Below are 57,671 nucleotides of genomic sequence, written 5' to 3'. Positions count from 1 at the left end.
CAATCACGACATATTCCAGATGCAAACAGGCAATCGTCAGCCAGACAGCTTGGGAATGGCCTTGTAAGTGCAACAATGCCTGACGTTCTGCGCGTGTTTTGCCACGCAATTGTTCCAATTGCCAAATAGACAGGTTGAAACCACGCGACAAGGAAAAGCGCCGCCATGTCAATGCACTCACTAGCCCAGTATGCCGTATCAAGTTAGGAAGGGCGCTAAACACAGCGGCGGTGGATAAGTGCTGGTTAAACATCCGATGGCTCAGAATATGCAATAATACCCGGTCATACAAAGGCTTAAACCACGACAAGGCGATGGGGATATAGCCTTTGTAAGCATCTGGCGTCACCACCCAAGCGATGAGTGCAAAGCTACCGAGTAGCAGTATCCAAGCGGGAAAAATCCAGCGGGTATGGTGTTGCACTAGCGCAAAGCCTAAATCAACAGCTTCCCAAGGGGAACGTAAACGGATATTTGCCGTGAGGTCATCAAGTTTCATCCGTGACTTCCTCGCGCCCTAAAAAGGCGAAATAGCCAATGACTAGCAGCCATAATGCAATGCCAACAGCATATTTTATCAACAAAGGAATCCATGTTTGTGACGACCAAAAGGCTTCCACAAATGCCGCCATGATGAATAGTGTTGCCGCACCGTAAACAATTAAAATTGCCTCTTGTGCATTATCGCGTAATGCCAGCGTCCGCGATTTACGCCCCGGTATAATCAAGGCGGCTGCCAATTTAAACCCTGCTGCTCCCGATAACACAATTGCGGTTAACTCGAAAGCGCTATGTCCTGCCACAAATCCCCAAAAAGTTTCGGTATAACCGATTTGTGTCAAATGCCCGGCGGCTGCCCCAATGTATAAGCCGTTGAACAGCAGAAAGAACACGCTGCCTAAACCGTATAACAAGCCGCCTGCAAATACCTGAAAACCAATGCCAGTATTATTCTTAATGTAAAACCCGAACATATACACATCGCTATCGGCTTCACGTTCGCGCCCAAAGCGTGAAGCACGTTGCGGGTCATACATGTCTTCCATATTGGCGACTGTTGTACCATCCATGACCGAATACACCAGTTCCGGTTCGAGTTGTATGGCAATCAGTATGGCAAAAAAACTACCGAAAAACAGCATTCCCGCCAACAGCATCGCTTGCCATTCGCGCCGCACCAATTGCGGTAAATCCTGAAAATAGAACTGAATGAAGCGATGGGCGAAATGCAGCCTTGAGGTATACAAACTGTGATGCCCGCGTGTCACCAGATCGTTGAGTTGCGCAATCAATAGCGGGCTATACATACGTGATTGTGCTAACGCTAAATGGTGGCACAGTTGGCGGTAGGCACGAGGAAAATCGAGAGCAGGTGCGGTTAAAACGTCACGTTCACGTTGCTTTTTAGGGATTTGTTGATAATCAAGCCATGCAGCAATTTGATCCCACAGCGGTTGATAGTGTTGAATGAATTGCTCTTGTTTCATGTTCTACCGCCGCCGGTTAGCCAGCGGGCAATGCCTTGCAACCAGCGGGTAGGATTTTCTTGTTGTGCGACCAAGACGCCTGTCATTTGAGCGAGTTCTTCCAGGCGCGAAGGGGTGAGGGTATGGCTACGTTGCGCAAATAATATGATGGCTTGTTGTTCTGGCAAGGTAAGCGCGACTTCTGGGCGTATCGGTTCAACGTTCATCACAGCGTTATGTCCATTGCGGTAGGTTTTATGGAGCACTACCGTATTTGCCGCCAAATCACCGAGGCGTTGAAAACGTTGATTGAGCATCATGCTGGCAAAGCCAAAACCGTACAGTAAGGGCAAAAAATCCACTACTCGTAGCAAGTTACGGACTAAAGAGGCAGTGGCTGTTACCGGACTGGCATCGGCTTGTGCCACGTAGAGGTCAAACATTTTTTTGCCAGGTGTTTGCCCTTGATGACGCAATTCAAAGTAGACAGGATAAAACCATTCCAACAAAAAGCTGAGGATCAGTGCAATTCCCATACCCATTCTGCCGAAGATGGCAAGAGCGGCAAAGAGCAAAGCGCTGAGGAGTATGCGTAACAACAAATCCAATGCCCATGCTAATAAACGTGGCGCAGGGCCTGCGGGTGACAGTTGTAAAGCAATGCCTTCAGGCGTGTTGACCGTATAGGTGGTGTCTAATCTCATGTAAGACCACAGTTTATCCATGTTCCTCCCCTGATATGGGGAGGTTAGGTTTTGTTTTTAGAATTATTTTGCTGGCGGGGAGGGAACCGGAGCAGGTGTTGGCGTTGAGTTAACAGGCGTTGGGTTAACCGTAGTCGGCATCCAACCAGATGTAACCCCCGTAGGTGGGTTGTTAATGATTTTCTCACCCGGATTCAAACCCGAAATAACGGCTACTTTGCTACCGCCATTCTGCTCTGCACCCAAACGTACCATACGCAGTTCAGAGGTGTTGTCGTCTTTTACTACCAAAACACCCGGTAAACTGCTGCCTTTCATCAACGCAGAGCGCGGAATAACGGTGACTTGGCTGCCGCCCTTTTTGTTTTCAGGCACATAAATTTCTGCGTACATACCCGGTGCGGTGGTGATTTCCATGGGAATATCAAACTTTACCGTGACCGTGTGGCGGCTAGGATCGGCGATAGGGTAAATTTCGGAAACCCGTACCGAGGTGTCAGTACTGCCATCAATGCGTGCCGGTAACAGCATGTCTTTGCTCAAATTGCCGACCAGACCGGAAGGCACATCCGCTTGCAAACGTTTGTATTTGACGTAGCCGTATTTGACCAGCGGCTGACCGGGTTGCACGGTATCGCCGACTTCTACCATTTTTTCGAGAATAATGCCTTCAAAGGGGGCGAGGGCGCTGGCATCGCGTAAGGCAGAATCAATTTCTTGCAACTGCGACATGGCTTGCTGGAGCTGGCCTTGTGCTTGCGAAACCGCTGACATGGCATTGGTTAAATCGCCTTGACGGATGGTGTCAGAGTCATAACCGCCCATGAACGATTCCGCAAACGGTCGGACTGCCATGCGGTCAAACATGGAAGGCATTCCAAAACCGGGCATTGCGCCGACGTCTTTGCTACGCGGGGAGGTCAGTTCACGGTAGTACTGGGCTTGTGCGTTTTGTACGCCAGTTTGTGCAATGGAAATTTGCGCCACTACGGCGTTACGCTTTGCCATGAGTTGGGCTTCATCAATTTTGAAGACAACCGCGCCTTCAGTCAGATTAGTACCTACCGCGCCAGCTACGTACTTCACCACGCCGGGGATCTGGGCGCTTAAGGTCACTTCTTTGTACGGAATAACGGTGCTACCCAAGACCGATTGCGAGCGAGCGCCTGCGGTTTCAACTTGAATGATTTCAGCGGCTTGTACAGCAAATGTGCTGGCAAACAAACCAGCGATTAACAATACCGACGCTTTTTTGCGTATAGTCATGTGATTCTTTATCCTCAAAGCGGGCAATTCAACAAATTAGAGCATATTAGCATGATCTCACATTATTGCCGGTATTCAATAGAAGCCAGCAAGTCGCGATTATTCAGCAATTGTAATGCATTTTCAGGTGTATCAATAAACGGATTTCGGATTCCCAAGCGGGAATATACCCAGTTATTGTAAGCCAGCTCCCACGCACTCGGGCTGTCTACCTTTGCCCAGTGTACCAGAGTCGCAATGTGGCGATTATAAAGTTCGTCGATTTCGTATACCAGCAACATGTACAACAGTGCACGGGCAATGTCACCCCGGTTACTGGACGGGATGACCCATTCGTGATCCGCATCAAAGCCAGTGGCAGTACTGAAACTATCCGGGTGTAGCGTGAGGTTGTAAGGCCGCACGATTTTATCGCCATCCAGATCGAAATTGAAGTTAGAGCGTTTGGCATTCAGGCCGCGTTCTGAGGGGGCGAAATTAAATGGATTGGTGCTTGCCCCGTTGCGAACATGGCGCGGTGCGTTTTTGTGGGCAAGGTAACGGTCTAAGAAATCTCGGGGGATGATGTGTTCAATACTGTGATGTTGCTTCTGATATAGCTCATTGATGGGAACCGTGCCGTAAATCGACGTGACCCAGCCGTATTCATTGTCGAAGAAAAATGACCAGAAGTTTTTCCATTTGGCGGTGCTGTCCCATTGTTTGAAATGTTCACGCGCTTGGAACACGCCTCCGGCATACGCCACAAAATCTTGTCGGGTAAGAATATCGGCAACGTGTTTAATGCTGTGGGCGGGGCGTTGGTGAATGCGATTAGCATAGTCTGGGGAGGCATCACAAGGCAGTAATTCCACGCAAACTTGCCCGTGATCGGACTGCAAGCGTTCGGCAATCCCATCGGTTTCCAAATGCTGATTCCAGACTTCGTAATGGGCAACTTCGGCTTTGGCGTCGTTATTTTTAGGGTTAAGCGTGTTGGAGACGAGGATATAGTCGAGCACGCCGCCTGTGCCGCGATGAATCTTGGTAAACGGACGCACTCGCTGGCGCATATTGGGGGCAAGCCGGAATGTATCGGCCAAGCGGTAAGTGTATAACCAAGGGGTAATACCTTCTGGCCATTGTTCTGCTTCTAAGCCGCCAATCGTGTAAATACGTTCCTGCATGGTCAGCGCAGCGAGTGGAATGGAGTTTTCACTGTCATTCATATCACCCAGCACCACGATGGGGTGGGTTGCATCCTGTTCTAGCCTGCGCACAATGTGATGGTAGAGCAGGGTAGCCTCCAAACCCCGTTGCAGCAACGACGCAATCATTCCGCGTGATAGACGTTGCAAGGTATCCGCCACACGGTGTTGCCATTCAATGGTATCTGCATAACGCATATCCAAAGCGGCGGGGCGTTTGGATTTAAGGTGCGATACATAGACTGTCAGGATTCCAAAATCAGGTACTTGTACATCGGCACAGATGGGGGCGCGGCTAAACCGAAAGTTGTCGGGTAGTGGCAATTCATCATGCACTGAGGCAACGATGTCGACTGGATGGATGGCTGCAATTGGAAAGCGCGAGGCTAATGCCACCACCGACTTTTGGTATACCAAGGGATCATCATCACGCACACGGGAAGTGTCAACGTGGATAAAATGCGGATACCCAGCCGTTAAGCACAATTGTTTAAGTTCAGGGATGCTAAACACTTCCTGAAAGCCCACAATGTCTGCATTCATTTGGTGCAGGCGTGTGCTAATCCAGTGCTGTTTTTGCTCCCACTCAGCGGCGGTAAACGTATTATGGTTGGTATGGTCATGCCAGTAATACCCATGGGCGACGAACTGGTAGAGGTTAAATGTGACAAGTTTCATGTTTTTTTGGCCTCCTTCTTGCAGTCGCCATCGTTACACGTTTCAGGAGTGTATGCCAAGCGTGCGGGAATTGTTTATAATGCCCGCTACGCGCAGAGAGATAACCACCAAAAATGGAGAGAGTATTGATGTACCAACATATCAAAGTTCCCGCACAAGGCGAGAAAATCACAACGAATGCTGATTATTCCCTGAATGTGCCGAACAATCCGATTATTCCGTACATTGAGGGGGATGGCATTGGGGTCGACATCAGTCCTGTCATGATGAAGGTAGTTGATGCTGCTGTGCAAAAAGCTTACGACGGTGAGCGCAAAATTGCTTGGATGGAAGTGTATGCCGGTGAAAAAGCCACCCAAGTTTACGGTGAAGATGTATGGTTGCCTGATGAAACGGTGGATGCTGTCAAAGAATTCGTAGTGTCCATTAAAGGCCCTTTGACCACGCCGGTTGGTGGTGGGATTCGTTCGTTGAACGTTAAATTACGTCAGGATTTGGATTTATACCTGTGCTTGCGCCCCATTCGTTATTACGATGGTGTGCCAAGCCCCGTAAAAGAACCCGAAAAAACCAATATGGTCATTTTCCGTGAAAATTCTGAAGACATTTACGCGGGAATTGAATGGGCAGCAGAATCCCCTGAAGCCAAAAAAGTCATCGAATTTTTGATGAAGGAAATGGGCGTAACCAAAATCCGCTTCCCGGAAACGTCTGGGATTGGAATCAAGCCGGTTTCCCGTGATGGTACGAAACGTTTAGTGCGTAAAGCGATTCAATACGCGATTGACAATGACCGTGACTCAGTAACACTGGTGCACAAAGGTAACATCATGAAGTTTACCGAAGGTGCATTCAAAAACTGGGGCTATGAGCTGGCTAAAGAAGAGTTTGGCGCGGTAGACATCGACGGTGGCCCTTGGTGCTCGATGAAGAATCCGTTGAATGGCAAAGAAATTATCGTTAAAGACGTGATTGCGGATAACTTCCTGCAACAGATTTTGCTGCGCCCGGAAGATTATTCGGTGGTAGCAACACTCAACCTAAATGGTGATTTCGTGTCTGATGCACTCGCCGCGCAAGTGGGGGGTATTGGCATTGCCCCCGGCGCAAACCTGTCTGACACTATCGCGATGTTTGAAGCCACTCATGGTACAGCACCGAAGTTCGCGGGTTTGGATCAGGTCAACCCTAGTTCGATCGTATTGTCAGCCGAAATGATGTTGCGTCACATGGGCTGGTTAGAAGCGGCTGATTTGATTAACAAAGGCACGGCAGGGGCGATTTCCTCCAAGCGCGTTACCTTTGACTTTGCTCGCATGATTGAGGGGGCAGAAGAGATTGCCTGCTCAGAATTCGGCGATAATGTCATCGCTCACATGTAAGGCACTGCCCCGACTGTGAATCAACAGGCGGCCTGAGTGTCGCCTGTTTTTTGTTAGGATACTTGTATTTCGGGAAGTTATACCAATCTATGCAAGGAATAGTGACAGCGAACGGTCAAACCGTTTATAACATTAGCATCACAAACCGTAAGCTTGGGGCAAGGTAAATCAGAAATGGCGCAAAAACACAAAGAAGATCATGGTAACGGCCAGGATTCCGGTGTAGCGGTACAGGAATCCCGCCCAGAGGTGAAAGAACCACCCCGCTTTAAAGTTATACTATTAAACGATGATTTCACACCGATGGATTTTGTAGTCGAAGTACTGCAAACATTCTTCGATATGGATCACGAGAATGCGACCCGCATCATGTTACATGTACATACACGTGGCAAAGGTGTTTGTGGGGTCTATACTCGTGACATAGCGGAAACCAAAGTGGCACAGGTCAGCCGGTTTGCGCGGGAACATCAACATCCTTTGCTGTGTACAATGGAAGAGGCATAAGTCTTATGTTGAGCGCTGAAGTAGAATACTCAATCAATACGCTGTATAGCGATGCCCGTAACCGCCGTTACGAGTTTGTCACCGTTGAGCATTTGCTATTGATTATGCTGGATAACCCCAGTGCGGCTGAGGCATTGCGTGCCTGTTCAGTGGATATTCCACAGTTACGCCGTGAATTAGATATATTCGTGGATGAAAACACGCCGTTGGTTCCTGAAAATGACCCGCAGCGCGATGTGCAACCTACTTTAGGGTTCCAGCGCGTTATTCACCGGGCTATTTACAGCGCTCAAACCTCGCGGAAAGGTGAGGTGACGGGTGATGCGATTTTGGTAGCCATTTTTGGTGAGCCGGATTCTCACGCAGTATATTTCTTGTCACGGTATCGTGTGACTCGATTGGACATCATTAATTTCATTTCCCACGGCATCCGCAAAGATCACCAGCCTGAAGCGTCTCAAGGTAAGGGGGCTGATGATACCCCGCAGTCATCCGGCAACCCGTCTGAGAATGATGCGGAAGCCAATGACAGCGGCAAGCCATTGGAAAAATACGCCAGTAATCTGAATGAGATGGCGTTGGAAGGCAAGATCGACCCATTGATTGGACGTGATCTAGAAATCGAACGCACTATTCAAGTGTTGTGCCGTCGTCGTAAAAACAACCCCTTGCTGGTGGGTGAGGCAGGCGTTGGTAAAACCGCGATTGCCGAAGGTCTGGCAAAACGCATTGTGGATGGTGAAGTACCTGAAATTCTTGCTGATGCCGTGATTTACTCCTTAGATATGGGGTCACTGCTGGCAGGTACTAAGTACCGGGGGGACTTTGAAAAGCGCCTAAAAGCTGTTTTGAAGCAAATCAAGAATGAACCACACGCGGTGTTGTTCATTGACGAGATTCACACCATTATCGGTGCTGGTGCAACCTCAGGCGGTACGATGGATGCCTCCAATCTGATCAAGCCGGTATTGTCGACTGGCGAACTCAAATGCATTGGTTCAACTACTTTTCAGGAATACCATGCCATTTTTGAGAAAGATCGTGCTTTAGCGCGACGTTTCCAAAAGATCGACATCAATGAGCCGTCGGTGGAAGAGACCATTGAAATCCTCAAGGGGTTGAAATCACGTTTCGAGGCACATCACAATGTGCGTTACACCCAGCCTGCGCTCAAAGCAGCAGCAGAATTGGCAGCTAAGTACATCAATGACCGGCATTTGCCTGACAAAGCCATTGATGTTATTGATGAAGCAGGTGCAAATCGTCAATTACAACCGGCAGCTTCCCGTAAAAAAACCATCAATGTCACCGATATTGAAGACATCGTGGCAAAAATTGCGCGAATTCCACCTAAGTCGGTATCTACCTCGGATATGCAAACCCTGCGTAATCTGGAACGTGATTTGAAAATGGTGATCTTTGGGCAAGATAAGGCGGTTGAACAACTGACAGCAGCTATCAAAATGGCGCGTTCTGGCTTGCGTGATGATACCAAACCGATCGGTTCGTTTATGTTTGCCGGACCAACCGGGGTAGGGAAGACCGAAGTCTCTAAACAATTGGCTTCACGGTTGGGCATCGAGCTGTTGCGCTTTGATATGTCTGAGTATATGGAACGACACACGGTTTCGCGTCTGATTGGTGCGCCACCGGGCTATGTGGGGTATGATGAAGGCGGTTTGCTCACTGATGCGATTAATAAACACCCCCACGCGGTATTGTTGCTGGATGAAATTGAAAAAGCCCATCCGGATATTTTCAATATTCTGCTGCAAGTGATGGATCACGGTACGTTGACTGATGCAAACGGGCGCAAAATTGATTTCCGCAATGTCATTCTGATCATGACCAGTAACGCGGGTGCGGAAAATATCAGCCGTAAATCGCTGGGCTTCACGGTGCAAGATCACACCTTGGATGCGACGGAAGCGGTTAACCGCACTTTCTCCCCAGAGTTCCGTAATCGTTTGGATGCTGTCATTCAGTTTAACCCGCTGACGGCTGAGGTGGTGGCTTCGGTAGTTGATAAGTTCATTATCAAACTGGAAGCGCAACTGGAACCGAAAAAAGTGGTACTTGTTGTTGATGAAGCAGCACGGCGTTGGTTGGCGGATAAAGGTTATGACCGCTTAATGGGTGCACGCCCGATGGAGCGAGTGATTCAGGAGCACATCAAAAAACCACTGGCAGATGCCATTCTGTTTGGCGAACTCAGCCAGGGTGGTCGGGTGGAAGTATCGGCAGATAATGAAGGGCTAGTGCTTGAAATGCACGGCACGGAAGCTGCCGTACCAGCCTGAGCATAATCGGGAAGCTGACACATTAATGCGCCCTGCGGGGCGCATTTTTATTTGTTGCGGTAGCTGATGCGGCCTTTGGTAAGGTCGTAAGGGGTGAGTTGCACGGTAACGCGGTCGCCGGTCAAAATGCGGATGTAGTTTTTACGCATACGTCCAGAAATGTGGGCATTCACCACATGACCATTGTCTAGTTGAACGCGGAAAGTTGTATTTGGCAGAGTTTCCTGCACAATACCTTCCATTTCAATGTAATCTTCTTTCGCCATAATCTCGCTAAATACTAAAGTGTACCAAACGGCGTATTATCCTTGCCACACGCCAGATGACAAGTTCTTTTTTAGATTTCTCGCTTTGACAGTTTTCATGGCAACATAATTTTATTAGGATAGAACGATTTTTCACGCGGGAGCAGTAAAACACATGACTATTGCGGGTATTTTTCCGGGGCAGGGTTCGCAGTCACTCGGTATGTTGGCAGCCTTGAGCGCAGACTTTGTGGAAGTGTGTGACACATTCCAAGAAGCTTCCGACGTATTGGGGCGCGATTTGTGGCTATTGGCGCAAGCAGGTCCTGATGCCGTGCTCAATAGTACTGAAAATACCCAGCCGTTAATGTTGGCTGCTGGTGTGGCTGTCTGGCGTGTTTGGTTGAAACAAGGCGGTTGTCAGCCTATTGCCTTAGCTGGGCATAGTTTGGGTGAATATTCCGCATTAGTGGCTGCTGGCGTATTGGGTTTTACAGATGCGGTGGCATTAGTCGCTGAACGTGCCCGCTTGATGCAATCGGCAGTGGCAGATGGCGTAGGGGCAATGGCGGCGATTTTGGGGTTGGATGATGCTCAAATTGTGGCTGCTTGTGAGCAAGCCGCTCAAGGTGAAGTGGTCGAGGCGGTAAACTTCAACTCGCCGGGGCAGGTTGTGATTGCGGGGAATACCGCCGCAATTGAACGAGCCATTCACGTGGCAACAGAGATGGGTGCTAAAAAAGCCATCAAGTTGTCCGTGAGTGTGCCTTCTCATTGCGCACTGATGCAGCCTGCGGCGACGCAGTTAGCCGCTCAATTAGCCGCTACTGCATTGAGTGCTGCGCAGATTCCCGTTTTGCATAACGTTGATGCACAAACCCGCACGACTGCGGATGAGATGCGTAACGCTTTAACACAACAACTCTATCGCCCGGTGCGCTGGGTGGATACAGTTCAAACCTTGCAGAATACTTACGGTGCAACGGCAGCTATCGAATTTGGCCCCGGTAAGGTGTTGACGGGTTTGAATAAACGGATTGACCGCAAACTCAGTACCGTATGCATTTTGGATAGCAAAACATTGGAAGAAGCATTAAAACTTTGTGTGGAGGCGGGAGCGTAATGGATTCACTCATCAGTTTACAGGGCGAAATTGCCCTAGTCACCGGCGCAAGCCGAGGTATCGGGCGTAGCATTGCAGAAATGTTGGGCAAAGCGGGCGCAACCGTTGTCGGCACGGCAACCAGTGAAAAAGGCGCAGAAGCCATTTCTGCCTATTTAGCCGCTGCGGGTATTGCAGGCAAAGGAATGGTATTGAATGTTGCCGACAAAGATTCCATCGAATCCGTCATCAAAGCGGTAACTGGGGAATTCGGTGGCATCAGTGTTCTGGTGAATAATGCTGGCATTACCCGCGATAACCTGCTGATGCGCATGAAAGATGAGGAATGGGATGACATTATTGCCACCAACCTGACATCGGTGTACCGCATGAGCAAGGCGTGTATGCGCGGCATGACCAAAGCCAAAAAAGGGCGCATTATCTCGATTTCATCCGTGGTGGGTGCATCCGGGAATCCGGGGCAAACCAACTACGCTGCCGCCAAAGCTGGTTTGGTCGGCTTTTCCAAATCATTGGCTCGCGAAATCGGTTCACGCAATATTACGGTGAACGTGGTCGCGCCGGGCTTCATTGATACCGATATGACCCGCGAATTATCCGAAGAGCAGCGCAATCATTTGCTGCAAAATATTCCGCTAAGCCGCTTAGGGCAACCCAATGAAATTGCCGGAGCTGTGTTGTTTTTAGCGTCCTCTTTGGGCGCATACATCACAGGCGAGACAATTCATGTCAACGGTGGTATGTATATGGCTTAAACCTGCTGGTATGATACACGGGTTTTAAATACAATAGCCTACCGCTACCAATACTTTTTATTTACGAGGAATACAAAACCATGAGCGATATAGAAGAGCGCGTCAAGAAAATCGTTGTTGAACAATTAGGCGTTGATGAAGCTGAAGTGAAAAATTCATCTTCTTTTATTGACGATCTCGGCGCGGATTCTCTGGACACCGTTGAACTGGTTATGGCACTGGAAGAAGAATTCGGTGCTGAAATCCCTGATGAAGACGCAGAAAAGATCACTACTGTGCAAGCAGCTATTGATTACATCAAAGCTCAGCCACAGAAGTAAGTTCTTGCTTGATAAACCGCAGCTTAGGGTTGCGGTTTATCTGTGTATCACGATGAGATAGGGGCATAAGTTTGTCTAAACGACGTGTAGTAGTAACAGGTCTGGGTATTGTTTCACCTGTGGGTTCCAAGCTGGAAACAGCATGGGACAATATCAAAGCTGGCCGCAGCGGGATTAACCGTATTAGTCCTGACCTGTTCGATGCCAGTGCCTTCAGTGTGCAGATTGCTGGTAACGTCAAAGGCTTCAATGCTGACGATTACATCAAGCCCAAAGACCAGAAAAAAATGGATAAATTTATCCATTACGGCATCGGTGCGGGCGTTGAGGCGCTTCGCGACTCTGGCTTGGAAGTCACCGAAGAAAATGCGGAACGCATCGGTGTGCTGATGGGGTCGGGGATCGGTGGTTTGGATACCATTGAGCGTAATTATTCGACTTTCCTCAATGGTGGGGCGCGGAAGATTTCCCCATTCTTCGTGCCTGCTAGTATTATCAATATGGTGGCGGGCAACCTTTCCATCATGTTTGGCTTGAAAGGCCCGAATATGTCTATCGTGTCGGCGTGTGCTACTGCTACTCACAGTATCGGTGATGCGGCACGCATGATTTCTTACGGCGATGCGGATGTCATGGTTGCCGGTGGTGCTGAAATGGGTTCAACCCCATTAGGTATTGGTGGTTTTGCCGCTGCCCGCGCATTGTCTACCCGCAATGATGACCCTGAAGCGGCAAGTCGCCCATGGGATAAGGATCGTGACGGTTTCGTCCTCGGTGATGGTGCTGGCGTTTTGGTGCTGGAAGAGTACGAATTTGCGAAAAAACGCGGCGCACGCATTTACTGTGAACTGGTCGGCTACGGCATGAGCAGCGATGCTTACCACATGACCACGCCATCCGAAGGCGGTGAAGGTGCAGCACGCTGCATGGTGAATGCCATGAAAGATGCGGGCTTGAATACGACGGATATTGATTACGTCAATGCGCACGGTACATCAACACCGGCTGGTGATAAAGCGGAAACGATGGCTGTGAAACGTGCGCTGGGTGATCATGCTTACAAAGTTGCGGTCAGTTCCACCAAGTCGATGACCGGGCATTTGTTAGGTGCTGCGGGTGGTATTGAGGCGGTGTTTAGTGTGTTAGCTATCCGCGATCAGATTCTGCCACCGACGATCAATATGGATAACCAAGATCCTGAGTGCGATTTGGATTATGTGCCAAACGTTGCCCGCGAAACCGCTGTTACGGTTGCCATGAGTAACTCATTTGGCTTTGGTGGCACGAACGGAACCTTGATTTTCAAGAAACTCTAATTGCATACGCAGATCTTCAAGGGCGAGTGCGATTTACTCGCCCTACATTCACAAAACCCCTCCCGTTATCCTTTCCTGCTGGAAAGTGTCGCCACATCCCCATTATCCCGTTACAGTTTGCTGTTTGCGTTTCCGCAGGAAAGCATTCGTCTGGAGCATTTGGCAGAGACTAGCTTTTGTGAACGCCTAGACGCGGCGTGGGTGGAATGTAGGGGCACTTCACGAATCGCCCTTGCGCACACATTACCGTTTCAGGGGGGGTGGTTTCTTTATTTGGGCTATGAGCTGGTTGGGCAATTGGAATCGACTTTGCAATTACCTAATTCACCAGCGGGTTTGCCGATTGCGTTGGCGGTACGAATTCCGGCGGCGGTGATCGTGGATCATTTACACGCTGAGACGATCGTTGTTGCTGAAGAGGGGTTTGCTGAAGCTTTTGCTGAAATACAGACAGATATGGTAGCAATGAACGTAGAGACGCAAAATTTTGCGTCTCTACAGGTGCAAATTGCCGAAGATTTGCCTGAACAATTTACCGCTGGGGTTGAGCGTATTCGCGAGTACATCGCGGCAGGCGATGTGTTTCAAGTGAATTTATCGCGTGCATGGTACGGCGATATACAGTCGGAACATTCTACGGCTGACGTTTACCGATTGCTGCGTAAAACCAATCCTGCACCGTTTGCCTGTCTTGCGGATTTTGGTGAATTTGCGGTTATTAGTTCTTCTCCTGAACGTTTGGTCAGGGTGCAAGCAGGCAGGGTGGATACGCGCCCAATTGCGGGTACACGTCCACGCGGTGCTGACCCTGAACGTGATCAAGCGTTGTTAGAAGAGCTGATTGCGCACCCCAAAGAACGTGCCGAACACATTATGCTGATTGATCTGGAGCGCAACGATCTTGGGCGACTGTGTGAATACGGCACGGTCAAGGTCGACGAATTAATGGTGGTGGAAAGCTATCAACACGTCCACCACATTGTTTCCAATATTCAGGGGACATTGCGGGAAGGCATAACACCGGGGCAAATAATCCGCGCAGTTTTCCCCGGTGGCACGATTACCGGTTGCCCCAAGGTACGTTGCATGGAAATCATTGCCGAACTGGAACAGGTTAGCAGAGGCGCTTACACCGGCTCAGTCGGCTACCTGAATCGCAACGGCGATATGGATTTGAATATCCTGATTCGCACCATGACGCTGCAAGGCAGGCAGTTACAATTTCGCACGGGTGCAGGCATTGTCATGGATTCGGTTGCCCCCAACGAACTCAAGGAAACCCGCCACAAAGCGCGTGGTTTGCTGCGGGCGCTCGGTCATGATATGGGTTAACGGTGACATCGTGACGCATTTACCGGTCACTGATCGGGGGTTGCTGTACGGTGATGGCGTTTGGGAAACCATCAGAGTGCAACAGGGAAAACCGCAATTGCTCGACTGGCATTTGCAACGTCTAAGTGCTGGTTTGCAAGCGTTGAACATCAGTTTTCCCAATCTTGAAGCATTCCGTGCTGAAATACTGGCGGCCTGTGTTGCGCAGGAACGTGCAGCCATCAAGTTAATTGTCACGCGCGGCACTGGACAACGTGGCTATAACCCACAAACGGTAACTGAACCAACCCGCATTCTGCAATTATCCGCTTGGGCAGACTACCCAGCCAGTTACGCCGAGCAAGGCATCCGTCTAACTTTGTGTGAAACCCGCTTAGCACATCAACCGCGTTTAGCCGGTTTCAAACACCTGAATCGCTTGGAACAAATACTCGCAAGAGCAGAGTTCTGTAGCGATTATCAGGAAGGGCTGGTCTGCGATTATTTCGGCAATGTCATCGAAGGCACAATGAGTAACCTGTTTGTGATGCGTGCCGATGACTCGGTTTGTACCCCCGAATTAACACAATGTGGTATTGCGGGCGTAATGCGCCGATATATTATCCAAACGCTTGAGAAATTCGGCAGTCAATGCCACATTCACCCCTTAACGCTGAAGGACGTTGAACAGGCGCACGCACTCTTCATGACCAATTCCCTGATTGGTTTATGGCCTGTACGCGAATTTTCCGGCAAACAGTACACCATACCGCCATTGCTTAGGGATTTGCAGGCGGCAATACACACACAAGCATGAAACTGTTATTCAAATTAATCAGCCTTTTACTCATTACCGCGATTGCTACCGTTGGATTTCTAGCTTGGTATCAGTACCAACGCTTTCAAGAAACGCCGCTGGCAGTCACGCCAGAAAATGCTCTGTTTGAAATTAAGCCGGGCAGCAATATTCGCCAAGTTGCCAAACAGTTAGCAGATAAAAAGCTGATCGAACACGAATTATTGTTTTTCGCCCATGCACGGATCACGGACAAAGCGGCGCAAATTAAAGCAGGGGAATACCAACTTGAACCCGGTATGCTACCCGATGAAGTGCTACAAAAATTTGTGTCGGGTCAGGTGTTGCAATACCAACTAACAATTCTTGAAGGTAAAACCTTTAACGATATTTTGGCAGACATCCGCAAGCACCCTAATCTCGAACAAACCTTAAGTGATGTGGATGGACAGGCGATTATGCGCCAATTGGGCGCGCCAGAGGGCATGTCTCCAGAAGGTTGGTTTTATCCAGACACCTACAGTTTTCCGCGCAAAACCACCGATTTAGCTTTTTTACAGCGCAGCTATAAAGCCATGCAAACCTATTTGCAGAAAGCATGGGAAAGGCGTGAACCACATGCGCATATTAAAACCCCTTACGAGGCTTTGATACTGGCATCTATTGTGGAAAAAGAAACCGGTTTGCCCGAAGAGCGCCCGTTGGTTGCCCGCGTTTTCTTAAATCGTTTAGAGAAAGGTATGTTGCTGCAAACTGATCCAACAGTCATTTATGGTATGGGTGAGAAATACGACGGTAATATCCGTAAAACAGATTTACAAACTGATACACCTTACAACACCTATACCCGTGCAGGATTGACGCCTACGCCGATTGCAACTCCTAGCAAAGCAGCGATTGATGCAGTGATGCACCCAGCAGACAATAGTAAAGTTCTGTATTTTGTTGCGACTACTCCGGGTGGGGCATCTCACTTTTCGGAAACCTTGGAGGAACATAATCAGGCAGTGCGTGAGTATATCTTGAATCGTGATAAAGCTAAGGAGCAAAAGCCATGAAGCATGGCGTTTTCATCACTCTTGAAGGTGGGGAGGGAGCGGGTAAAAGCACTAACGTTCCGTGGATCGCTGATTATTTGCGTTCCCAAGGAAAAACAGTATTGGTGACACGCGAACCTGGTGGTACGGAGGTCGCCGAAGCTATCCGTGAGGTGTTGTTGTCCCCTGAATTGCCGGGTATGAATGCAGATACTGAGTTGTTGCTGATGTTTGCGGCACGTAATGAACATTTACATACCAAAATTCTACCTGCTTTAGTACGGGGGGAATGGGTCATTTGTGATCGGTTTACCGACGCGACTTATGCTTATCAGGGTTATGGGCGCGGTATTGCATTGTCACGCATTGCAGTGTTGGAACAGTGGGTGCAAGGTGATGTACGCCCCGATTACGTGATTCTGTTTGATATTGATGTCACTACAGGCATGACTAGGGCACAAGCAAGGGGACGTGCCGACCGTTTTGAGCAAGAACACGCCGCTTTTTTTGAGCGAATTCGTCATGGTTATCTGCAAAGGGCAGGGGAGCTGCCTGCACGTTATCCCGTCATCCAAGCCGCTCAAGCGCGTGTAAATGTTCGTGAGCAATTGCAACAGGTACTAGAACGCATTATTGCAGAGACAAATACATGAGTCGGTATCCTTGGCAAGCACCGATATGGCGGAGTCTACAACAAGCCAAGGGGCATAATCACTTACATCATGCTTTGTTGTTTAGCGGTGAGGAAGGATGCGGTAATGAGGTGTTTATTCAGGCGCTCGCTAACAGTCTGTTGTGTTTAACACCTGCTACCGATGGTAGTGCTTGTGGACAATGCCGTAGCTGTCAGGTTTTTGCGGCACAGGCGCATCCTGACTTTATGTCAGTGACTCTATTGGAAGATAAACAGTCGATTTTGATTGAGCAGATCCGTGAACTTAACTATTTTTTAGGGTTGAGTCGTAGTTATAGCCCGTGTCGAGTGGTTATTATCTATCCTGCTGAACGCATGAATGTTAATGCGGCTAATAGCTTATTGAAATCGTTAGAAGAACCTGCTGCGAACACGCATATTTTGCTGTTAACAGCGCATCCAGCGTTATTATTGCCAACAATTCGCAGTCGTTGCCAAGCTATTCGTTTGCCGCTACCAACGCATCAACAAGCACGGGAATGGCTGAGTCAACAAATACTGCAACACCCACTCGAACAGTTGTTGGAGACCGCGTTAGGGAGACCCTTGACAGCATTAGAACTGGATTCTACTGATACATTGACTCAGCGTGCCCAGTGGTTGGCTCATTTGACGCAATGTATGCAAGGACAAGGGAGTATTACTGAGATTTCAGCGCATTGGGAAAAGTCTGATAAGCAACAGTTGTTGGATTGGCAGTTGACTTGGCTGCTAACATTGCTAAAACAGGCTTCTAGTGACGGTGCTGAGCCTGTAACATCTGAACTAGGGTATTTGCGTACATTACTCAATTCAAACCAAATATTAAGAATGTATGATAAATTACTTGAACTTAAGAAGTTATCCACTCATCCTCTCAACTCCCGCTTATTTATTGAATCCATGTTAATATTATGGCAAGAACAACATTAGTCGTTTTCAGAGTCAGTTGAATTTTAATGGACGATATCCAGCATACGCATCACAAGCATTCGAAGGGGGATGGCAATCCTGCCAGCCTATCCATGGCTATTGCCGAAAAATCAGCATTACATGCTTGCTATATGCCATTTATTAAAGATGGTGGTGTCTTTGTGCCAACAACAGAAAAATTCACATTACATGATGAGGTTGTGCTGCATTTACGTTTGGTAGAAGACGGTAAAAAGCTCTTGATTCCTGGACGAGTAGTATGGATTTCACCGGGCGTCGGTCAACGAGGCACTAGTCCAGGTGTTGGTTTACAGTTCACAGGCGAACATCGATTCCGTGTCAAACAATTCATCGAGGAAATGTTGGGGGATCTTATGAAGCAACCTTCGACAAATCCTGCGTACTAATTATTAGCTTCCCCAAATCTCCAACCTTTCCAGTGCTTTGGTAGTTCCCTATTTCGCATAATACATATTATGTCAAATTGACATAATATAAGTGTTATGTAGATATATGGGAGGTAGACAAAACGGTAAAGACGCAAAATCTTGTGTCTCTACCAATTGGACTAGCGTTTGCATATAGGAGAATCATCAGGTGTTTCTACGCTGCGTACAATCGTATCAACAAATGCATTCAGTTCATCGGTTGTGATGACCGCCAGCATTCGAGCCATAACATTAGGGTCTACTTGCGCAATGGTTTGATGCCCCCCTGATAATTGCAGATAAATACCAGCAGTACTTTTGGAGTCAGTATCTTCAATTCCCGCCTCTACTAACGCTTGGTCAGCTTCACTTAGTTCATCATACAAGTCATCTAACTTATCCCATAAATCATCATCTACCCCTTCAGCAATTTTCAGGACAATAGCGCCCTGCACAGGCTCAATTTCGCGCTCAAAGTGCAAATCATGCTCATGTAATGTATCAATAAATTGATCGGCGATAGTTTGTGTAAAAAAAAGGTATTCTAGTACTTCATTCATAATAACATTCAACCTATTGATTTTCTTTACTTGAAATGCGAATTAATAATTGGTCTAGCCAAGTTGTAGGTAGAATCCTACGCAATGTCCAGAATAAATGCGCTGGTACAGTGACTGGATAACGTGCTTTAGGCTTAGGACTTTCCAGTGCATGAATAACTTTCGCCAACACGGCTTCTGGTGGCAGCGTAAACGGCGCAGCAGCCCCTTCTTTTTCTAAGCGGCGTATTGCACCTTGGTATTTGTCGCGATGCACGCTTTGATCAATACTTACATGTGTTTTAAGTGACTGCAATGCATTAGACCTAAAACGGCTTTCAATGGGGCCTGGTTCAATCAAGCACACTTTGATATCCGTATCGGCTAGTTCTAAACGTAAGGTGTCTGCGATACCTTCTACAGCGTATTTGCTGGCATTATAGGCTCCCCGAAACGGCAATGCCACGTAACCTAGCAAAGAACTGTTATAAATGATCCGCCCTTCATTGCGCTGGCGTAACAATGGCATGACCATCGTCGTCAATTGATGCCAGCCGAACACATTGGTGGCAAACTGTTGCTCTAGGGCTTCACGTGATAAATCTTCCAATGCACCTACTTGACCATAAGCACCATTATGAAACACCGCATACAGCTCACTGTTAGTACGTAGCATCAACTCATATACGGCATCTTTTACACTTTCAGCGTCAGCCAGATCCAATTGTAGTGTTTTAAATCCCTCCCCTTCCAAGCGTTCAACATCCTCTGCTTTACGGGCAGAAGCAAACACTTGGTAGCCACGTTCGCGTAAACCTTTTGCTACACAGTAACCTATTCCGCTAGAACAGCCAGTAATTAACACATTGCGCATATTTTTTGAGTTCCTCTACACATCAGGAGAGAGAATGTAACGTGATTCATTGAATTCAAGCAACTACGCCCCTATTATTATGAGCTACTAATATACACAGACTGGAGTCTAAAATATGCCAATTTACGCTTATCAATGTAGTGCTTGTGGTCATGAACTGGAAGCATTACAAAAAATGTCAGATGCCCCGTTAACTGAGTGCCCTGCTTGCCATGCATCCACTTTGGCAAAAACAGTGACCGCCGCCGCCTTCCGTCTCGGTGGTGGTGGTTGGTATGAGACTGACTTCAAAAGCGGCAACAAAAAGAATCTTGCCAGCACGGATGCTCCCTCTTCTGCTTGTGGGACAGGCGCCTGTCCTGCCTGTAAGTAAATAGTTTATAAATAGTTGTAGATCTCTTCCCTCCTCCTGCGTGAAGAGGCGAAGAAATCTTATCTTGTCAATCCACTCATCGGAAAAAGCATAACTCTCACGACAGACCAGAATAAAATAATCATGGTTGCTTAATTAAAACAATAAAAGGGTACAGACCATGATGAAAAAATCTATTCTGCTTGCAGCAGTCATCGCTACTATTTCACATTCACCGGTATTTGCAGGCGGTTCTTTGTTTGGTGGCTCTGAAGGTGGTGATGCTGGTGCTATTTATGGTGGGGCAAGTATTGGTCAATCCAGTGATAGCACTTGTGACTCTGTTATCGACCAAGCGGGGGCGTTACTGGGCGATTTTGAGTGTCCCACTCCCAGTGGCTGGAAGGTATTTGGCGGTTACAAAGTAACACCAAATCTGGCTGTTGAAGGCGCTTATGTTGACTTTGGTGAAGCATCTACTAGCGGCGCTATACCTGTCATTCCTGGCGTTAATGCTGTTCCCAATGCAACAGATCTCACTGCTCAAGCAACAGGATTCAACGTTTCCGGTGTCGCCAGTACTGAATTAACTGAAGAACTTAACTTATTCGGTAAAGCGGGCATGATGATGTGGGAAAAAGAAACGACAGCAAAAATTCAAGGTATCAACACCTTATCAACAACAAATGACGGCGTTGATCTATCCTTGGGCGCAGGTGCTGAATACAAAATCAATGACAACTGGGGAATACGCGGCGAAGCTGAGCACTTTAACGGGCTGAACAATAACCTCTATTCCGTTGGTGCAACGTTTGCAACATTCTGATTAACCTCCCCCTTTTCTGAACCACTACCCCCTTCCTCCCTTTCTTATTGCAATGCCTTTAAGAAAGGGAACGGTGAAAAGGAAAATCCCTAATGAAAGCTTACAGTTTAATCTGTTTACTCAGTGTGATAACTAATCCCACTACTTTACTGGCAGAAGATTTATTTGCTGCCAATGAAACCTCTCCTGGTCAGTTTTATGCTGGTTTTAGCTTGCTAAAGTCTGATGCTGAATGCAGTTTTCAGAATATTGCTTGCGATAGTACTGGCTATAAATTGGCAACTGGTTATAAATTTAATAATAGTTTAGCGATAGAAGGCGGATATTATAATTTATTCAGTAATGACGGAGTAAGTGCAAGCACTTCGGAAAAATCTACTGTCAAGGGGTCAGGGCTTGCGCTATCAACGATTGGTTCTTATGCAGTCGATGATAAAACCTCATTATCTGGCAGAGTAGGGATCATGGCATGGGATGCTGAAGCTAATACTAATGGTATACCGGTAAATGGTATGAACGGTACAGACATACTGCTTGGTGTCGGCGCAGGTTATAAATTGAATGATCACTGGCAGTTACGTGGTGAATACGAACACGTAGGTGGTGATTTAGAAGCTAAGATCTACTCTCTTGGCACAACGCTTTCTACTTTGTAACGGCGCATAGCACATTCCTGTATCTGGCTTGCGTATCAGGCTGTCAGGGCTTAACATTCCCACCTTTACAGTCAACGTTCCCGGCTTAAATAAAAATCGGGGCAGAATGAAACAAACAGGAATAAGAAGCAATGCGTAGCCATTATTGCGGGCAGGTGGATGAAGCCCTGCTGGATCAGCAAGTTACTTTGTGTGGATGGGTAAACCGTCGCCGTGACCACGGTGGCGTCATTTTTATTGATTTGCGTGACCGTGAAGGCATCGTACAGGTCGTATTCGATCCTGATCGTGCAGAGGTTTTTAATACTGCTGAAAAAGCACGTAATGAATACGTATTACAAGTAGTCGGTAAAGTACGTCGTCGCCCTACTGGCACTGAAAACGCCAACTTGCGCAGCGGTCAAATCGAGATTCTCGGTGTTGAACTGAATGTATTGAACACATCAGAAACACCACCATTCCAGTTGGATGAGGATAACGTTGGTGAAGAAACGCGCCTGACTTATCGTTATATCGACTTGCGTCGCCCGGAAATGCAGAAACGGATGCAAATGCGTGCGAAAGTCACCGGCTTTTTACGTCGTTTCCTTGAGGACAATGGTTTTCTCGATATTGAAACACCAATGTTGACGAAAGCAACCCCAGAAGGTGCTCGTGACTACCTAGTACCTAGCCGAACTCACCCTGGCTCATTCTTCGCCCTGCCCCAATCACCACAGTTGTTCAAACAATTGTTGATGATGTCAGGTATGGATCGCTACTATCAATTCGCACGTTGTTTCCGGGATGAAGACCTGCGTGCTGATCGTCAGCCTGAATTTACTCAGTTGGATATTGAAACATCCTTTATGGATGACAATGCCATCATGGGTTTGATGGAAGCCATGATGCGGGCAACGTTCAAGGAAACTTTAGGTGTCGATCTGCCTAACCCACTACCACGTATGCCCTACTCCGAAGCCATGCACCGTTTTGGCTCTGACAAACCGGATATGCGTATCCCGCTTGAATTCATCGAAGTCAGTGATCTGATGGAAAGTGTCGAATTCAAGGTGTTCTCAGCACCCGCCAAAGACCTTGACAGCCGTGTAGTGGCAATGCGTTTGCCTAATGGTGGTGAACTGTCCCGTAAAGAAATCGACGACTACACGGCATTTGTAGGGCGTTACGGGGCTAAAGGTTTAGCTTATATTAAAGTCAATGATATTGCCGCTGGGCGTGAGGGTTTACAGTCTCCGATCATGAAGTTCCTGCCAGATGAAACGGTTACTGGCATTATGGAACGAACCGGTGCGCAAACGGGCGACTTGATTTTCTTCGGTGCTGATAAGGCTCGTGTGGTTAACGATGCCTTAGGTGCTTTACGGGTGAAGTTGGGTCATGATCGTGGTCTGATTCAAGGTGAATGGGCTGCCTTATGGGTCGTGGATTTCCCAATGTTTGAGTGGGATGATAAAGATAACCGTTGGGTTGCACTACATCACCCCTTCACAGCACCTAAAGGCACTCCAGAAGAATTGTTGGCAAATCCAGGGAAAGCACTGTCAATTGCTTACGATATGGTACTCAATGGTACAGAAGTCGGCGGTGGTTCGGTACGTATCCACAACATGGAAATGCAGAAATCCGTCTTCAAACTTTTGGGTATTTCTGACGAAGAAGCGCAGGAAAAGTTTGGCTTCTTGCTGAATGCATTGAAGTACGGTTGCCCTCCTCACGGTGGTTTAGCGTTTGGGTTAGATCGCTTGATCATGTTGATGACGGGTAGTCAGTCTATCCGAGATGTAATGGCATTTCCTAAAACACAAACGGCTGCTTGCCCATTGACTGATGCACCTGCTGAGGTCAATACAAAACAGTTACGTGAATTGAATATTCGCGTTCAGTTACCACAAAAGTAACACACCAAACCTAGGGTATCCCAAATGTTTACTTACGTAGCGAATGGGATACCCTAGGTTTTTTATTATTTATTTAAAATATTTAAACGTAATTACGTATTAATTATAATACCATTATTTTCAATAATTTATTGGTAAATAATTAATACATTTATTACGTATTTAGTTTCTCACCAGTTCAAAGAATGTTGCAGGCTTCCCGCTGCGCCCATCAGTACGTTGTTTAACACTACGTTTGATTCTTCCTTGTGTTTCCAATGACTTAAGAAGCGTGTTCATTGCCGCAGATTTGATATTCTGCTGGAATACATTCACTCTGATCTGAGTAGTCGTTAACTTACCGTGTTTGCGCAAGGCGGCGATAATCTTGCCTTCGTCCTCGTTCTGTTCTCCTTCAAAAATGTAGGCAACACTACCAAGGCAATAATCCCAAATATACGTAGCAGCACGTAAATGTTGTGGCTCTACTTCATCCGTGCAGTCTAGTAAGGCAAAAATACAAGCAATGCGTAACACTTGTACCCGCGAACGCTCGGACATCGGTGAATTCACCTTCGCTAAGGACAGTGCTAATGTTCCCCACAATTCCAGTGATTGAGCCGATAAAGTTAACTCATTAACATCGCTGGAGAACTGGATAGCTTTGGCTACTGCATCAGCGTAATGCAGCATTTTGACGACAGGAATGCTTTCAGGAATAGCCACAATTTTGGGGCGGCGCACGCAGATCCATAAAATACGACTGGCTAGTGCTGTAGCATATTCACTTTGTTCCAGACGCTTTACCAACTCTTCGTAAGTAATGTGTCCGACAAAACAGACATGCGCATCGGTTACGGTAACACGGTTATTTTTAGTCAGTGGTGAAAAGTTACCAGTATCCCAAAAACGGCGAATCGCCGCAGACACTGTATTGCCCTCTCGGCGTGCCGCTTGTAAAACGGCAGCAAACTCTTCTTCTAGAATCATCAGGCGTTTGTCCGTGATGCCTTTATCGGTTGGGTTGCCATCCTCATCTTCTGTATCGGCTGGGTCACGTACAGCCCATGCTAACCCCTCCCCACTCGACATCGGCCCATCACGGTATAGCGCAAGTGGTAAACCCATTTTGCGTAACTGCACATTGACATAATCCTGCATCAATTTTCTGACAGGTGCCGCAGCAGTGCCTTTACCCCCACCAGCGGAACTTGCCGTTACACTGAATAAACGTGGCGGTGCTTCCACATCACCCAATCTCAGAACGGCTTTATTTCCAAAATAAGCACCTGCCCATGTCAGCAGATGAATAAGCACACCAATAGGGTCAGCTTCCGATTGCAAACAAGCATCGAAGGCAAAACGCCCTGCTACACCGTAATAACATCCCTCGTGTGGTATTGGAAATTCTGATGGCGCTTCTTCGACTTCAATGGTGTTCAGCGAACCTGTTTCGGGCAGTTTGATGACATTACTCATGGTGCATTCCATCTGATAACTAAGTACGTTTTTATTATACGTAAATATTTATATTAAATTCAATATAAAGTATTATTTTTATTGTGAAATTTGTTTTTTTACGTAAATACGTTATAAAAAATAAAAACATTAAATTGTTCAACACTGCTCGGATAATAACAATGACCTATTAGTGTTTGATTAGCCAACAACCATGGATTTTCGGGTCACGTTCAAAATCTAAGGGCAACGATTGCTTGCGGTAGTCCTGCACTGCGTATTTGTTTTCTACTTCAGTATCTAACTTGAACTTACGGAAATTATTAGAAAAAATCAGCGTACCATCAGGTGACAATACGCGCATGGCATCGTCAATCAATGCAACATGATCACGTTGTACATCAAATGTATCTTGCATACGTTTAGAGTTACTGAATGTGGGTGGATCAAGAAAAATCAGGTCGTAATACTCATCACAATCGTATAGCCACTCCAACACATTCGCTTGGATGAAACGGTAACGTCGGTAGGGATCATGTTGCAAATTGTTCAAACTGAAATTGTCTTTTGCCCACTCCAAATACGTAGCAGACATATCCACGCTGTCAACACGATCAGCACCACCAATGGCGGCATGAACACTGGCTGTTCCGGTATAACAAAATAAATTCAGCACTTTTTTATTTTTGGAATGTTGTTGCAACCAATAACGTATAGGGCGGTGATCCAAGAATAAACCTGTATCTAAATAATCGGTTAGGTTCACTTTGAAAAGTACACCGTGTTCAATAACAGTCAATGCTTGTTCCACCCTCCCCTGTTTTTCGTATTGACTCTTACCTTTTTGTTGGCGACGTTGTTTTAACACGATTTTGTTTGGGTCAACACCTAATGCAGCAGGTAATGTTAGCAAGGCTTGCTGTAAACGTTGTTCTGCGACTTTATCGTCAATAGTTTTAGGGGGGGCATATTCTTGGACATGTAACCAATCGGCATAACGATCAACGGCAATTGCGTATTCAGGAATATCCATATCGTACACACGATACGCATTTATATCCCTTTGTTTGATAAAGCTTTTTAACTTACGTAAGTTCTTCGTAATTCGGTTAGCAAGGTCATCAGAAATCCAAATGGCAGGATGCTCTTTCTGTACCAACCGCTCAAATGTATAAAGTTTGGATTCGGTTTCACCATTTAAAAAACGGTATTCTTTACTGTAAAACAAATTAGTCAAGGAAATAGGTGCGGCTGCTTCTGCAAACAAAGCCCCTCGATAGCCTGGTGGTAAACTCGCCATCCATGCACTGAGCGCATCATAATGAGGTTTTACTGTGACGATATTGGCATTTATTTCAAAAGGTAAATTACTAATAACCAGAGCTTTGTCAGCTATAGTTGGTGCAGGCATAGTAGTTAGCGAGCATTGCGTCCAACGCGCTGCTGGCAAATTAATAGAACGCCAATCTGCCCGTGCGGCCATAACTGCGGCATCGCGATCATTACCCCAAAATTCAAAACGTTCAGCATTGGTAAGCCCTGTGACACGACGATCTTGTGCTTCCGCATATAAGGTGTTCCATAACTCAGCATCATGCCCTAGCCAACGTTCAGCAACTGTATGTTGACGTAATAATCCAGGTGCAATATCCAACGCCATTAAAGCACCTTCGATCAAAAACGTACCAGCCGCACATTGCGGATCAATCAGTGCCACTAATTCTGCCTCACTAACCACTAACTCAGGCCAACCTGCCCGAATTAATAATGCAGCAGCTAAATTTTCCCGCATGGGGGCATGTGTATCCAAGTCACGATAACCGCGTTGGTGTAAGCTATGCTGATTCAGCTCAATACCGATACTTGCATTACCCTTATGCAAATTTACAACTACTACAAGGTCGGGCGTATTACTAACACTAGGACGTATGCCATGTTGGCTACGGAATTGATCACCAATCTGATCTTTAACCCATTGCGCCCCAAATTGGGTATTGCGAATATCGTCATTCAAACCAAAAAAGCGTACTTTCAACGTACCTTCTGGGCGTAAATGTTGTTGCCAGTCAATAGAATGCAACAAGGTTTGCAATTCTGCTTGATTCTTGCCAAAACCCTGAGCCAGTTGTAACGTGGCACGCGAAGCTAACCGACTCCACAGCATCGCATAATAACCAAAGCGTAAATCGCCCCATGCTTGAACACCTGCATGACCAATTTTTACCGACTCTGCACCGCAACGACTAAGCTCATCAGCCAACAATGGTTCGATAAATTGGGGGCAAGCGAAAAACCACTGCAAAGGCGTTGCGTTATCTGACTGCATATGTTGACCGAGGGTTTGAAATTAAATCGGAATTCTATCATCTTTCGTGCTTGTGCTAACATCTTCCAACACCAAACTTACCCAGAGGATAATGATGCCCATGACTACGCAACCTACTATCGGCTGGATTGGTCCCGGCATTATGGGACGTCCCATGTGCAAACATTTGTTGAGTGCAGGTTTTCCTTTGATAGTTTATGCACGTCGTCGCGAATCAGCGCAAGAATTGCTGGATATGGGTGCTGCATTTGCGCCAACACCGGCTGCCCTTGCGGCTCAAGTCGATATTGTGATATCCATGGTATCTGACACGCCTGATGTTGAAGCCGTTTTACTGGGCGACAATAGCGTTATCGAAGGTGGAAAAACAGGTTTACTCGTGGTAGATATGAGCACTATTTCACCCGTTACAACCCGTAAAATTGCTGAAAAGTTGGCAGAAAAAGGAATTCGCATGTTAGATGCGCCAGTTTCTGGAGGGGATGTCGGTGCAATAGCGGGGACACTAACGATTATGGTAGGGGGCAAGGCAGAAGATTTGGATACGGTACTTCCTGCCCTTGCGGTCATGGGTAAAACCATCACTCACATCGGTGATCATGGCGCAGGCCAACTTGCCAAAGCCTGTAACCAATTGATTGCAGCACAAACTGTCATTGCAGTAACAGAAGCATTTGAATTGGCGAAAGCGGCTGGGGTTGATCCTGCTAAAGTCCGTGCAGCCTTGTTAGGTGGTTTTGCCTACTCAAAGGTGTTGGAATTACACGGGCAACGCATTTTAACAGAAAACTTCCAACCCGGTTTTAAAGCACACTTGCATAATAAGGATATGCATATTGTGACCGATACGCTAACAGCATTTGGTTTGAACTTACCGGGAACACAACGCGCTGCTGATTATATGCAGGCATTAGTGGACGCTGGTAATGGCGAATTAGATTCGTCCGCACTGGCAACCATTGTGCAACACAATGCGAAGGTTACCGGATAGCTTGCAAGCGCAATAGGATTAAACGCACAGCTTCATGGCGCAACTCTTCCTTGATAACATTTTCTTCTTCGGCTGTGCCTAACACGTACTGACCATCGTAGACTTGGGAACGCTCTGCATTGACAGAACGTTCTACCCCTTCAGCCATTGAACGGGATTTAACGCGGAAATCAACCGCAAGGCTATGGTTAAACTCACGCACTTGCCTTGTCGAAGAGTAACCCGATACGGAACGGTTTTCACGCACATTAGTAATACTGAGTATTGTGACAGCATCTTGCTCGCTTTGCTCAATATTCGCTCCTGCGTCTTCCAAGCTATCGCGTAAGACCAACCCGAAATCACTGCGCGGATCAACCCCCTGTATGTAAATACCTTGGCTCATCAACTCGGGCAAGGGTTTACTGCCCCGCAGATGAAACGGCTCACCGCTACAGCCCAACAGTAACATCGACAGACTTAACAGCAACAACAACGTCTTCATCAGTTCTCAGTTCGCCACAATATTAACCAGACGGCCTTTCACGACAATGACCTTTTGCACGGTCAAACCGTCAAGAAACTTCTGAACATTTTCATTAGCTAATGCCGTTGCCTTAATAACATCTTCAGCCGTATTCGCGCTCACTTGTACTTTACCACGTACTTTACCGTTCACTTGAACAATGAGTTCCAAGGTGTTTTGTACTAAAGCACTTTCATCGACATTAGGCCAACGTGTATTCACAACCGCTTCATTATGTCCTAAAGCTTGCCAAAGTGCATGAGAGATGTGCGGTGTAATCGGTGCAAGCATCAATACGATACATTCCAATGCTTCTTGGCGTACTGCACGGCCTTGCGTAGTTTCAGCAGCAAAGCGTGAAATATCGTTCAGCAATTCCATATTCGCCGCAACAGCAGTGTTGAAGGTATGGCGACGTGCCATATCATCCCCCACCTTCTGTATCATCTGATGAACTTTGCGGCGCAAGGCTTGCTGTGTATCATCCAAATTCGTCGCATCCAATGGTTCTGTAATACCACCGGATACATGGTCAAACACCTGTTTCCAAAGACGACGTAGAAACCGCTGAGCCCCTTCTACCCCAGAATCTGACCATTCCATGCTTTGATCCGGGGGTGCGGCAAACATAGAGAACAAACGCAGCGTATCCGCACCGTATTTCTCAATCATTTCCTGTGGATCAGCGCCGTTATTCTTGGATTTAGACATTTTGGTAATGCCGCCAGCTTGTACCGGCAAACCGTCAGCAATCAGAGTTGCACCAATCACACGTGCTTTATCATCACGCTCGACATTCACATCTGTAGGCTGAAACCAATCTTGACCGCCATTTTCCTTTTCACGGTAGAACGTTTCTGCTAATACCATGCCCTGGGTCAACAAGTTAGTAAACGGTTCATCAGAATCCACTAAGCCGTTGTCGCGCATCAATTTATGGAAGAAGCGTGAATACAACAAATGTAAAATCGCATGTTCAATCCCGCCAATATAATAATCAACCGGTAGCCAATAATTAGCCCGTGAATCCAGCATAGCATTATGACTATCGGGGCAGGTATAGCGGGCGTAATACCACGATGACTCAAAAAATGTGTCGAACGTATCAGTTTCGCGCGTCGCCGGTTTGCCGCAAGAAGGGCAAGTCGTTTGGTAAAATTCCGGCATCCGTTTAATTGGTGAACCGCCGGTTTCATCAAACGTCACGTCTTCGGGCAAAATCACTGGCAAATCTTTTTCGGGAACAGGCACAGCACCGCAATCATCGCAATAAATGATTGGAATCGGGCAACCCCAATAACGTTGCCTCGAAACGCCCCAGTCACGCAAACGGAAGTTAATCCGTCGCCGTCCTTTCCCCTTTTTTACTAAATAGTCAGCAATAGCTTCAAAGGCAGTGGCAGAGGTCAGCCCATTAAACTCCCCTGAATCGATCAATATGCCTTTTTCGGTAAACGCTGCAGTATTCAAATCAATTTCATGTTCATCTGCTGGTGCAATCACCTGCTTAATGGGTAAGTCGTAAGCCTTGGCAAATTCCCAGTCACGCTGATCGTGTGCCGGAACAGCCATCACTGCCCCAGAGCCATAAGACATCAGCACGAAATTGGCAACCATGACCGGTACGCTCGCGCCCGTCACCGGATGCAACGCCATAATGCCCGTCGCCATGCCCTTCTTTTCCATCGTTGCCATATCGGCTTCGGCAACTTTGACCAGTTTGCATTCTTCGATGAAAGCGGCTAGTGCAGGATTAGTAGCTGCTGCTTTCAGCGCAAGTGGATGTTGTGCCGCAACTGCGACATAGGTCACCCCCATCAAAGTATCAGGGCGGGTGGTGAATACACTTAACTTGCTATCTGAACCTGCCAAACCAAATTCGAGTTCTACCCCTTCCGAACGCCCAATCCAGTTTTCTTGCATGGTACGCACTTGTTGAGGCCAGCCCGGCATCTTGCCGATTTCTTCCAACAATTCATCAGCATAAGCAGTAATTTTCAGAAACCACTGGTCAATTTCACGCTGTTCAATCAATGCACCAGAACGCCAGCCACGTCCATCAATGACCTGCTCATTAGCTAATACCGTTTGGTCAACCGGATCCCAATTCACCGTGGATTTTTTACGGTATACCAGCCCTTTTTCATATAATTGGGTAAAAAACCATTGTTCCCAGCGGTAATATTCAGGTGTACAAGTGGCAATTTCACGTGACCAGTCAATGCCCAACCCCATCGACTTGAGTTGGCTGCGCATGTAACCAATGTTTTTGTATGTCCATGCGGCGGGAGCGGTATTGTTTTTGATTGCCGCATTTTCAGCAGGCAAGCCGAATGCATCCCAGCCCATGGGTTGCAGGACGTTTTTACCCTGCATCCGCTGGAAACGTGCAATCACATCGCCGATGGTGTAGTTGCGGACGTGCCCCATGTGCAGCACGCCGCTGGGGTAAGGAAACATGGAGAGGCAGTAATACTTTTCCTTGTTAGGATCTTCGGTGACTTCAAAGGTACGTTGTTGTTCCCAGAATTGCTGAATTTCCGGTTCCAAGGATTGGGGTTGATACTGTTCCTGCATATTACTCATAGCCTAGGCTTGCTTTTCACTGGTGATCAAAGGGGCGAAGCATACAAAGCCTACTGACAATATGCCAGCAGCTTTGTGGGTAAGCGCGGGATTATAGCGGATTATTTGGGGCAATTCTCCACGCAAAACTGATAAGGCTTCACTGCCCCGCCACAACTGGTATAGCACTGGCGGTACTGCGCATCACATTGGCATTCATTGCTACAAATTAGATCACGAATGCGGGCGGTTTCGCTGCTCAACGTCGGTTTTGCCGGTAACTTATCCGGGCGACTTGGCTCATTCAGCAAGGTCATGCCATTGAGCAGGGAATGGTGGTGTAAGCAACTGGCTGATTCTTTACCGTCGCGGTCACAGGTAAGCCGCCGCAGATCGTGTTGCAATTCACGCTGACGCAATTCACGCTGACGCAATTCCATTTCGTAAAAGCGCAAATCGGTTTGATAACGTTCCATCTCACGTTGCCATGCGGCCAAACGGGTGTCGTATTCACTGAGTTTTGCGGGAAGTTCGGCTTTAGCCTGTTGTTCAGCTTTGGCACTGCATTGACCGTATTGCAGATTGCATTGCAAGTTGCAGGTGCGCGTTTGGGTTTCACAGCGGTTGAGACAACTCAAACCGCCGGTACTCGTCGGTGGCGTAAATTCATAGCGGGTTTCGTATTGCGGGGCACAGCCGGATAACAGCCAAAGACTGATTAAGAATCCCCACCATTTGTTCATCACTCACCTCATTGTTTATTTGCGCATTTTCGCCAAGGCTGCGGCTAAGGCATCCCCCATTGCTGAGTTTGCGGCAGGCGCTGGCTCTTTCATAGATTTTTTTGCGTTGGGCTGACGATTGTCAGGTTTACGTTCATGACGATCATTACTGCGCTCTTGTTGTGGACGCGATGTTTGTGGTCTGCGCTCTTCACGGTTGGCAGCCGCTTTGGACATGGGGTTTTGGGCAGCTTTCGACTGGGTGGGTTCTAAACGCATAGTTAACCCAATGCGCTTGCGCTGCACATCCACCTCCTCGACACGCACCTTCACCACATCGCCAGTGCGCACCACTTCACGAGGGTCTTTAATAAATTTATCAGTCAGTTGGGAAATGTGGACTAAGCCATCTTGATGCACACCAATATCCACAAATGCCCCGAAATTCGCTACATTAGTAACCACACCTTCGAGAATCATACCCGCCTGTAAGTCTTTCAGCTCATTCACACCTTCGCGGAACGTAGCAGTCACAAATTCAGGGCGTGGGTCGCGACCCGGTTTTTCCAGTTCTGCCAAAATATCGCGAATCGTGGGAACACCAAATTGTTCGGTGACGTAATCGGCGGGTTTCAGAGTGCTAACAAATTCGCTATTTCCCACCAATTCTTGTAGAGGCTGACGGTTCACAGCGGCAATCTGCTCGACTAGGGTGTAGGCTTCCGGGTGAACGGCGGACGCATCCAATGGATAATCCCCATCACGAATCCGCAAAAAACCGGCGGCTTGTTCAAAGGTTTTTGCGCCTAACCGTGACACTTTCTTCAATTGATTGCGATTGCGGAATGCGCCATTGTCATTGCGGAAATCCACAATATTGTCAGCAATCCCACTGTTTAAACCGGAAACCCTTGCCAGTAATGCGGCAGACGCGGTATTCACATCGACCCCAACCGCGTTTACACAGTCTTCGACCACTGCGTCCAGCGAACGCGCCAGTTCTGGTTGATTCAAATCGTGTTGGTATTGACCGACACCAATGGATTTCGGGTCAATTTTCACCAATTCTGCCAGCGGATCTTGCAAGCGGCGGGCAATGGATACCGCACCACGAATGGAAACATCTAAACCGGGGAATTCACGTGCCGCCAGTTCTGAGGCGGAATATACCGAGGCACCGGCTTCTGAGACCACGATTTTAGACAATTTGAGTTCGGGATGACGACTAATCAAATCGCCCGCCAACTGATCGGTTTCGCGGGATGCCGTGCCATTGCCAATGCTGATCAGTTCAACGCTGTGTTTAGCGCATAAATCTGCCAATATCGCAATAGATTGATCCCATTGTTTTTTCGGCACATGCGGGTAAATCGTGGCAAAATCCAATAGCTTACCCGTTGTATCGACAACAGCAACTTTCACTCCTGTGCGCAAACCGGGATCAAGCCCCAGCGTATTACGTGCCCCAGCAGGTGCTGCCAGCAATAAATCTTTCAAGTTCGCTGCAAACACACGGATAGCTTCTGCCTCCGCCTGTTCACGCAAGCGTTGATTCAAGTCGGTACTTAATCGACTATGTAACTTTACTTTCCACGTCCAACGTACCGTATCCAGTAACCAACGATCCGCAGCCCTACCCTGATCACTAATATTGAAAGTTTGGGCAATTTTATCTTCGCACGGATGGCTCATACCCTCTGTTACGGCAACATCCAGTTTCAAATCCAGAATGCCTTCATTACGCCCACGGAATAATGCTAGAGCGCGGTGGGAAGGGATTTTGTGTAAGGCTTCGCTATACGCAAAATAATCCGCAAATTTTTGCCCCTCTACTTCCTTTCCCTCAACCACACTGGATTCAAAACTACCCTGCTCCCATAAATATTCACGCAATACACCGCTCAACTCAGGGTTTTCGGCAAAATCTTCCATGAGGATTTGCCTGGCTCCATCCAGCACCGCTTTGGTGTCGGCAAATTCCATCTCAGGATTGAGGTACTTGGCGGCTTCGGCTTCAGGGTCAAGTTGCGGGTTACTGAGCAAGGCTTCTGCCAGTGGCTGAATTCCGGCTTCGCGGGCAATCATGGCTTTGGTGCGGCGTTTGGGTTTGTAAGGCAGGTAAATGTCTTCAAGTTCGGTGCGGGTTTGTGCTTGCAATACTTGTTGCTCTAACTCGGCACTCAGCTTGCCTTGTTCGCGGATGGAGTTCAGTACGGTGTCACGACGCTTTTCCAGCTCACGTAAGCTGCCCAGACGAGTTTCAAGGTAACGCAGTTGGGTATCGTCCAGCCCACCGGTTTTTTCCTTACGGTAGCGGGCAATGAAAGGAACCGTTGAACCCTCGTCCAATAAGGCGACAGCACTAGCCACTTGCTGTTCTTGAACCGCCAATTCGGTAGCGATACGGGAAAGAATACTTTGCATACGAAACTCGTTGTTGTGATCAATGCCTTGCATCATAACAAAGTCAGGGGAAGGCTCAAACAACGTGAATTGATTCTATTGGTGATGATTATCACAGCTAAAGCAGTTAACGACTGTAATAATCCAATCACAACGCAAGTAAGTAACCAAACATGGCTTCTATTCAACCTATTGATTCTATAAAACAACACGTTGAGAAGCTTACTAACACTAACAAGGTAATTGGCTTGAGCCATTGTTCAAAAAAGGGTTTAACTATCATGGGTGTACATTTACATCTTGCTGCCATTTCTGATTTCAATATCAGTCGTCTCATGGCACATCCGCAACTTATCTGGACTTTAGTCACGGCTGAAACACGCTTTCCTGCATCACGCTATGCCCTAGAGCCTGAGTGCATCACTCTGCGAGAAAGCTTGGGTGAATACTGGCATGGCATCCACTACCTCCTATGTGGTCAAGGCTGGAATGGGCAGTTACCGGATGCTTTTTTGCTGGATGGCGGCAGTTATGTGGGCAATGTGGACTTGGGCTATGGCCCTGCACGAACATTTGATTCAGGTGAAGTCAAGCACATTACCCAAGCGCTAGTGAATAAAACACCTGAGACATTACGCCAGCACTTTGATACCAATCAAATGTTGGATGAGGATATTTACCCGCCAATATGGGATGGTAATACTCAAGCTCTTGACGCCTGTCTCAAGCGTTTCCAAGCGATGCAACACTTCATGCGACATGTCGCCGAAAATGACCTTGGTTTAGCTGTCTATTTGCAAGAAACGTAAATCCCCGTACCACTCACGCAGCAACGGGGGATTACGTCAGATTGAACACGCAGAGGGTGGGGTTAAATCGCCCCACCCATAATAGTAGCTAAACGATTGCGGGCGTACATATAATACATCAGCGGAATCAGTACCAGTGTCAATACCGTGGATACTAATATACCAAAAATCAATGATACGGCTAATCCACCAAAAATTGGATCATCAATAATAAAGAATGCACCGACCATGGCTGCCAATGCGGTTAATGCAATAGGTTTGGCACGTACTGCGCTTGAATTAATCACCGCGTCTTTCAAATCCATGCCGCTTCTCACCTGTTCGTTAATGAAATCGACTAACAAGATGGAGTTACGGACGATAATCCCAGCAAGCGCAATCATGCCAATCATGGAGGTGGCGGTAAACTGCATCCCCAGCAATGCATGACCAGGCATTACACCGATAATGGTTAACGGAATAGGCGACATGATGACTAGCGGAACCATATACGACCTGAATTGTGCCACGATCAACAGGAAGATCAGAATCATCCCTACCCCGTAAGCAATCCCCATATCGCGGAAGGTTTCGTAAGTCACTTGCCATTCACCATCCCATTTCATCCCATACAAATAAGGGTCATCCGGCTGCGCAACAAAGAATTGATTAATCGGATTATCATACACGGACAGTTCTTTAATGCCACTAAAGATCTCGAACATGCCATACAGCGGGCTGTCTGTTGTCCCTGCCATATCACCGGTCACGTACACAACCGGCAGCAAATCTTTGTGATAAATGGAATGTTCCCGTGTGGTTTCCTGCACACTGACCAATTCAGACATCGGCACTAACTCACCCGCCTGACTACGTACACGCAATGCCAGTACCGAATCCATTTTATCTTTCAATGCTACCGGAAACTCGACGCGAATCGGTACTGCATACTTAATACCCTTACCGTGTAAAAACACTACGTCTTCACCACGTAATACCGTATCAATAGCAGAAGCAATCGCATCTTGGGATACACCTAGCAACGCCGCTTTACGACGATCGACTTGTACCACCAAACGCTTTTGCGGGTATTCGACACTATCATCAATATCCACAATGTCTTGGGTTTGTTCAAATATACCTCGAACCTGCTTGGCAACCGCAATTTGTCCCGGATAATCCAAACCATACACTTCAGCCACAATTGGTGACATCACCGGTGGCCCCGGTGGCACTTCGACTACTTTCACATTGGCATTGTACTTTTTAGCAATGTCTTGCAAAGGTGGGCGTACATCTAAAGCGATTTCATGACTTTGACGTTCACGTCCGTGGGCATCCGTTAGATTGACTTGAATATCACCAATATTAGAGCCTTCGCGTAAATAGTATTGACGCACCAAACCATTGAAGTTGATGGGTGCAGCGGTTCCCGCATAAATTTGGTAATCGGTTACTTCATTGACTTTCCCCAGATACTCCGACATTTCGTTCAGTACCCGCGACGTTTGTTCCAATGAAGTACCTTCCGGCATATCCAATATCACCTGGAATTCGGATTTATTGTCGAAAGGCAGCATTTTCAGTACTACTAGCTTGAATACTGCCAGGGAGGCAGATAACACGATCAATAAAGTAATGACTGCGAACAAGGTCGTGCGACGTTTACTACCTTTTTTATCGTCTAGAAATGGGGACATGATACGACTGAAAAAACCGTGCAACTTATTGTTATCGTGATGATGGAGGCTGAAATCAACGTTGGCCAACATTTTTCCTGTCATCCAAGGTGTCACTACGTAAGCGACTGCCAATGAGATCAGCATCCCCATACTGGCATTGATCGGAATCGGCGACATATAAGGCCCCATTAATCCCGATACAAATGCCATCGGCAACAACGCTGCAATCACCGTAAACGTTGCCAATATGGTAGGGCCACCTACTTCATCGACGGCTACTGGAATCACGTCCAACAGCTTTTTCCCACCTTGCTGCATGTGACGGTGAATATTTTCCACCACCACAATGGCATCATCGACCAAAATACCGATAGAGAAAATCAACGCAAACAACGAAACCCGATTTAAGGTGAAACCATAAGCCCATGATGCAAACAAGGTTACCGCTAAGGTAATCACCACCGCAGCACCCACAATCAGGGCTTCCCGCCACCCTAAAGCAAACCAAATCAACAAGGCTACAGCGATGGTTTCAATAATGAGTTTGTGAATCAACTTTTCAGACTTCGCCTGAGCCGTCTCGCCGTAATTACGCGTGACAGTGACATTCACACCTTCTGGCACGAACGTCCCCCGCAATTTCTCGAAGCGATCAATGACACTATTAGCAATATCGACTGCATTCGTCCCAGGCTGCTTGGCAACAGCAATGGTTACGGCTGGGGTATGGATACCTGCTTGCAATTCTTTATGTGATGCTGCGCTACCTGTTCCAAAAGTGACGTAAGCTTCTGGCGAATCAGAAGTACGCTTTACTTCCGCAACATCGTTAAGGAAAACAGGTTTGCCGTCGAAGACACCGACCATCAGCTCCCCTACTTCTGCCGCGTCCATCAGGAATGTACCCGCTTGTACTTGAATTTCCTCGTTGTTATTCACCAAGGAAACAGCATCACGAGCAGAATTACTGGCGTGTAGCGCATTCCGCAAATCAGCCAACGAGATACCATGACCGGCAAGTTTTTCAGCATCCAACAAGACATGGACAATTTGTTGCGGGCCACCGATCGTGTAAATATCACGCGACCCGGGTACGCGCTTGAGTTCCGATTCAATGGCATGTGCCACTTGATTCAACTCATAAGCACCGCGTTTATCATCTTCAGTCCACAATGTCAGCGCAACAATGGGCACATCATCAATGCCTTTCGGCTTAATCAATGGTGTACCTACGCCAAGATTTTGAGGCAACCAATCCTGATTAGAGGCGACCTTGTTATACAAACGCACCAGTGCATCCGTTCGATCCTGCCCCACTTTGTATTGCACGGTTAAAACCGACATACCCGGCATCGAGGTGGAATAAATATGTTCCAATCCCTCAATTTCAGACAGCACTTGTTCGGCGGGAGTGCTGACTAAACTTTCCACCTGTTCAGCACTAGCCCCCGGAAACGGGATAAACACATTGGCAAATGTCACATTGATTTGTGGATCCTCCTCACGGGGCGTCACCATGACAGCAAATAATCCCAACAGCAAACCAACCAAGGCCAGCAATGGTGTAATTTCCGTGATCAGGAATTTCTTGGCAATTCCCCCTGAAATGCCCAACGTTGGCTCACTCATCGTGTTTTACCTCCGCTGCTTGTTGCTTCAGGGAAATGGCTGCTTGTACAGGATCAAGCGCAATGGTTTCACCCGCATCGACACCAGCCAATACACTGATCGTATTATCATCCAGTTTTTTCCCTAAACGGATTTGACGTAATGCTGGTTTACCTTCTTTATTAATGACATACACACCAATTACTTCGCTACGCACCACCACGGCACTTTCTGGAATGCTTACCACATTTTCTTGCTGCCCAATGACAAAAGCCACCTTAACAAACATACCGGGGAACAAGTCTTGTGCGCCCTCTTTTAGATCAATCCTGACTTTAAATGCATTGGTTTTAGGATCCGCGTAAGGAAAAAAGGTCAAGGACTCAACAGCCAACGATTTATTAGAGCCATCCTGAAACACAAAGGCTTTCTTTTCCTGACGAACTTTGCCAATTAAACGCTGGGGAACTTCGACAACCACTCGCATTTTATCCAGTGAAATACCAGTCATGATTGGCGTACCAAGATTGACAGCCTCGCCTAACTGCACATGACGCTTCGTCACGATCCCCCCGTAAGGCGCAATCAGTGTCGTATAACCCAATTGTTCGCCCGCTTGGGTAACTTGTGCTTTAGCCGCAGCTAACCGCGCTTCCGCCGCTTTTAACCCAGCTTGAGCTGCGTCTAAATCAGCTTTGGGTACGAGGCGTTTTGCATAAATCTCACTGACACGTTGAAAATCTGTTTGTGCTTCGCTATAGCGTGCTTGTGCTTCATCCAGTGACGCTTGCGCCTGTTCTACACCTGCTTGCTGATTTTTGGATTTGATTCGCGCAATCACTTTACCCGGTTCAACATAATCATCCACATCGTAAAACAATTTTTCGATAACACCACTGGTCTGTGCCGAAATAGTGCTTTCATTAACGGCTTCAACATGACCATCCAGATAATACAACTCCGGTGTAACAATCGCGTTAACCGTGGTCGTTTGCAAGGCAATTTGTACCTGTGCGGAAGCGGCTGGCTGTATTTGCTCAGAATTCCCGCAAGCCGATAATGCCGACAATCCGACGATCAGTAACCACTTTGGTAACATTTTCATGGCATACTTACCTTAAAACAAAATGAGAAGTTGACGCATCCTAACAGAGAATATTAGAAAATACTAATATGTGGTCAAAATCAAACATAACAAGGTGATAGATGAAAAAAGCAATCTTTATGCCAGTTGTTTTACTAACAGCCATATTTATGACAACCCATGCAGCGGCAGACATGTACAAGTGGACGGATAAAAATGGAGAAGTCCACTACACTCAAACCCCCCCGCCGCCAGACGCAAATGGCAAAAATATTGAAGACGATATACGCCTTTCCACAGGTAAACTCGGTAATGTTATTCCTAAAGAAAATAGCACATCAGAACCTAAAGATACGTTAGAACAAGCACGTCAGGACGGCGAAAAAAGTGATCAAAAGCATCGTGAGTTCTGTGCTCAACAAGCTGAAGCACTCAAAAAGATGACAGCAAACGCTTTAATTAAATGGAAAGATGCTCAAGGTGAGCGTTTTCTGACAGCAGAAGAAAAAACCACAAAAATGAAAGAAATTCAGGAAAATATTGACAGCATGTGTAAACCAGAGATGTTCAGCAAAAGTAGCAACAAATCAACCAGCCAAACTGAAAAGGCCGTTGACGCACGTCTTACTGATGACACGGATAAAACCTCAGAACTCAACCCCAATAATGCAATGCCTGATGCTGCAAACGTTGCTGGCAGTTCAACAGAGAATCAAACGAATCAAGCAACAGCAGCTATGCTGCCAGCAACTGATTGACTTAAATCAAGAAATCATGAGCAAACCTAGTAAAAACCCTTGAGAATCCCTCCGTTTCCCCACAGGAATCCATATTGGCTTATTAGTAGATACTAATTACAATCCGCCCAGTGCTTGCAACAACAGTGTTAAATACTGAGCTAGGAGAGAAAGCAAGTACTAACAAAACAGACCAAACGAAACTATAATAATGCTTATATTGGGGAGTCAGAGTTATCTGACTCCCCAATTTTTTGGACGCAATACACCCATCTGCTATTATTATTTTGCAAAAACAGGGATGAAATTATGACAGCCGATACTGACACCGAGCAAGTAAGTAGCAGAGAAGATGACAATCGAATGATCATTGTAGGAATTGGTGCATCTGCTGGAGGGCTAGAAGCACTTCGGGCGCTCGTACCTAATTTGCCGATTGATGAGCGGGTAGTTTACATTCTTGCGCAACACTTAGATCCCAAACATAGCAGCATGATGGTGCCTATACTTGCACGTGAGACTAAACTTCCCATTGCTGAACTGCAAAATAATCAATCAATCAAAGCAGGAACTTTTTACATCATCCCGCCAGCTATGGATGCGTTTTATGCTAACGGGCGTTTCCATCTAGAAAAAGCCACAGGAATTGGCCCCAAACCCTCAGTCGATCGTCTGTTCGCCTCATTAGAAGAAAATCATGGCAGACACTCAGTAGGCATTATTCTTTCTGGAACAGGCACTGATGGTACACATGGTATCCGAGCTATCAAGGCAGAAGGCGGCATTACCATTGCACAACTCGAATCCACTGCACGGTTTGACAGTATGCCACATTCCGCTATCGGCACGGGGCATGTTGATCTTGCGCTTCCCCCCGAAGATATTGCCCAGCAAATCCACGATATGCTGGCGCAACCGGATATTTCGTTCTTATTTGCCAGCAAGCCTGAACCGAGTGAAGATGAGATTCAGGAAATCCTGAGGATGCTACTCGATCAAACTGGCACAGATTTTCGTGATTACAAACGCAATACCTTACTGCGCCGTATCGAACGCCGCATGACGGTACACAAGTGCAAGCAATTGAGTGAGTATGCTGCCTATCTGAAACAGAAACCTGAAGAATTATACGAACTGCACAATGATATTCTGATCTCAGTTACTAGTTTTTTCCGCGATACAGATGCTTATCAAGCCTTGCGACGGGTAATTGAAGACGTAGTTCCTGAAGGCGGACACGAAATCCGGGTGTGGGTGGCGGGCTGTGCCACGGGTGAAGAAGCATATTCCATTGCTATTATGCTGTCCGAATACCTCGGCAACCGCATTGCCCGTTATAAGATACAAATTTTCGGTACTGACTTATACGATGGCGTTTTGACTATTGCCCGTCAGGCGCGTTATTCCAAAGCTTCAGTAGCAGGAATTGATCAACGCATTCTCGACAAATATTTCATTCAAAAAGACGGTGAATACCAACTGACCCAAACCATTCGCAACATGGTACTGTTTGCGCGTCATGACTTAGTACGCGACCCACCTTTCTCACACTTGAATTTAGTATCATGTCGTAATGTATTGATTTATTTCAATCAAACATTGCAGCGCAATGTATTGGAATCCTTCCATTACGGTTTAGAACCTGATGGCATTATGTTTCTCGGCAAATCTGAAACCATTGGTGGCAGTGACCGTTTATTTATCACCGTGGATCGTAAATCACGTATTTATCGCCGCCGCAGCGACATTAAAGGACACTTACCCTATTTATTGCAAAATCGCTCACTCCGTGAACAACGCAACCAACATTACAGCAATAATCTCCGCGATAAACCCCGAGCTAAATTACAAGACTCTATCGACAAGCTGTTAGTCAATATTTACCAACCTGCTTGCATCATGTTGGATGACCGTCAGGAAATTGTGTATGTTCGAGGAAATGTTGATCCCTACCTTGGTTTTGCTGAAGGTCGAGCAGCGTTGGGTGTTCTGGATTTAATTCGTACCGAATTGCGCCAAGATTTACGCGGTCTAATTTACAAAGCACGGCGCACCGATGAAACCATTAGCAGCCGTCGCATCAATTTCACAATCAATGGTGAACCGGTACGCGTTGTGATGCGAACCCGCCACTTTCCTGCTGGAAAACTAACTGAAACCGAAGTCAGCGTCGTTATTTTTGAAGTACTACCAGCTAACGATTATCCTACTACGCCAGAACAAGAGGCTATTAACGTTAGCGATGCTTTGCGTATCAAAGAGTTAGAAGAAGAACTACGTGAGGTTCGTGAAAGTTTGCAAACCACGATTGAAGAATTGGAAACCTCCAACGAAGAACTGCAATCCACTTACGAAGAAGCCCAATCAACCAACGAAGAACTCTACACATCCAGTGAAGAATTGCAGACATCCAATGAAGAACTGCAATCCACCAATGAAGAATTACGCACTGTTAATCAGGAAGTTAGTGTCAAAAGTAGTGAACTCGAAGCCGCTAACTTACAACTGAAAAACACCAACGAACTGTTATTACACGAAATCGAAGAACGCAAATGGGCGGAAGCTCGTCTGGAAATTGAACGCGCTAAGTTGGATACCATTTTCCAGAGTCAACCCAACTGGATTAACATTTGCGCGTTGGATGGCACAATTCAAGAGGTGAACCCAGCAGGACCACTGATTATGGAAGCTAAAAATCCAGAACAGTTGATCGGGCATTCGCTCAAAGATTTCGTTTTTCCTGAATACCAAGCGGACGTGGATGCCTGTATCACCCAAATCAGTCAAACTGGCGAATTTCACGCCCGTGAAGTCAAGGTTAGAACCTTCAAAGGCAATGTGCGTTGGCTGGAAGTACGCCCAGTATTGATTCATTTGGATAACGATGAATTGCGCATTATGTCGATTATTGTAGACCACACTGATCGCATGATTGCCCAACAATTATTGGCTGACCGTCAACAAGAGCTGGCGCATATCATGCGTTTAAATACCCTAGGTGAAATGGCCTCGGGCATTGCGCATGAACTGAATCAGCCGCTGTCTGCGATTGCCAATTACATTCGCGGTTGTGAATTACGCATGAAAAGCAACGAATGCAGCATGACGGATATTGCCGATGTCATGCAATTAGTCAGCACTCAAGTACGACGGGCAGGTGAAATTCTACGGTATGCAAAGGACTTTACTCGTAAAGATCAAGATGTCGAATGGCAAGAACACGATATTAACCAGATCATTGAAGAAACCTTACATTTACTGGATACCACAGAACAGTTTAAACAAGTTAAATTAAGCAAAGCGCTTTATCCCAAGTTACGTTTGGTAAATGTCAATAAAATCCAGATCGAACAGGTATTGGTCAATATGATTCTAAATGCCTTGGATGCAATGGAAGAATTTTCACCAGAAACTATTGGTAAACTGCATATCGTCACTGAACCTGTCGGCACACACGCGATAAGGGTTTCAGTGATTGATGAAGGCACTGGCCTACCTGAAGACTTTGCCAATAAGATTTTCCGTCCTTTCTATACCAGTAAAAAAAGCGGTATGGGTATGGGGCTACCTATCAGCAGTTCCATCATTGAGGCTCACGGTGGTAAGCTTGAAGCCGTCAATAATCCTACTCAAGGTGCTACTTTTAGTTTTACCTTACCGTTAACAGGAACTAACCGTAAATGAATTATGAACCTACCGTATTTATTGTTGATGATGATCCAGCTGTGCGTGACTCTTTACGCTGGTTGTTAGAGTCCATGCGCTTGAAAGTAGCGACATTTGGCTCAGCCGAAGATTTTCTCAAGTTTTATACCATGCACATGATTGGTTGCTTGATTTTGGATGTGCGAATGCCAGGTATGAGTGGCTTGCAATTACAGCAATTCCTGACCAAACAAAAATACGCATTGCCCATTCTCTTTATTACCGGGCATGGTGACATTCCAATGGCAGTACGAGCCATGCAAGCAGGTGCAATGTATTTCTTAGAAAAACCGTTTGAAGATCAAGTATTGTTGGATTACGTGCATGAAGCGTTAGCCTTAGATGTTGAAAATCAACAATCCCGCATCCGTTTAACCATGACCCAAGCACGTATCGCTAATCTGACCGAACGTGAGCGCGAGGTGATGGAGTTGGTGATCGACAACCATTCCAATAAAGAAATTGCCACCAAACTGGGCGTCAGCATTAAAACAGTGGAGTTTCACCGCAGTCACATGATGGATAAAATGCACGCCACGTCACTGATTGAATTAGTGAACATGGCGCGTGAAGCGACAGACAACGAAAAAATCTAGTCGCTGTTAATGGTTTAGTAGTGCTCGCCAACCAGATGAAAACTTCGCACGGTACGCCCATCGGGTTCTACCGAATGTAAATGAACGTCATACCCCCAAAGCTGATGCACGTGGCGTAACATTTCATTCACATCGTTGTTCAAAGGGCGGCGCTCATTCAACACATGCTGCAAGGTCAGTGAACGATCACCGCGTACATTCACTTTATAGATTTGAATATCCGGCTCCTGCTGACTCAAATTGTATTGCAGCGATAACATTTCCCGCACCCGTCGATACCCCTCATCATTATGAATAGCCGCTACATCAATGGTATTTTTGCGATCATCATCTTCCAACGCAAAAAAGCGGAAATCGCGTATCACTTTAGGGGATAAGAATTGCAGGATGAAACTTTCATCACGGTAATTGCGCATCACCTGATCCAAGGTACTCAACCAATCACCGCCCGCAATATCAGGGAACCAGCGCTTATCTTCTTCGGTTGGGTTTTCACAGATACGGCGAATATCGCTCATCATCGCAAAGCCCAATGCATAAGGATTAATCCCACTGTAATACGGGCTATCAAAACCGGGCTGCATCACCACATTGGTATGTGAAGTGAGAAACTCCATCATAAAGCCTTCGTTCACCAAACCCTCGTCATACATTTCATTCAGAATGGTGTAATGCCAAAAGGTCGCCCAGCCTTCATTCATCACCTGCGTCTGCCGCTGCGGGTAGAAATATTGAGCCACCTTACGCACGATACGAATGATTTCACGCTGCCAAATATCCAGCGATGGTGAGTTCTTTTCAATGAAATACAGCAAATTTTCTTGCGGCTCTTCCGGGAAATGCCGCACCACCCTCTCTTCTTCACGCTCACGTCCACGATGCGGCAAAGTACGCCACAGATCGTTGAGGTGTTGCTGAATGTATAACTCACGCTCTTGCTGACGGTTTTGTTCTTCCGCCGCTGAAATGGGCGCAGGGCGTTTATAACGGTCTACCCCGTAATTCATCAAAGCATGACAAGAATCCAGCAGTAACTCGACTTGCTCAACACCATAACGCTCTTCACACTGACTGATGTATTTTTTCGCAAACATCAGATAGTCGATGATTGCTTCTGCATCTGTCCAGGTACGGAACAAATAATTGCCTTTGAAAAACGAGTTATGCCCATAACAAGCGTGCGCAATCACTAACGCTTGCATGGTCATGGTATTTTCTTCCATCAAATACGCAATACAGGGGTTGGAATTGATGACGATTTCATACGCCAAGCCCATGCGTCCCCGACTGTAGTTCTGCTCCACATTGACAAAATGCTTGCCATACGACCAATGATTGTAAAACACCGGCATCCCGATTGAGGCATACGCATCCATCATCTGATCAGAACGGATCATTTCAATCTGATTGGGGTAAGTATCCAGCTTGAACTTATCGCGGGCAATGCGAGCAATTTCACGGTCATACGCTTCAATGGTTTCGAATGTCCATTCCGAACTGGTCGAAATATACCGTTGTTCACGGCTATTCTCGGTTGCATCTTCAGTCATTAGTTGACCTCCTCACCCGCATGTTTCCGAAACAACTCACGGAAAACGGGGTAAATTTCAGCATTATTGCGTACCCGTTGAATCGCAAAACGGTCTATAAAATCGCGTTGCAAATGCTCATACAAATACCACAAGCCTTGTGGATCACGATCCCCAATCTCGATGTAAGTGTAATACTGCACAAATGGCAATACCGTATTGATCAGTGCATCGTGGCAACGTTGATTATCTTCATGCCAGTTATCGCCATCAGACGCTTGGGCAACGTAGATATTCCACTGGCTTGGTGCATAACGTTCCTCAATAATATCACCCATCAAATTCAGGGCGCTGGAAACCACCGTACCCCCCGTTTCACGCGCATAGAAGAAGGTGTTTTCATCGACTTCCTGTGCTTGCGTATGGTGACGGATAAAAACTACTTCGATTTTCTCGTAGTTCTTTTTCAGGAATAGGTACAGTAAGAAAAAGAAACGTTTTGCCGTATCCTTGATGTCTTGTGTCATAGAGCCTGACACATCCATCACACAGAACATCACTGCTTTCGGGGATGGTTTGGGCAATTTCACTTTGAGGTTGTATTTCAAGTCGAAATCATCTAACCATGGAACAGCATGAATTTTGACATTCAAACGCGCTAATTCTGCCTGCAATACACCACGTTGTGTTTCAACTGCCTCACTGGCCTCCCCCTCATCCAATACCGCCAATTCTGCTAATACTTCACGACGGCGGCGGCGTTCTTTGCCACACAATGCAATCCGCCGCGCATGGGCACTGCGCATCGAGCGCACAATATTCATTTGTGCGGGATTCCCTACCTCGCTTACGCCTGCACGATGATAATCAAACGAATCCGCACTGAGTAACTGGCGTTTAACCATATTCGGCAAGGCAAGGTCTTCAAACAAGTATTCGAGAAATTCTTCCTGAGAAATCTGAAATACGAAGTCTTCCATGCCCTCGCCATCAGCAGACGCTTGCCCTGAACCACTACCGCCGCCCGCGCCCCCTGGTGGGCGTTGAATGCGGTCGCCTTCCACAAACTCCTTATTGCCAGTATGCACAATGCTACGCTTACCGCCCTGCCCGTGACGAAATACCGGCTCAGAAATATCACGCTTGGGGATCGTAATACTCTCCCCTTGTTCCATATCCGTGATGTTGCGACGGCTCACCGCATCCGACACAGCGCGGCGAATTTGCTTCTGATAGCGCTTTAAAAAGCGCTCCCGATTCACCAGACTTTTGTTTTTGCTGTTTAACCGACGATCAACAATATAGGCCATACGGCACTCCTTTTGGTATCACCGCTTACTGTGATTTACGTACCCGTAAATACCACTCAGCCAACAAGCGCACTTGTTTTTCGGTATAGCCGCGTTTCATCATGCGCTCCACGAAGTTGTCATGTTTGCGCTGTTCATCCGCAGACGATTTTGCACCATACGAAATGACCGGCAGCAAATCTTCGGTGCTAGAGAACATTTTCATCTCAATCACACGGCGCAGTTTTTCATAACTCGTCCATACGGGATTACGCCCATTGTTGTTAGCTCGCGCTCGTAGCACAAAGTTAACAATCTCGTTACGAAAATCTTTCGGATTACTAATGCCTGCTGGCTTCTCGATCTTTTCCAGATCGGCATTGAGTGCAGCACGGTCTAAGAACTCGCCCGTTTCAGGGTCACGGAACTCCTGATCCTGAATCCAGAAGTCGGCATACGTCACATAGCGGTCGAACAAGTTTTGCCCATATTCAGAATACGATTCGAGGTAAGCCGTTTGAATTTCTTTACCAATGAAATCCACATAACGGGGAGCAAGGTATTCTTTAATAAAGCGGATGTAGCGATCTTGCAATTCGCGTTGGAATTGTTCCTTCTCAATCTGGCGTTCCAATACATACATCAAGTGTACGGGATCAGCCGCCACCTCGGTTGCATCATAGTTAAAGACTTTAGACAGAATCTTGAAAGCAAAACGCGTCGACAGGCCATTCATGCCCTCATCCACACCCGCTGCATCTTGGTATTCCTGAATCGTCTTGGCTTTAGGATCAATATCCTTCAGGTTTTCACCATCGTAAATACGCATTTTCGAGAACAAACTGGAGTTTTCTGGCTCTTTCAGACGTGACAGCACAATGAATTGTGCCAGCATCTTCAATGTATCCGGTGCACACGGCGACGACGCCAACGAACTGTTGATCAGCAACTTTTCATAAATCTTGATTTCTTCGGTCACACGCAAGCAATACGGCACTTTGACAATCGACACGCGGTCGATGAATGCCTCGTTATTGCGGTTATTTTTGAAAGTCTGCCATTCAGATTCGTTGGAATGCGCCAGAATCACACCACTGAACGGAATAGCACCGATGCTTTCGGTACCATTGAAGTTACCTTCCTGTGTGGCAGTCAGGAGTGGATGCAGCACTTTGATCGGTGCTTTAAACATCTCTACGAATTCCATCAAACCTTGGTTCGACAAGCACAAGCCACCGGAATAGCTGTAAGCATCAGTATCGTTTTGCGGAAAATCCTCCAGCTTACGAATATCGACTTTGCCTACCAATGAAGAAATGTCTTGGTTATTTTCATCGCCCGGTTCGGTTTTGGATACGGCAATTTGGTTAAGACGCGAAGGATAACGCTTCACCACGCGGAATTTGGTGATGTCGCCGCCGTATTCGTGCAAGCGCTTAACCGCCCACGGGGACATAACCGTTTTCAAATAACGGGCTGGGATGCCGAAATCTTCTTCCAAAATCGCGCCATCTTCCTCCACATTAAACAAACCCAAAGGGGATTCATTAATCGGTGAACCTTTGATGCAATAAATCGGGGCTTTTTCGATCAGTGCTTTGAGGCGTTCTGCGAGGGAGGATTTACCACCACCCACCGGCCCCAACAAATACAACACCTGCTTGCTTTCTTCCAAGCCTTGCGCTGCATGACGGAAGAAGGATACGATTTGCTCAATGCACTCTTCCATGCCATAGAATTCAGAAAACGCCGGATAGCGACGGATAACTTTGTTGGAAAACATCCGGCTCATGCGTGGGTCGCGGGACGTATCGACCAGTTCCGCTTCACCGATGGCGTACAACATACGTTCAGCGGCGGTGGCATAAGCCATAGTGTCGCGCTTGCACAGATCCAGATACTCTTGCAACGAATACTCTTCTTCTTGCAAAGCTTCGTATCGAGATTGATAGTGATTGAAAATGCTACTCATTGTGTACCCCTTCACGGTAAATACGGGGGCAGGCAACTGCCCTGCGATGTATATACAGACAACTATCTGCTTCTGATAGTGACAGTTTGCAAGTCAAATGCCAAGTGACTGCAAACTGGCTAATGTTGAATTTCCGCCTACCTTTTACTGTAGACAAGTAATTCATGAAAAAGTGTAATCAGCCCCTTTCTCATGTTCATAATTTAAACTGAAAAACCCCTTGCAAACACAAATAGCGGACAAACGGAGGGTCTTCCGTTATCTACGTAAAAAGAACCTTTCCTCGCTATGCTTTATCTGCTATATCAAGGCTGCGGTGTTACCCAATAATTATCATTGGGTAACCCAATGCTAATAAATGAGAGAAATGAGGAGGAATTTTACATGTTGAAACAGATGACGCTGGCGTCCTGCCTACTGGTATTGGTTGCAGCCCCCACCCACGCTGCTGAGTTCATGGATGCTGCATGGGCGAAACAAGCCTGCGATGCGTGGAATGCCGATACCACCTTAACCACGGGCTTGATGGATAATGATGGCTATTCCTGGATCAAAAATGATAACAGCCGTGGCTACAAATTGGTGCAAATGTATCGCACTGATTGTGGTGAAAGCACCAAAGTACAATTGAACATCAGTTTGCAAGGTGATAAAGCCATGTGTAACTACGGTGGTGCACCGGATGGCAAAAAAATGGATGCCAGCTACGACTACCTCATGCACGCTACTGATGCAGATTGGGCTTGTATGGGCGAAGGCAAGTTCGGTTGTGGTGCAATGGGAGCCATGAGCACAGGCAAACTCAAATTTACCGGCCCCAAAATGGAAGCCATGAAAGTCATGGGGCCGTTTGAGAATTTCCTGAAACTCACCGGTAAAGTTGCAGGCACTAAAACCGAGTGTAAAGCTAAATAAATCAACATACCTGACGGGGTGTAAGTCTATACCCCGTTTTATGCTATTATCCGCCCCGTCAATACTAGGATGAAACGTATGTCGGAGCAGACTCCTCTTCAGATGCAAAAATCCCTTTTACATAACTTGTCGCAATCTTTGGGACTGCGTGTGCTGATCATCATCCTGCTGGGATTGCTGATGTTGATCCCCTTATTTCTAGCAGAAAGAATCGTCAAAGAGCGTCAAAACTATTACCAAAATACGCTGCACAGCGTTGCTAATCTTTGGGGTGGCAAACAAACCCTGACAGGCCCAGTGTTAATCGTGCCTTACGTCGAACATTTCACCAGTGTCGATACAGTGACGGCTGAAAACGGTGAAAACCGTGTCGTCAGCAAAGACATTTACAACGACCGTACCGCGATTTTGTTACCGGAAAAACTTGAAATCCGCGCCAATCTCAATGAAGAACACCAGCAACACGGTATTTACGATGCCTTGGTGTATACGACGACGATTAGCTTAAGCGGCAAATTTAATCATTCACAAGTGCTGCAATCCAGCGAAGGCGGACGCCGAATTGTCTGGGATAAAGCTTTCATTGCCATTGGTTTGACTGATCCACGCGCTATTGATACCGCCTCTACATTTTTTTGGAATGATGGGCGTATCGAACTAGAACCCGGTACGCGCCTGAGTAAATTGCTCCCTAGCGGTTTTCATGTGCCGCTTAGTGTTAGCGCTGATAGCGACACCAGTAATGAATTTAAACTCAGCATAACCATACGTGGCAGTGAAGGACTATTTTTCTCACCCGTAGGAGAAAATACCGCCATTCGCATGACATCTGCCTGGACTCACCCCAGTTTTCAGGGTGACTTACCCCCCAATAAACAAGAAGTGACGGAAGCAGGCTTTCATGCTGAATGGGACATTCCCCATCTCGTGCGCAGTTACCCGCAATACTGGGTGCTGGAGGATCAACAAACTTACGACTTGCACAGTATTAGTGCGGGCGTAAATTTGTCCGAACCTGACCCACTGTATACCTTAGTGAACCGTGCCGTAAAATACGGTGTATTATTTATTGGCCTGACATTTCTGATGTTTCTGGCATTTGAAATCAGTCTCAAACAACGCCTGCATGTCTTGCAATACAGTCTTGTTGGTGTTGCGTTAGCGCTATTTTATTTGATACTGCTCGCCTTAGCTGAACATATCGGTTTCTTGTATGCTTATATCGCTGCATCAGCGACCACAGTACTGAGTATCACGGTTTACACTGAGTTTATCTTGCACAGCAGCCGTCGGGCTTTCCTGTTATTGCTATTACTGACCATGCTGTATGCCTTGTTATTCTTTCTCTTACAGATGGAAGATTACGCCTTGTTGATTGGTGCTGGGCTAGTGTTGTTAGCAACGCTTATGATGATGTATGTGACTCGCCACCTACTTTCCACACCCAAATAACATCATTACGCGGGTCACGGTAATCGGCCTCCAAACGGCTGATCGGCAATGCAGCAAACAAGTTAGCAACACGGCGAGGCGGTAACATTGGATGCCCCACCTTAAAACCCGTTTGCGCATTTAACCAAGTGCGTAAACGCGCCAAGGTTGGCATACCCTCCCCATGAAACTGGCTGTTGGGTGTATGGATATACAACACCCCTGCTGGCTTGAGTAAGCCCCACAATTGCCGCGCAAAAGCCTGATCGTTTTGGCAGTAATACCAGCAAATCCGGTTAAAAATCAGATCAAAGCTCGCCGCTGGCAACGCTTGCGTCTCTTCCAGATACCCCAATGACCAATGCAGCGTTACACCCGCATCCGCTGCTTTAGCTTGAGCAAATGTTCTATAAGTGCGGGAAATATCATGCCAAGTCACATCCGCGCCTCGCTGTGCCAATGCTACGCTGTATTGCCCGGCTCCTGCCCCCATATCCAGCACACGCTTGCCTGCCAAGCCACCTAATTTTGCTTCCAGCGTGTCCAATAGCGCATGATCCACCATACGCCATTCGGCCTCGGCATACTCCAACGCCCATGCCGGATCAACCGGATCCCAACCCTTTTCCGGGCGATGCCATTTGCTGTGCAACCAATTAATCATGCTATTGCCTTCGGTTTTTGTTAATTTTTATGATTTCACAAGATGCCATACCACAGAAACATTTACAGACAAGAGGTTCACAGCATGGATGAATTCACCCTCACTTGGCACAGCGCCGTCGCTACACACTGCGACCGTTTATTTGTCAATAACATCCCCAAAGCCAGTGAGCATTTGGTGGGTGCTGCCACCGTCACTTTTCCGCGTATCCAATTCAATGGCCAGCAACGTCAACTCACGCTTGAACCCAAAGTCGGGCGTTTTTACCCGCACGCTTACGCATGGGAAGCGCTCGGTTGTTCGCGCAGCGATTTTCGCCCGTTCCGCGTCATCGCCACCACCCCAAACACCTTGACGATTGACCCCAATCACCCGCTTACACCTTATACACCCACCGTAAACGCCCCCGCTAATGTGGCGCAAGAGCAAGACATCATGGGGTTATTCATGACCAATGGTTCAGGAATGCAAGCCCCCTACCCCGGTATTGCGCCGGATTACTATGCCATTTACCCATTCACCCGCAAGGATGACCGCACCGATACCGAGTACTACAGCAACCCGCGTTTAGTAACCCATTTGGACAAAACCGCGATAGCACAAGTGACGGCGCTGTACGGGCGCTTGCTACAAACGGGGATGCACATCCTTGATTTGATGAGCAGTTGCGTATCACACCTGCCGGATACGCTTGATGTGCAAGTCACGGGACTCGGCATGAATCAGGTGGAATTAGCCGCGAACCCACGTTTGCAACAATACGTCGTCCACGATCTCAACCACGCGCCGCTATTGCCGTTTGCGGATGCTTGTTTTGATGCAGTGATTTGTACGGTATCTGTCGAATACCTCACACAACCATTGGAAGTGATGCGCGAGTTAGCACGGGTCGTTAAAGCCGGGGGTATTGTCATAATGACGTTTTCCACACGCTGGTTTCCCAATAAAGTGATTGATATGTGGGCAGAGATGCACCCATTCGAGCGCCAAGGCTTGGTACTGGATTATTTCGTAAAAACGGGGCGGTTCATCGACTTGCATACTGAATCGGTGCGGGGCTTACCACGCCCGATGGATGATCCGCATAGGCGGGAAACAGCCGTGTCTGATCCGATTTTTTCAGTGTGGGGAACTGTTGTGCCTTAATACCATGCTTCTGCTGCAAGGTATTCGCCGTTAAGTTGATCGCGTAATGTGCGCCAATGCGGTAAGTGTTCATTCATTAAAGCGGTAAAGCGTGCATTGTGTTGCGGCTCCCGCAAATGCACTAACTCATGCACCAGCACATATTCCAAACATTCTGGTGACTTTTTGGCAAGTTCCAGATTCAACCAAATACGGCGGTCAGTGATATTGCAACTGCCCCATTTGGTTTTCATGCGCTTGATGCCCCAACCTGTTACCTCGTTTCCAATACGCACTTGCCATTTTTCCAGTAACGCAGGGATGCGCTGCTTGAGTTGCTGGCGGTAGTAATCGTGCAAAACCAACACACGATTTTCGGTACTTGTGCCGGGGCTAACCGTCAAACGTAGAAATTCACCTTTAGACGTGAGCCTGTGTTTGCCGGATTGATACACAACCTCCAGCCGATAGCGTGTTCCCCACAAGTAATGCGATTCACCGGATACCATCTCACGCGGGGTTTGGCGGGCTTGCTGCTGGAAACGTTGCTGTTGGGTTTTAATCCACTTCAGGCGTGTCACCACGGCTAGGCGGATATGGTCGGTAGTAAAATGTTCGGGGGCTGAAACACGCACTTGCCCCTCCGGTGGATACACTCCCAAATGCAGATTTTTGATGGCTTTGCGCGTGACGTATACGGGAATGTCACTGACGGTCAAGGCAGGCTGTAACAGCGGGCTAGTGGTATTCATACTGTGCTTTGATCACATTCATTAAACCGTCGATTTTAGCCACTTCCAAACCGGCAATCTGCATAATCGCTTGCCGAACACGTTTTTCTTTCAACAGCGCGGCTGCATTATTGCCCGTCCAGCCCGCTTTTTTATAGCTCATCACCGTTTCATGCACGGCTAGTGTCAGGGTTTCATCCTGTTCTAAATTGGCGTAAAGGTTGCGCATGGCTTGAGTTTTAAGCGTGGCGGGGCAAATTTGCGCCGCTTGCCCTTGGCTCATTTGTTCAGCCAGTGCTTTGAGCTTTTCGAGGTATTGCTGGTATGCCTGCACTTCGGTTTGGCGTTGTTGAATCAGCGTGTCCAGCAATTCTGAAAGCTTATCGTAGTAAGCAGGATTGACGCTGCGGTTGTCGCTAATGCTTTTGCGGATATTGTTTTCGATGGTTTCTGCGACTGCTTTTTTATTGTTGCGCACGTTTTCCGGCAACTGTTTTTCCAAAGCGGCAATGCCACTGTCCACCAAAACTTCAATCAAACCTTTGTCGCCGAAATCTGCCAATACATCGCTGTCATCGGCGCGAATAAACTGGTCAAAGATATGCCGCATCGCGGGTTCAAGGTCTTTGGCATCCTTGTAATCACCGCTGGCGTGTTTCACCGCTTCGCGGGCATCGTGATAATGGCGCACTTCGACACGGATTTTGTCGGCTTCACTCGTGGAATACCCCACCTCCGACAATTCACCCGCAATCTCGGCATACGCCCGCAGGTACGCCCCGCTCAGTTTGTAAAATAGCAAACGCTTACCTTCGTTCTGTTCGGCTTCGTCACGGTTCAGGGTGTTGCTGGAAACAAAATACGCCAGGTAATCATTGGTATCACGCGGCAATGCGACAGGTTCACATAGGGCTTTAATGGCTTCGCGGGTTTCTTCCAGTTTCAGCTTGGCTTGTTTCAGGCGGTTTTTCAGCAGGTCTTGCACATCTGAGCTGTCATATTCCGCAAATGCACCACCCGTGTAATTGCTCATTGCGTCTTTAATGCTGTTAAACAGGTCTTTGTAATCAATGATGTAACCGTAGGTTTTTTCCTCGCCGTCCAGCCGATTGACACGGCAAATGGCCTGAAATAACCCGTGGTTCTGCATTTTCTTGTCGATGTACAAGTAAGTGGCGGATGGCGCATCGAAACCCGTCAGCAATTTATCCACCACAATCAGCAAGCGCATTTGTGCGGGTTGTTCCTTGAACTGCTTTTTGACCTTCTTCTCGAACTCTGCCACACGCTTGACTGCTTCATCTTCCGGTTGGTTGAAATAAGCCGCCAGCATCTTGCGGTAAATTTTATACTTGTGCAGATTTTCGGTATTGCTTTCATCACCGCCCTCACCTTTGATGCTGGCAGCGGTCGGTTGGTAGCTGGTGATAATAGCGGTTTTACTCGCCAGCGCGGGATCGGTGGCAGCGAATAATTCATACACTTTGCAGGCTTGATACACGTCCGCACACACCAGCATGGCATTGCCACGCCGACTCTCTAAACGTGGCTTGGTTTCCATGTCCAACACGATGTCATTCACGATTTCTTGCAAACGTGACTTGCTGGACAACACGCTTTGCATGGTCAGCCATTTCTGCTTGACCCGCACTTTAGCAATCTTGGATAAACCCTTGGTTTTTAGCTCGAAAAACTCATCTACCTTGGTTTTATTCCCAATGTACTGGCTAATGTCCCGTGCTTCGTAACACAAATCCAGCACCACCTTGTCATTGACAGCTTGATCAAATTTGTAGGTGTGGATGAAGGAGCCAAAGGTGGCAATACTGGCTTGCTTGTCGTTGTCCAGCAAAGGCGTACCGGTGAAGCCGATGAACAAGGCATTCGGCAATAGCTTTTGCATCGCGCTGTGCAGCTTGCCCGATTGGGTGCGATGGCATTCGTCCACGAACACAAACAGGTTGCCTTTGGCGGAAAAGTCTTTGGGGATGCTGCTTAATAATTCCTTGATGAAGGTACTGGTTTGTTGTTCGCTGCCTTCTTCGCCCGCGCCGAATTTGTGGATTAGGGAACACATCAGCCATTCAATCGGCTGGTTCAACACACCCACCATATCGCGCCCACTGGTACAGCGGTAAATGTGTTCATCCACGCCTTTGAACACGCCTTCGATCTGTTCATCCAGCTCAGTGCGGTCGGTAATAATCAACACGCGGCTATCATCGACATTTTCGCGTAGCCATTTTGCCAGCCACACCATTGTCAGGCTTTTGCCTGAACCTTGGGTGTGCCAGATAATGCCGCCTTCACGTTGACGGATACGGGATTGCGCAGCTTTGAGGCCGAAATATTGGTTATGGCGACACAGCTTTTTTACGCCATTATCGAACACCACAAAATCGTGAATGAGTTCCAAAAAGCGGGGTTTGCTGGCAATGCGCAACAGGGCGCAATCCAGCGGACTTTCCACCGCACCGCAATTGTATTGCGGCAGGTATTGCTGGTCTTTGCTGTCGGTTTTGGGGTTGTAAGCGGGGTTTTCTTCGCGCCATTCCAGATAATATTTCGCTTGTGTTTCAATCGTGCCGTAGCGCAAGCCTTCGCTGTCGTTGCCTGCCATCACTAGCTGCATGGTGGTAAAAAACGGGCGGATGAAGGTGCTGCTTTGGTTATCCAGATTTTGCGCAATGCCTTCTGCCACACCCACGGTAGCGCGTTTCAGCTCCAACACGCCGAGCGCAATACCGTTGACGTACAGCACAATGTCGGGGCGTTTATCATACTTGCCGGAAATCGTGACTTCTTCGGCAATGGCGAAATCGTTAGCGGTGGGATTTGCCCAGTCAATCAAGTGGATGGTGCGGGTATGTTCGCTGTGATCAGATTTGATTTTAACCCCGTAGCGCAGGAAACCGTACAGGGTTTGGTTGGGGGTATAAAGATTGTTGCCTATACGCATCAACTTTAACCCGCGAAAGCGGTCTCCCTCTCTGGTAGGCTATTAGTTTTGCACACCGAATAGATCGACTTCGACAAGGAGACCGCGCATTGATACTGACAAAAGTAGCCACCGCATTGCAAGCCATCTTGTATGAAAAAGCGGACGCGTTAGCAAAAAAAGCGGCTTCATTCAACGCCAGCGCAAACTCAGCGGCTCGAACTTCATCCGCAGCTTGGTGTTTGGCTGGATGGGCAATCCTGCCAGCACATTGGATGGATTAAGTCGGACAGCCGCCTTCCAACAGCTCCCCATTAGTCCACAGGGACTGGACAAACGTTTTACCCAAACAG

General features: G+C 47.2%; 48 protein-coding genes (1 of these 48 running past the window's edge). 26 read left to right on the top strand and 22 right to left on the bottom strand.

From position 1 onward, the window contains the following. The 5 genes from BLV87_RS06360 to BLV87_RS06340 all read right to left on the bottom strand — a co-directional run. Window positions 1-499: the start of a DUF4129 domain-containing protein gene (locus tag BLV87_RS06360; RefSeq protein WP_093066568.1), read on the bottom strand. 1,013 nt of this gene lie to the left of the window's left edge; only the first 499 of its 1,512 coding nucleotides appear in the window; the start codon lies at window positions 497-499; its stop codon lies off the left edge, out of view. Next, window positions 489-1,487, bottom strand: a complete 999-nt coding sequence (locus BLV87_RS06355) for a stage II sporulation protein M (RefSeq protein ID WP_093066566.1) — start codon at window positions 1,485-1,487, stop codon at window positions 489-491. Before BLV87_RS06355 ends, BLV87_RS06360 begins: the two co-directional genes overlap by 11 nt. Then, a complete protein-coding gene (locus tag BLV87_RS06350) occupies window positions 1,484-2,191 on the bottom strand; it encodes an RDD family protein (protein WP_245706933.1) in 708 nt (235 codons plus the stop codon). Before BLV87_RS06350 ends, BLV87_RS06355 begins: the two co-directional genes overlap by 4 nt. A 42-nt stretch (window positions 2,192-2,233) precedes the next feature. Beyond that, window positions 2,234-3,436 carry an efflux RND transporter periplasmic adaptor subunit gene (locus tag BLV87_RS06345; protein WP_093066564.1) on the bottom strand — a complete coding sequence of 401 codons (1,203 nt, stop codon included), beginning with the start codon at window positions 3,434-3,436 and terminating at the stop codon, window positions 2,234-2,236. 62 nt (window positions 3,437-3,498) lie between these two features. Further along, window positions 3,499-5,301 carry an endonuclease gene (locus BLV87_RS06340; protein WP_093066562.1) on the bottom strand — a complete coding sequence of 601 codons (1,803 nt, stop codon included), beginning with the start codon at window positions 5,299-5,301 and terminating at the stop codon, window positions 3,499-3,501. Window positions 5,302-5,429: 128 nt separating this feature from the next. Here BLV87_RS06340 and icd point away from each other — a divergent pair, with 128 nt between their 5' ends. The 3 genes from icd (at window position 5,430) to clpA (ending at window position 9,490) form a co-directional block, all read left to right on the top strand. Then, on the top strand, window positions 5,430-6,683 hold the full coding sequence (gene icd / locus BLV87_RS06335; RefSeq protein ID WP_093066560.1) for an NADP-dependent isocitrate dehydrogenase: 1,254 nt from the start codon (window positions 5,430-5,432) through the stop codon (window positions 6,681-6,683). A 174-nt stretch (window positions 6,684-6,857) separates the two neighbouring features. Next, on the top strand, window positions 6,858-7,190 hold the full coding sequence (clpS, locus tag BLV87_RS06330) for an ATP-dependent Clp protease adapter ClpS (protein WP_093066558.1): 333 nt from the start codon (window positions 6,858-6,860) through the stop codon (window positions 7,188-7,190). A gap of 5 nt (window positions 7,191-7,195) precedes the next feature. Continuing rightward, a complete protein-coding gene (gene clpA, locus BLV87_RS06325; RefSeq protein WP_093066556.1) occupies window positions 7,196-9,490 on the top strand; it encodes an ATP-dependent Clp protease ATP-binding subunit ClpA in 2,295 nt (764 codons plus the stop codon). 47 nt (window positions 9,491-9,537) lie between these two features. Here the strand turns inward: clpA and infA are convergent, their stop codons facing one another. Next, a complete protein-coding gene (infA, locus tag BLV87_RS06320; RefSeq protein ID WP_028489898.1) occupies window positions 9,538-9,756 on the bottom strand; it encodes a translation initiation factor IF-1 in 219 nt (72 codons plus the stop codon). A gap of 154 nt (window positions 9,757-9,910) precedes the next feature. Here infA and fabD point away from each other — a divergent pair, with 154 nt between their 5' ends. The 10 genes from fabD (at window position 9,911) to BLV87_RS06270 (ending at window position 18,406) form a co-directional block, all read left to right on the top strand. Then, window positions 9,911-10,858, top strand: coding sequence for an ACP S-malonyltransferase (gene fabD / locus BLV87_RS06315; RefSeq protein WP_093066554.1), 948 nt, complete (start codon window positions 9,911-9,913; stop codon window positions 10,856-10,858). After that, window positions 10,858-11,613 carry a 3-oxoacyl-ACP reductase FabG gene (gene fabG, locus BLV87_RS06310; protein WP_175517861.1) on the top strand — a complete coding sequence of 252 codons (756 nt, stop codon included), beginning with the start codon at window positions 10,858-10,860 and terminating at the stop codon, window positions 11,611-11,613. The genes fabD and fabG overlap by 1 nt, the downstream gene beginning before the upstream one ends. Window positions 11,614-11,693: 80 nt before the next feature. Then, on the top strand, window positions 11,694-11,933 hold the full coding sequence (gene acpP, locus BLV87_RS06305) for an acyl carrier protein (protein ID WP_093066552.1): 240 nt from the start codon (window positions 11,694-11,696) through the stop codon (window positions 11,931-11,933). A gap of 71 nt (window positions 11,934-12,004) precedes the next feature. Continuing rightward, window positions 12,005-13,249: a beta-ketoacyl-ACP synthase II gene (fabF, locus tag BLV87_RS06300; protein WP_093066550.1), complete on the top strand. Its 1,245-nt coding sequence runs from the start codon at window positions 12,005-12,007 to the stop codon at window positions 13,247-13,249. Beyond that, the gene (locus BLV87_RS06295) at window positions 13,250-14,581 is read left to right on the top strand and encodes an aminodeoxychorismate synthase component I (RefSeq protein WP_093066548.1); all 1,332 of its coding nucleotides are present in this window, start codon (window positions 13,250-13,252) and stop codon (window positions 14,579-14,581) included. After that, window positions 14,568-15,377 (top strand): aminodeoxychorismate lyase, encoded by an 810-nt coding sequence (pabC, locus tag BLV87_RS06290; RefSeq protein ID WP_093066546.1) that lies wholly within the window; start codon window positions 14,568-14,570, stop codon window positions 15,375-15,377. Before BLV87_RS06295 ends, pabC begins: the two co-directional genes overlap by 14 nt. Continuing rightward, the gene (mltG, locus tag BLV87_RS06285; RefSeq protein WP_093066544.1) at window positions 15,374-16,414 is read left to right on the top strand and encodes an endolytic transglycosylase MltG; all 1,041 of its coding nucleotides are present in this window, start codon (window positions 15,374-15,376) and stop codon (window positions 16,412-16,414) included. Before pabC ends, mltG begins: the two co-directional genes overlap by 4 nt. Next, a complete protein-coding gene (gene tmk / locus BLV87_RS06280; RefSeq protein WP_093066541.1) occupies window positions 16,411-17,046 on the top strand; it encodes a dTMP kinase in 636 nt (211 codons plus the stop codon). Before mltG ends, tmk begins: the two co-directional genes overlap by 4 nt. Further along, on the top strand, window positions 17,043-17,999 hold the full coding sequence (gene holB / locus BLV87_RS06275) for a DNA polymerase III subunit delta' (protein WP_093066539.1): 957 nt from the start codon (window positions 17,043-17,045) through the stop codon (window positions 17,997-17,999). The genes tmk and holB overlap by 4 nt, the downstream gene beginning before the upstream one ends. A gap of 26 nt (window positions 18,000-18,025) precedes the next feature. Beyond that, window positions 18,026-18,406, top strand: coding sequence for a PilZ domain-containing protein (locus BLV87_RS06270; protein WP_093066537.1), 381 nt, complete (start codon window positions 18,026-18,028; stop codon window positions 18,404-18,406). A 161-nt stretch (window positions 18,407-18,567) separates the two neighbouring features. On the opposite strand, the gene BLV87_RS06265 is transcribed toward BLV87_RS06270, so the two are convergent. After that, complete coding sequence (locus BLV87_RS06265) at window positions 18,568-18,987, bottom strand: hypothetical protein (RefSeq protein WP_093066534.1); 420 nt, start codon at window positions 18,985-18,987, stop codon at window positions 18,568-18,570. A 13-nt stretch (window positions 18,988-19,000) separates the two neighbouring features. Further along, window positions 19,001-19,840, bottom strand: coding sequence for an SDR family oxidoreductase (locus BLV87_RS06260; RefSeq protein ID WP_093066532.1), 840 nt, complete (start codon window positions 19,838-19,840; stop codon window positions 19,001-19,003). Window positions 19,841-19,955: 115 nt separating this feature from the next. On the opposite strand from BLV87_RS06260, the gene BLV87_RS06255 reads away from it, so the two are divergent. From BLV87_RS06255 to aspS, 4 genes are all read left to right on the top strand, one after another. Then, window positions 19,956-20,213 carry an FmdB family zinc ribbon protein gene (locus BLV87_RS06255; protein WP_093066530.1) on the top strand — a complete coding sequence of 86 codons (258 nt, stop codon included), beginning with the start codon at window positions 19,956-19,958 and terminating at the stop codon, window positions 20,211-20,213. Window positions 20,214-20,373: 160 nt separating this feature from the next. Next, complete coding sequence (locus BLV87_RS06250) at window positions 20,374-21,018, top strand: outer membrane beta-barrel protein (protein WP_093066528.1); 645 nt, start codon at window positions 20,374-20,376, stop codon at window positions 21,016-21,018. Window positions 21,019-21,110: 92 nt separating this feature from the next. Then, window positions 21,111-21,674 (top strand): porin family protein, encoded by a 564-nt coding sequence (locus BLV87_RS06245; protein ID WP_093066526.1) that lies wholly within the window; start codon window positions 21,111-21,113, stop codon window positions 21,672-21,674. Window positions 21,675-21,805: 131 nt separating this feature from the next. Further along, window positions 21,806-23,575, top strand: coding sequence for an aspartate--tRNA ligase (gene aspS, locus BLV87_RS06240; RefSeq protein WP_093066524.1), 1,770 nt, complete (start codon window positions 21,806-21,808; stop codon window positions 23,573-23,575). A 162-nt stretch (window positions 23,576-23,737) separates the two neighbouring features. On the opposite strand, the gene BLV87_RS06235 is transcribed toward aspS, so the two are convergent. Further along, window positions 23,738-25,033, bottom strand: coding sequence for a hypothetical protein (locus BLV87_RS06235; protein ID WP_093066522.1), 1,296 nt, complete (start codon window positions 25,031-25,033; stop codon window positions 23,738-23,740). A 169-nt stretch (window positions 25,034-25,202) separates the two neighbouring features. Next, window positions 25,203-27,338, bottom strand: coding sequence for a bifunctional 23S rRNA (guanine(2069)-N(7))-methyltransferase RlmK/23S rRNA (guanine(2445)-N(2))-methyltransferase RlmL (rlmKL, locus tag BLV87_RS06230; protein ID WP_093066520.1), 2,136 nt, complete (start codon window positions 27,336-27,338; stop codon window positions 25,203-25,205). Between the two features lie 100 nt (window positions 27,339-27,438). On the opposite strand from rlmKL, the gene BLV87_RS06225 reads away from it, so the two are divergent. After that, window positions 27,439-28,329 carry an NAD(P)-dependent oxidoreductase gene (locus tag BLV87_RS06225; RefSeq protein WP_093066518.1) on the top strand — a complete coding sequence of 297 codons (891 nt, stop codon included), beginning with the start codon at window positions 27,439-27,441 and terminating at the stop codon, window positions 28,327-28,329. Here BLV87_RS06225 and BLV87_RS06220 read toward each other — a convergent pair. The 4 genes from BLV87_RS06220 to BLV87_RS06205 all read right to left on the bottom strand — a co-directional run bounded on the left by BLV87_RS06220 (window position 28,319) and on the right by BLV87_RS06205 (window position 34,545). Then, window positions 28,319-28,813 carry an LPS-assembly lipoprotein LptE gene (locus BLV87_RS06220; protein WP_093066516.1) on the bottom strand — a complete coding sequence of 165 codons (495 nt, stop codon included), beginning with the start codon at window positions 28,811-28,813 and terminating at the stop codon, window positions 28,319-28,321. The two genes, BLV87_RS06225 and BLV87_RS06220, sit on opposite strands and share 11 nt — an antisense overlap. A 6-nt stretch (window positions 28,814-28,819) precedes the next feature. Further along, complete coding sequence (leuS, locus tag BLV87_RS06215) at window positions 28,820-31,411, bottom strand: leucine--tRNA ligase (RefSeq protein WP_093066820.1); 2,592 nt, start codon at window positions 31,409-31,411, stop codon at window positions 28,820-28,822. 110 nt (window positions 31,412-31,521) lie between these two features. Beyond that, on the bottom strand, window positions 31,522-32,142 hold the full coding sequence (locus BLV87_RS06210) for a hypothetical protein (protein WP_093066514.1): 621 nt from the start codon (window positions 32,140-32,142) through the stop codon (window positions 31,522-31,524). 15 nt (window positions 32,143-32,157) lie between these two features. Further along, window positions 32,158-34,545 carry a Tex family protein gene (locus BLV87_RS06205; RefSeq protein ID WP_093066818.1) on the bottom strand — a complete coding sequence of 796 codons (2,388 nt, stop codon included), beginning with the start codon at window positions 34,543-34,545 and terminating at the stop codon, window positions 32,158-32,160. A gap of 260 nt (window positions 34,546-34,805) precedes the next feature. On the opposite strand from BLV87_RS06205, the gene BLV87_RS06200 reads away from it, so the two are divergent. Then, window positions 34,806-35,333, top strand: coding sequence for a YfbM family protein (locus BLV87_RS06200; protein WP_175517860.1), 528 nt, complete (start codon window positions 34,806-34,808; stop codon window positions 35,331-35,333). A 62-nt stretch (window positions 35,334-35,395) separates the two neighbouring features. On the opposite strand, the gene BLV87_RS06195 is transcribed toward BLV87_RS06200, so the two are convergent. Together BLV87_RS06195 and BLV87_RS06190 are read right to left on the bottom strand one after the other, a co-directional pair. Then, complete coding sequence (locus BLV87_RS06195) at window positions 35,396-38,623, bottom strand: efflux RND transporter permease subunit (protein WP_093066510.1); 3,228 nt, start codon at window positions 38,621-38,623, stop codon at window positions 35,396-35,398. After that, the gene (locus BLV87_RS06190; protein ID WP_093066508.1) at window positions 38,616-39,707 is read right to left on the bottom strand and encodes an efflux RND transporter periplasmic adaptor subunit; all 1,092 of its coding nucleotides are present in this window, start codon (window positions 39,705-39,707) and stop codon (window positions 38,616-38,618) included. Before BLV87_RS06190 ends, BLV87_RS06195 begins: the two co-directional genes overlap by 8 nt. Before the next feature lie 101 nt (window positions 39,708-39,808). Between BLV87_RS06190 and BLV87_RS06185 the strand changes: the two genes are divergently transcribed. The 3 genes from BLV87_RS06185 to BLV87_RS06175 all read left to right on the top strand — a co-directional run bounded on the left by BLV87_RS06185 (window position 39,809) and on the right by BLV87_RS06175 (window position 44,724). Next, window positions 39,809-40,444, top strand: coding sequence for a DUF4124 domain-containing protein (locus BLV87_RS06185; RefSeq protein ID WP_093066506.1), 636 nt, complete (start codon window positions 39,809-39,811; stop codon window positions 40,442-40,444). A gap of 288 nt (window positions 40,445-40,732) precedes the next feature. Further along, the gene (locus BLV87_RS06180; RefSeq protein WP_093066504.1) at window positions 40,733-44,107 is read left to right on the top strand and encodes a CheR family methyltransferase; all 3,375 of its coding nucleotides are present in this window, start codon (window positions 40,733-40,735) and stop codon (window positions 44,105-44,107) included. Further along, a complete protein-coding gene (locus BLV87_RS06175) occupies window positions 44,104-44,724 on the top strand; it encodes a response regulator transcription factor (protein ID WP_093066502.1) in 621 nt (206 codons plus the stop codon). Before BLV87_RS06180 ends, BLV87_RS06175 begins: the two co-directional genes overlap by 4 nt. Before the next feature lie 14 nt (window positions 44,725-44,738). On the opposite strand, the gene BLV87_RS06170 is transcribed toward BLV87_RS06175, so the two are convergent. The 3 genes from BLV87_RS06170 to BLV87_RS06160 are packed head-to-tail and all read right to left on the bottom strand — an operon-like array spanning window position 44,739 to window position 49,514. Continuing rightward, window positions 44,739-46,274, bottom strand: a complete 1,536-nt coding sequence (locus tag BLV87_RS06170) for a SpoVR family protein (RefSeq protein ID WP_093066500.1) — start codon at window positions 46,272-46,274, stop codon at window positions 44,739-44,741. Beyond that, on the bottom strand, window positions 46,274-47,563 hold the full coding sequence (locus tag BLV87_RS06165) for a YeaH/YhbH family protein (RefSeq protein ID WP_093066498.1): 1,290 nt from the start codon (window positions 47,561-47,563) through the stop codon (window positions 46,274-46,276). The genes BLV87_RS06170 and BLV87_RS06165 overlap by 1 nt, the downstream gene beginning before the upstream one ends. Before the next feature lie 25 nt (window positions 47,564-47,588). Continuing rightward, window positions 47,589-49,514 carry a PrkA family serine protein kinase gene (locus BLV87_RS06160; protein WP_093066496.1) on the bottom strand — a complete coding sequence of 642 codons (1,926 nt, stop codon included), beginning with the start codon at window positions 49,512-49,514 and terminating at the stop codon, window positions 47,589-47,591. A gap of 384 nt (window positions 49,515-49,898) precedes the next feature. Between BLV87_RS06160 and BLV87_RS06155 the strand changes: the two genes are divergently transcribed. Together BLV87_RS06155 and creD are read left to right on the top strand one after the other, a co-directional pair. Further along, window positions 49,899-50,429 carry an SCP2 sterol-binding domain-containing protein gene (locus BLV87_RS06155; RefSeq protein WP_093066494.1) on the top strand — a complete coding sequence of 177 codons (531 nt, stop codon included), beginning with the start codon at window positions 49,899-49,901 and terminating at the stop codon, window positions 50,427-50,429. Between the two features lie 102 nt (window positions 50,430-50,531). Further along, the gene (creD, locus tag BLV87_RS06150; protein ID WP_175517859.1) at window positions 50,532-51,881 is read left to right on the top strand and encodes a cell envelope integrity protein CreD; all 1,350 of its coding nucleotides are present in this window, start codon (window positions 50,532-50,534) and stop codon (window positions 51,879-51,881) included. Here creD and BLV87_RS06145 read toward each other — a convergent pair. Continuing rightward, entirely contained in the window at window positions 51,835-52,524 is a 690-nt protein-coding gene (locus BLV87_RS06145; RefSeq protein WP_093066490.1) for a class I SAM-dependent methyltransferase, read from the bottom strand. The genes creD and BLV87_RS06145 overlap by 47 nt on opposite strands. Before the next feature lie 84 nt (window positions 52,525-52,608). Here BLV87_RS06145 and BLV87_RS06140 point away from each other — a divergent pair, with 84 nt between their 5' ends. Next, the gene (locus BLV87_RS06140; protein ID WP_175517858.1) at window positions 52,609-53,670 is read left to right on the top strand and encodes a class I SAM-dependent methyltransferase; all 1,062 of its coding nucleotides are present in this window, start codon (window positions 52,609-52,611) and stop codon (window positions 53,668-53,670) included. Here the strand turns inward: BLV87_RS06140 and BLV87_RS06135 are convergent. Next, entirely contained in the window at window positions 53,667-54,401 is a 735-nt protein-coding gene (locus tag BLV87_RS06135) for a M48 family metallopeptidase (RefSeq protein WP_093066486.1), read from the bottom strand. The two genes, BLV87_RS06140 and BLV87_RS06135, sit on opposite strands and share 4 nt — an antisense overlap. Further along, window positions 54,388-57,339 (bottom strand): type I restriction endonuclease subunit R, encoded by a 2,952-nt coding sequence (locus tag BLV87_RS06130; protein WP_093066484.1) that lies wholly within the window; start codon window positions 57,337-57,339, stop codon window positions 54,388-54,390. The genes BLV87_RS06135 and BLV87_RS06130 overlap by 14 nt, the downstream gene beginning before the upstream one ends. Before the next feature lie 89 nt (window positions 57,340-57,428). On the opposite strand from BLV87_RS06130, the gene BLV87_RS19270 reads away from it, so the two are divergent. Continuing rightward, complete coding sequence (locus BLV87_RS19270; protein ID WP_175517799.1) at window positions 57,429-57,602, top strand: hypothetical protein; 174 nt, start codon at window positions 57,429-57,431, stop codon at window positions 57,600-57,602. Window positions 57,603-57,671 lie beyond the last annotated feature (69 nt).

This window comes from Thiothrix caldifontis (genome assembly GCF_900107695.1).
GTDB classification, from domain to species: domain Bacteria; phylum Pseudomonadota; class Gammaproteobacteria; order Thiotrichales; family Thiotrichaceae; genus Thiothrix; species Thiothrix caldifontis.
This window is presented reverse-complemented; position numbering and strand designations above follow the sequence as displayed.

What these genes read in the sequence shown, in the direction of transcription:
- fabG (WP_175517861.1), top strand. Translation starts at nt 10,858, where the DNA reads ATGGATTCACTCATCAGTTTACAGGGCGAAATTGCCCTAGTCACCGGC.
- BLV87_RS06205 (WP_093066818.1), bottom strand. Translation starts at nt 34,545, where the DNA reads ATGCAAAGTATTCTTTCCCGTATCGCTACCGAATTGGCGGTTCAAGAA.
- BLV87_RS06185 (WP_093066506.1), top strand. Translation starts at nt 39,809, where the DNA reads ATGAAAAAAGCAATCTTTATGCCAGTTGTTTTACTAACAGCCATATTT.
- BLV87_RS06130 (WP_093066484.1), bottom strand. Translation starts at nt 57,339, where the DNA reads ATGCGTATAGGCAACAATCTTTATACCCCCAACCAAACCCTGTACGGT.
- BLV87_RS06170 (WP_093066500.1), bottom strand. Translation starts at nt 46,274, where the DNA reads ATGACTGAAGATGCAACCGAGAATAGCCGTGAACAACGGTATATTTCG.
- BLV87_RS06265 (WP_093066534.1), bottom strand. Translation starts at nt 18,987, where the DNA reads ATGAATGAAGTACTAGAATACCTTTTTTTTACACAAACTATCGCCGAT.
- BLV87_RS06165 (WP_093066498.1), bottom strand. Translation starts at nt 47,563, where the DNA reads ATGGCCTATATTGTTGATCGTCGGTTAAACAGCAAAAACAAAAGTCTG.
- rlmKL (WP_093066520.1), bottom strand. Translation starts at nt 27,338, where the DNA reads ATGCAGTCAGATAACGCAACGCCTTTGCAGTGGTTTTTCGCTTGCCCC.
- BLV87_RS06340 (WP_093066562.1), bottom strand. Translation starts at nt 5,301, where the DNA reads ATGAAACTTGTCACATTTAACCTCTACCAGTTCGTCGCCCATGGGTAT.
- BLV87_RS06250 (WP_093066528.1), top strand. Translation starts at nt 20,374, where the DNA reads ATGATGAAAAAATCTATTCTGCTTGCAGCAGTCATCGCTACTATTTCA.
- BLV87_RS06190 (WP_093066508.1), bottom strand. Translation starts at nt 39,707, where the DNA reads ATGAAAATGTTACCAAAGTGGTTACTGATCGTCGGATTGTCGGCATTA.
- BLV87_RS06180 (WP_093066504.1), top strand. Translation starts at nt 40,733, where the DNA reads ATGACAGCCGATACTGACACCGAGCAAGTAAGTAGCAGAGAAGATGAC.
- BLV87_RS06270 (WP_093066537.1), top strand. Translation starts at nt 18,026, where the DNA reads ATGGACGATATCCAGCATACGCATCACAAGCATTCGAAGGGGGATGGC.
- BLV87_RS06195 (WP_093066510.1), bottom strand. Translation starts at nt 38,623, where the DNA reads ATGAGTGAGCCAACGTTGGGCATTTCAGGGGGAATTGCCAAGAAATTC.
- BLV87_RS06210 (WP_093066514.1), bottom strand. Translation starts at nt 32,142, where the DNA reads ATGAACAAATGGTGGGGATTCTTAATCAGTCTTTGGCTGTTATCCGGC.
- fabD (WP_093066554.1), top strand. Translation starts at nt 9,911, where the DNA reads ATGACTATTGCGGGTATTTTTCCGGGGCAGGGTTCGCAGTCACTCGGT.
- BLV87_RS06220 (WP_093066516.1), bottom strand. Translation starts at nt 28,813, where the DNA reads ATGAAGACGTTGTTGTTGCTGTTAAGTCTGTCGATGTTACTGTTGGGC.
- mltG (WP_093066544.1), top strand. Translation starts at nt 15,374, where the DNA reads ATGAAACTGTTATTCAAATTAATCAGCCTTTTACTCATTACCGCGATT.
- BLV87_RS06245 (WP_093066526.1), top strand. Translation starts at nt 21,111, where the DNA reads ATGAAAGCTTACAGTTTAATCTGTTTACTCAGTGTGATAACTAATCCC.
- acpP (WP_093066552.1), top strand. Translation starts at nt 11,694, where the DNA reads ATGAGCGATATAGAAGAGCGCGTCAAGAAAATCGTTGTTGAACAATTA.
- icd (WP_093066560.1), top strand. Translation starts at nt 5,430, where the DNA reads ATGTACCAACATATCAAAGTTCCCGCACAAGGCGAGAAAATCACAACG.
- BLV87_RS06135 (WP_093066486.1), bottom strand. Translation starts at nt 54,401, where the DNA reads ATGAATACCACTAGCCCGCTGTTACAGCCTGCCTTGACCGTCAGTGAC.
- BLV87_RS06160 (WP_093066496.1), bottom strand. Translation starts at nt 49,514, where the DNA reads ATGAGTAGCATTTTCAATCACTATCAATCTCGATACGAAGCTTTGCAA.
- BLV87_RS06140 (WP_175517858.1), top strand. Translation starts at nt 52,609, where the DNA reads ATGGATGAATTCACCCTCACTTGGCACAGCGCCGTCGCTACACACTGC.
- BLV87_RS06200 (WP_175517860.1), top strand. Translation starts at nt 34,806, where the DNA reads ATGGGTGTACATTTACATCTTGCTGCCATTTCTGATTTCAATATCAGT.
- creD (WP_175517859.1), top strand. Translation starts at nt 50,532, where the DNA reads ATGCAAAAATCCCTTTTACATAACTTGTCGCAATCTTTGGGACTGCGT.
- BLV87_RS06345 (WP_093066564.1), bottom strand. Translation starts at nt 3,436, where the DNA reads ATGACTATACGCAAAAAAGCGTCGGTATTGTTAATCGCTGGTTTGTTT.
- BLV87_RS06255 (WP_093066530.1), top strand. Translation starts at nt 19,956, where the DNA reads ATGCCAATTTACGCTTATCAATGTAGTGCTTGTGGTCATGAACTGGAA.
- clpA (WP_093066556.1), top strand. Translation starts at nt 7,196, where the DNA reads ATGTTGAGCGCTGAAGTAGAATACTCAATCAATACGCTGTATAGCGAT.
- pabC (WP_093066546.1), top strand. Translation starts at nt 14,568, where the DNA reads ATGATATGGGTTAACGGTGACATCGTGACGCATTTACCGGTCACTGAT.
- BLV87_RS06175 (WP_093066502.1), top strand. Translation starts at nt 44,104, where the DNA reads ATGAATTATGAACCTACCGTATTTATTGTTGATGATGATCCAGCTGTG.
- BLV87_RS06225 (WP_093066518.1), top strand. Translation starts at nt 27,439, where the DNA reads ATGACTACGCAACCTACTATCGGCTGGATTGGTCCCGGCATTATGGGA.
- BLV87_RS06350 (WP_245706933.1), bottom strand. Translation starts at nt 2,191, where the DNA reads ATGGATAAACTGTGGTCTTACATGAGATTAGACACCACCTATACGGTC.
- BLV87_RS06260 (WP_093066532.1), bottom strand. Translation starts at nt 19,840, where the DNA reads ATGCGCAATGTGTTAATTACTGGCTGTTCTAGCGGAATAGGTTACTGT.
- aspS (WP_093066524.1), top strand. Translation starts at nt 21,806, where the DNA reads ATGCGTAGCCATTATTGCGGGCAGGTGGATGAAGCCCTGCTGGATCAG.
- BLV87_RS06155 (WP_093066494.1), top strand. Translation starts at nt 49,899, where the DNA reads ATGTTGAAACAGATGACGCTGGCGTCCTGCCTACTGGTATTGGTTGCA.
- BLV87_RS06235 (WP_093066522.1), bottom strand. Translation starts at nt 25,033, where the DNA reads ATGAGTAATGTCATCAAACTGCCCGAAACAGGTTCGCTGAACACCATT.
- BLV87_RS06355 (WP_093066566.1), bottom strand. Translation starts at nt 1,487, where the DNA reads ATGAAACAAGAGCAATTCATTCAACACTATCAACCGCTGTGGGATCAA.
- infA (WP_028489898.1), bottom strand. Translation starts at nt 9,756, where the DNA reads ATGGCGAAAGAAGATTACATTGAAATGGAAGGTATTGTGCAGGAAACT.
- leuS (WP_093066820.1), bottom strand. Translation starts at nt 31,411, where the DNA reads ATGCAGGAACAGTATCAACCCCAATCCTTGGAACCGGAAATTCAGCAA.
- BLV87_RS06145 (WP_093066490.1), bottom strand. Translation starts at nt 52,524, where the DNA reads ATGATTAATTGGTTGCACAGCAAATGGCATCGCCCGGAAAAGGGTTGG.
- tmk (WP_093066541.1), top strand. Translation starts at nt 16,411, where the DNA reads ATGAAGCATGGCGTTTTCATCACTCTTGAAGGTGGGGAGGGAGCGGGT.
- clpS (WP_093066558.1), top strand. Translation starts at nt 6,858, where the DNA reads ATGGCGCAAAAACACAAAGAAGATCATGGTAACGGCCAGGATTCCGGT.
- holB (WP_093066539.1), top strand. Translation starts at nt 17,043, where the DNA reads ATGAGTCGGTATCCTTGGCAAGCACCGATATGGCGGAGTCTACAACAA.